The organism is Nocardiopsis alba DSM 43377, assembly GCF_000341225.1.
Lineage (GTDB): Bacteria > Actinomycetota > Actinomycetes > Streptosporangiales > Streptosporangiaceae > Nocardiopsis > Nocardiopsis alba.
Window position 1 is genome coordinate 173,015 of record NZ_ANAC01000012.1, and the last position, 57,222, is coordinate 230,236.

Below are 57,222 nucleotides of genomic sequence, written 5' to 3' on the forward strand. Positions count from 1 at the left end.
CCCTGAGGCTCAGGTAGGCGGTGCTCAGCGGATAACGACGGGTCCCCGCCTCGGTGCCGAACAGCTCCAGCACGTCCCAGCGTTCGGCGGCCTTGCGCCGGTAGGCGGTCAGGAAGGCCGCCTCGGCGTCCCGCTCCCGGCCGGCGCGCACCTCCTCACGGGGGATCCGGTCCAGCAGCTCCTCCAGATGGTCAAGGACGAGCCTCTCCCGCCGGAGCAGCTCGGTGAAGGCGCCGGCCTGGAAACGGGGCAGCGTCGTCAGGGTGGCCATCACGTAGGCGCAGGACTCCGGCAGTACCCGGTCGTACAGGGCCACCGCGACCGCGCTCAGGTCACGGGTGGCGCGGGGGACCTTCGCGCGCAGGTAGCGCTCCAGGTACAGCGGGTCCAGGTCCTGTTCGAAGAGGGTGCGGTCGGTCAGCCCGGCCCGCTCGAAGGTGTCGGCGACGGCCAGGACGGCGGCCTCGCGTTCGTTCTCGGCCAGCCCGCGGAACTCGTGGTCGAGGTAGCCGAGCATCCGCTCGGCGATGCTCTCCTCGATCTCGGCGAATCTGCGCTCCAGTCGGCGCTGTTCCCGTGCGCCGGTGACCTTCTCCCGCACGATGTCGGTGACGGTGGTCGCGGCGCTCTCCGCCAGCGGGTTCCCGATCCAGATTCCGCAGGCGGCCTTGACGACGGCGACACCCACCTTGAGGGCGGCTTCGAACACGAGGTCTCTTTCGGGGGGAGACGACAGGGGGTTCCCCACCCTAGAACGCGAGGGGCCGGTCCGGGCGTCGTCCACAGCCCGGACCGGCCCTTGGCCGAAAACGGCCTCCCGGTCCTCGTCCGCCCCTACAGGTCGGCGGTGTCGAAGGTCGTGTCCGGTTCGGCGGAGAAGCCGTCCGGGCCGCCGAGGTAGAGCGCGTACTCGCCGGAGGCGCCGGGCATGGCCGGGAACACGGTGCTCAGCAGCAGGTCGGCGTAGCCGTCGCCGTCGTAGTCCATCAGCGCGTGGGGGCCGAAGGAGCCGTCCCGGGCGGAGGGCACCGTCAGCGGGTCGGTGCCCGTGCCGCGCAACCCCTCGGGGCCGCCGAGCAGCAGGAAGGCCTCCTCGTAGGAGTAGCCCGGGCCGCTCATCGCCACGACGTCGTCGAAGCCGTCCCCGTCGACGTCGCCGACGAGCAGTTCGCCGCCGAACCCGTCGCCGTCCTCGGCGTCGCCGGGCATGCCCTCGCCGTCACGGTCCAGCCGGATCGGTTCGGCGTCCAGGTAGCCCTCGGAACCCAGGAGGGTGTCCACGTAACCGGGGCGCAGTTCGTCTTCGTAGCCGGGCTCGTTGTTGGGGATCCCGCTGATCCCGATCAGCAGGTCGGCGATGCCGTCTCCGTCGACGTCGCCGGAGGCACGGGTGTGGGAGAGCGGGGTCTCGCCGACCACCTCCTCGGCCGGGCCGTCGGGGCCCGAACGCAGGATCAGGTCGGTGGCCGGGGACTCGTCCCGGCCGCTGATCAGGATGAGGTCCTGATAGGCGTCCCCGTCGGCGTCGAAGGAGGCGAGCTCGGCGTCCCAGGCCTCCTCGGGCAGGGGGAGGTCGCGCGTCTCGGCGGGCTCGCCCTCGGCGTCGAACGGACCGCGGTGGTAGCGGCTCTCCCATTCGTCGATGGGGCTTCCCTGGACCTGGTCCAGGACCGCGACGTCGGTGTGGCCGTCCCCGTCCATGTCGCCCACGGCGAGGGAGACCGCGGCCATGCCGTTCTCGACCCCGGTGGAGAGCCAGGGCAGGGGGATCGCGGGGCCGGTGGGGCCCTCGGGGCCGCCGAGGACCAGGTAGCCGTCGTCGGCCGCCACGATCAGGTCGGTGTGGCCGTCGCCGTCCAGGTCACCGGTCTCCAGGACGGCCTGCGGGGCGGAGGATTCGGGAAGGTCCAGGTCGGCGGCGGTGAGGAGCACCGACCGGTCCGGGGACAGGCCGTCCTCGCCGCCGAGCAGGACGCCCACGTAGGGTTCCCCGTCCTCGGGGTCGCCCAGGACACCGCTGATCGGCAGGTCGCCGTAGCCGTCCCCGTCGACGTCGATGGGGACGGGGGCGGCCTCCCCGTTGGCGGGCCGGGCGTCGGAGAGGTCGGTGGTGGCTCCGCAACCGGCGGCCGTGATCATGGCGACGGCCAGGAGCGGGGGAAGGGCGATCCGATACTTCATTGCACGTCTTCCTGACGACGGTGGGGTCGTGGGGTTCGATGCGCGGAATCGGCGTTCGGTTGGGCCCGGAACGCCCTTGTTCCCCCGGAACGGCGAACGCGGGCCGGGCGGCGGTGGGCCGTCCGACCCGCGTTCGGCGGTCGGGGAGCGGAGAGGGTCAGCGGGTGACCTTGGCGGAGATGTCGTCCAGGTCGGCGTCCCGTGTCTCGCGGCCGATCAGCAGGGCGATCAGGGTGATGACGCCCACCAGGATCAGGTAGCCGCCGACCCAGGCCAGGCCGAAGGTGCCCGCGAGCCAGGTCGCGATGTAGGGCGCGAAGGAGGCGCCGAACAGGCCGGCCAGGTTGTAGGCGGCCGAGGCGCCGGTGTAGCGCACCCGGGTCGGGAACAGCTCGGGCAGGACCGCCGCCATGGGGCCGAAGGTCAGACCCATCAGGGACAGGCCGATGATCAGGAACGCCATCACGCCCACGGTGCTCCCGCTGCCCAGCAGCGGGCCCATGGCGAAGCCGAACACGATGATCGCGGCGGTGACCGTGATCAGGGTGGGCCTGCGGCCGAAGCGGTCGGCCAGGATCCCGGCGATCGGGGTGAAGACGGCGAAGAACACCACGCCGATGAGCAGGAAGACGAGGAACTGGGAGCGCTCGTAGCCCAGGCCGGTCTCCGCGTCGGTGCCGAAGCCCAGGGAGAAGACCGTCATCAGGTAGAAGAGCACGTAGGTCGCCAGCATGATGAGCGTGCCGATCAGGACGGCGGACCAGTTGTGGCGGAAGACCTCGACGATGGGGGTCTTGACGCGCTCGCCGGAGGCGATGACCTTCGCGAAGGCGGGGGTCTCGTGCAGGGTCAGGCGCACCCAGAGGCCGATGACGATCAGCGCGATGGAGATCAGGAACGGGATCCGCCAGCCGTAGGCGAGGAAGGTCTCGTCGCTCATGGTCTGGCTCAGCGTCAGGAAGACGGCGTTGGCGAGGAAGAAGCCGATCGGCGCGCCGAGCTGCGGGAAGGTGCCGTAGAAGGCGCGTTTGGCGGGGGGAGCGTTCTCGGTGGCCAGCAGCGCCGCGCCGCCCCACTCGCCGCCCAGGCCCAGACCCTGACCGAAGCGGCACAGGGCGAGCAGCAGGGGCGCGAAGACGCCGATCTGCGCGTAGGTGGGCAGCAGTCCGATCGCGACGGTGGCGATGCCCATGGTCAGCAGGGAGGCCACGAGGGTGGCCTTGCGGCCGATCCGGTCGCCGAAGTGACCGAAGACCCAGGAGCCGATGGGGCGGGCCACGAAGGCGATGGCGAAGGTCGCCAGCGACTGGAGGCGGGCCGCCATCATGTCGCCTTCGGGGAAGAAGAGGTAGGGGAAGACGAGTACCGCGGCGGTCGCGTAGACGTAGAAGTCGTAGAACTCGATGGACGTGCCCACAAGGCTCGCCGTGAGGACCTTCCGTTTGGGGTTGGTCGGGGGCTGCGCCGCGTCGGCTTGTGGCCTTCGCGACGACGGGGTGTCTGCGGAGACGTCCGTCATGGGACTTCTTTCCAGGTCAAGGCGGGTCGATGGCTGGATGTTAGTCGCCGTGGACACTATATGGAACATTTGTCTCGGTATGTGAGATGTGGGAATGTCGGTGTTCGTCCCTGTTCGTTCCGTCGGTGTCCACAACGCCCACCACCTCTGGATTCTCGCACCTTCGGTGACGTGGATCACTTACGAAGACGTCACGTTCTCGGACGCCCGTCTCGTCATGTGGATCGACACCGCGTCGGAGGTACCGTCGAAGGAGGGGTCACGACCCACGAACCGCCGGTGCTCGGTGCCGGGCACTCCGGGCTCGCGGCCGCGAGCCGCGTCGCCCGTGCCCGCGCCATAGCCCGCCCCACGGGCAGGAGCGCCCGTCCGGGAGTGAGGGAGGCGGGGTCCGCTCAGCGGCCGGTGGACCATTCCGGCGGCCTGATCCTGGGGACCCCCGACACCCGGACCACCCGGGTGCAGTTGTCCCGGAACCGCTTCACCAGCTCGCCGTTGGGGCGGTCACTGCGCTCGACCCACTCGCGGGCGGCCCGGTCGTCGGAGCCGCCCGCCCTCTGGCGCCTGCGCAATCGGCGCTCGCGCACCGGATCGTCGGTCTCCACGTACCACAGCCCCACGAACAGGTCCCGCAGGTCGGCCCAGGGCATCTCGTCCGAGGCCAGGTAGTTGCCCTCGGTCACGACGAGACGGGTGTGGGGCTCGATCACGTGCCGGGCGGCGATGGGCTCGTGCAACCGACGGTCGTAGTCGGGCACGTAGACCGGATGATCGGTCTCCGTCAGCAGTCGGCGCACCATCGCCAGGTAGCCGTGGGCGTCGAAGGTGTCCGGCGCGCCCTTGCGGTCCCTGCGGCCCGATCGGTCCAACTGGGCGTTGGACAGGTGGTAGCCGTCCATCGGCAGGTAGCCGGCCACGCCCGCGCCCCGCTCCTCCTCGACCCGGTGGACCAGGTAGCGCGCCAGGGTGGACTTCCCCGCGGCCGGAGGCCCGGTCAGGCCGAGCAGCAAGCGGTGCGGGCCCTCCCCGTCCGCCGGCGGAACGAGGTCGAGGACGTCGGAGACGAGCGCGTCGAGCATGGGCTCCAGCCTATGTCGTACGCCGTCGTCCATGGAGGGGGATCGGCCGGAGGGAGGGGGCGCCGCGATGGCGTCCCCTCCCTCCGCGGGCCGTCCTCAGGGGGCGTGGCCGACGTGGGCCAGCGCTTGACGGACCAGGACCCCCTGGCCGCCCTGCATCTCCGCGCGCACCTGAGGGCCGGTCGCCTCCTCGGGGGTGAACCACACCAGGTCCAGAGCGTCCTGACGGGGCTGGCAGTCCCCGCTCACCGGGACGACGTAGGCCATGGCCACCGCGTGCTGACGGGGGTCGTGGAACGGGGTGACCCCGGGGGTGGGGAAGTATTCGGCGACGGTGAACGGCTGCGGCGAACTGGGGATGCGCGGCAGGGCCACCGGGCCCAGGTCCTTCTCCAGATGGCGCAGGAGCGCGTCCCTGACCCGCTCGTGGTACAGGACCCGCCCGGAGACCACGGAACGGTTGAAGCTGCCGTCGGGGTCGGCGCGCATGAGCAGCCCGACGTGCGTCACCTCCCCGTTCGAGTCCACACGGACGGGTACCGCCTGGACGTAGAGCACGGGCATGCGGGCACGAACACTCTCCAACTCATCGCGGGAGAACCAGCCGGGCCGGGTGTCGGCGGTTTCGGTCATAGGGGTGCGCGGTGGTCCGGCCGCTCGAGGCGGTCGCGGAACCGCTCCCTCCCTTCGTCGTCTTCGTGTCCCTGGGGCGGTCGTCCTCGGCGCTCACAGGAGCCACCGGGGTGTCGGCCCTCACATAGGAGTCCAAGTACCGCTTCTATCGCACGCTAGCCCTGAAAGCACGGTGCGGGCCCGACTTCGGGTGTGTCCGGGGGGAATACCCGTGGGTTCCGAGGATCGGGAACCCCGCGCCCGACCTCCGGGAAACCGGGGGCGAGGTGACACCATCCTTCCCGGAGAGCCACATCGGCGAGATTTCGGGGGGTTTCCTCACCAAAAAGCCTCCCGAGACCTCCCTGAAGAGGTTACGATCTCGTACGCGGTTGCGTAGTGGAAAGGTTACGTCCGGTGAGAGGTGGCCCGAGTGGCGAAGGATGCCCTGTTCTCTGCGCGGGAGCGTTTCCCCTGTACGGGGGTGACGGTGGTGCGTGTCCACGGCGAGGTGGACCTGGCCACCGCGGACCGCCTGCGTGATCGACTCCTCCAGGCGGCCGAGGCCTCACGGTGCGACTGCCTGGTGGTGGACATGTCCGGACTCGGGTTCTTCGACGCCAGCGGGGTGCGCGCGCTGGTCTCGGTCTTCCAGACCCTGACCGGACAGGGCCGGCACGTGGTCCTGGCCGAACCCTCGCCCATCGCGGCGCGGGTACTGGAGGCGCTCGGTATGCGGCGCCTGTTCGAGATCTATCCGATGACGGAGATGGCGCTGACCCACACCAGCGGACTGCGGGTGGACGGGGAGCCCATCTTCGACAACCCCGTCCCCTGACCTCGGGGCGGACCCTCGCGGTGGGTCCCCGTCCGGTGCCCCGGGGAAGTGAGGCACCGGGCGGGGACCGCCGTGTTCAGGGGAGCGGGGTGGCGCGTTCGTCGCCGGGAGGCTCCTCGGACCTTTCCAGGAAGGGCGTCAGAAGCTCCGGATCGGCGTCCCGGGCCCAGGCCAGCCCCTGTCCCAGACCCACGTCGGGCACGGTGTACATCCCCTTCCCCGCCGCGGTGGTCGCCGATACGTCGACCAGACCGAGCCGGCGCTGGAACGGTGAACGGGTGATCCGCCAGCCGATCACCGCGGAACGCTCCAGGGCGACGGTGTCGCGGACGGCCATCCCCCTGCGCATCACCAGGTGGTCCGGGTGCAGGCCGTGGCCCAGGGCCCGGTAGGAGCCGACCGCGTAGGCGAACGCCATGGCCGCGATGGCCAGGGCCACCAGAGCCCACCCCCAGTTCGGGGTCTCCTTCACGCCCTCGCTGACCAGGGGGAACGGGATGAGCTGCTCCTCGGCGACCCGGACCGCCTTCCACCAGGCCTCGGTGGCGATCATCTGGAGCCACGCCAGTCCGGCCGCCAGGGCCACGCCCACCAGCGTCACGAGGCCGGCCCGGGTGAACCTGCGGCGCAGGGCGGCCCGGGGGTGGCGTGCCAGCGGCACCTCCAGGGGGGAGGTCGACCGTCCCATGAGGGCGGCGCCCAACGCGCGGGCCCGGGCGCGGGGCATCGCGGGGGACAGGCGGCTCTTGGCGTCGGTCTTCTTGTCGTCGCCGGTCTCCAGCCCGGTCGCCACCGCCTGGACGCTCGCGCCGCGTACCGAGCGCAGCACGAACGGCTCGCGCAGGACCACGCCGTTGAGGCGGCGGCCCTCCACCGAGAGGGAGACGTTGGTCAACAGCCCCCGTCGCAGGCGGACGGTGCCGTCGCTCTCCCTGGTGAGCCGGTAGCCCCACCAGGTCTCCACCGCGGCGGCGACCAGGACGACCACGCCGAACACCAGGAGGGAGAACAGGGCGATGGGGACGACCAGCAGCACCTTGGACATCACCAGGCCGCTCATCTCCCGCATGTCGGGCAGCCCGGACTGATCCGAGACCCAGCGCCAGGCCCAGCCGTTGGTCTGGGCGTTGAAGCCGAGCAGGGCGGCGAACAGACCCAGACCGACACCGAGGGTGGCGGTGGTGGCGGGCGCGTAGGCGAACCAGCGCGGATCGAGTCGGGCCAGCTCGGTCTCCTCCTGCCCGGGAGCCCCCTCGGGCCCCTCCGTCTCTCCCGTCCCCGTGGAGGCCGGGGCCGGACCGCGCTGGAGGAGGTCGCGACGCAGACGCTCTCCCTGTTCGGAGGTCACGTACTGGAGTTGCATCTGATCGCCACCGCTACCGACCTTCTCGCCCGTGCCCACGGTGACCGAGCACAGCCCGAAGATCCGGGTGTAGATCGGGGTGGCCACGTCCACGCTGCGGACGCGTTCGCGAGGGATGGAGCGGTAGGCCTTGGCGACGATTCCCGAACGCATCTCCATGCGTTCGGGGGTGATCCGGTAACGGATCGCGCGCAGGCGCAGCAGGTCCAGGTAGGTCATCAGGGCGACGAAGGCCGCGGTGGCGGGGAGCGGTACCCAGGGCCAGAGGGGAACGCCGACCACGATCAGCACGACGGTCCCGATGATCGCCATGGGGACCATGGACAGGGCCACGATGGCCGTGTTCGCCCAGACGGACAGGGGGCTCAGCCGCTGCCAGTCCTCCTCGAGATCGATCGGGGGCGCCTCCGTCGCCGCGGGGTTCTCGATCGGGTCGACCCGGGGCTCGGGGCGTTCTTCCGGGGCTCCGGAACGGTGGTCGTCGTGGGAGGTCATGTCGCGTCCCCCGGGATCGCCTGGGTGCTGTCGGTGAGCCGGTCGGCGACCTCGGTGGCGAGGCCGTGGGCGAGTCCGGCGATCTCGATGGGGCCGGCGGCGGAGGCGGTCGTCACGGTCACGCTGGACAGGCCGAAGGCCCTCTGGAGCGGTCCGCGCGCGGTGTCCACGGTCTGGATACGCGACATGGGCGCGACCCGCCACTCCTGCCAGAGCCATCCGCTGGAGGTGTAGACGGCGGTGTCGGTGACCTCCCAGCGGTGCACCCGGAAGCGCCACAGCGGCATCACCACGGTGATCAGCAGCCCCACTCCGCCGATGGCCCCTCCCGCGAGCAGGAACCAGAACCGGACCGGTTCCCAGATCAGCGCGGGCACCACGGGGACGGCGGTGAGGACGACCGTCACCAGCAGGGACCTGGTCGTCCACCACCAGACGGCGCGTCGGTCCACGCGGTGGTGGGGCGGTCGCAGGCGCAGAGCGTCGGTGCTCATCGCGACCACGTCTCCTCTCGTTCGGGCCTCGGGGGCGGGGCCGGCTATTAAAAGTGATATCACAATGCTATGCTCACGTCATCACTCAAGAGGAGGGAACAGCGATGAGCGACAACCCGGGTGTCATCAGGCCGACACCCCAGTACCGGGAACGAGAGGCCTTCGGGTCCGGCGGGATCCCCATGTTCGTGGTGTCCCTGGTCCTGTTCCTCGGGGGCGTGGGCCTGGCCCTACTGCCCCTGTTGGGAGCCCCCGGCGCCCTGATCGCGGTCGGGGTGGTCCTGGCCCTGATCGGCGCCTTCCTGTCCTTCGGCCTGACGATGGTCGCCCCCAACGAGGCCCAGGTCGTCCAGTTCTTCGGCCGCTACGTCGGCACCATCCGCACCGACGGTCTGCGCTGGGTCAACCCGCTCACCGTGCGCAACGCGGTCTCCACCCGCATCCGCAACCACGAGACGTCGGTGATGAAGGTCAACGACGCCTCGGGCAGCCCCATCGAGATCGCGGCCGTGGTGGTCTGGCAGGTCGAGGACACCGCCCGTGCCTCCTTCGAGGTGGACGACTTCGTCCAGTTCGTCTCCACCCAGACCGAGGCGGCCGTCCGTCACATCGCGGGCAAGTACCCCTACGACTCCTACGGTGACGACGCCGTCCCGTCCCTGCGGGACAGCGCCGACGCCATCACCGAGCAGCTCTCCAAGGAGGTCGCCGAACGCGTGGACGCCGCGGGGGTGAAGATCGTGGAGTCCCGGTTCACCCACCTGGCCTACGCGCCCGAGATCGCCCAGGCGATGCTCCAGCGCCAGCAGGCCAGCGCCATGATCGCCGCCCGCGCCGAGATCGTCGAGGGGGCCGTCACCCTGGTCGACCGCGCCCTGGAGCGTCTGTCGGACGAGGACGTCGTGGACCTGGACGAGGAGCGCAAGGCCGCCATGGTCAGCAACCTGCTCGTGGTCCTGTGCTCGGACCGTCCCGCCAGTCCCGTCGTCAACACCGGGACCCTCTACCAGTAGATCCGGGTGAGGTGCCGTGCCCGAGCGCAAGAAGGTCCTACTGCGTCTCGACCCCGCCGTCCACGACGCGCTCGCCCGGTGGGCCGGGCAGGAGTTGCGCAGTACCAACGCCCAGATCGAGTTCCTGTTGCGTCGCGCCCTCGACGACGCCGGGCGGATGCCCAAGGAGGCCCGGGACATCCCCCGTCGCGGTCGCCCGCGTAAACGCGCGGACGAACCGGAGGAGGACGGGAGGGAGTGAGCCCGGGGTCCGTCGAACGTCGGGACCATGGACGTTCGACGGGCCCCGGCAGGCGCTTCCTCCGGGGCGGGTCAGAGCGCCGCCGCGACCGCCCTGCCCGCGGTGCGGCCGGAGAAGATGCAGCCGCCCAGGAAGGTGCCCTCCAGTGAGCGGTAGCCGTGCACGCCGCCGCCACCGAAACCGGCCACCTCACCGGCCGCGTACACCCCGGGCAGCGGGGTGCCGTCGGCGCGCAGGACCCGCGCGTCCAGGTCGGTGTGCAGCCCGCCCAGGGTCTTGCGGGTGAGGATGTGCAGCCGCACCGCGATCAGCGGGCCCGCGGAGGGGTCCAGGATCGGGTGCGGCGAGGCCACCCGGGCCAGCCGGTCGCCCTTGTAGTTGCGCGCCCCGTGGATCGCCATGACCTGGAGGTCCTTGGTGAAGGTGTTGGCCATCTCCCGATCGCGGGCCACCACCTCGCGGGTCACGAGGTCGGCGTCCAGCACGTCGTCCCCGGCGACCCTCTTCATCTCGCGGATCAGTTCCGGCAGCCGGTCGGCGACCACGAAGTCGGCACCGTGGCGTTTGAAGTCCTCCACCGGCCCCGGGGCGCCCGGCAGGATCCGCTTGAGCACCAGACCGATGTCCTTACCGGTCAGATCGGGGTTCTGCTCGGACCCCGAGAGCCCGAACTCCTTCTCGATGATCTTCTGCGAGAGCACGAACCACGTGTACTCGTGGCCGGTGCCCATGATGTGCTCCAGGGTGCCCAGGGTGTCGAAGCCGGGGAAGCAGGGCGCGGGGAGGCGCCGACCGGTGGCGTCCAACCACAGGGAGGAGGGGCCGGGCAGGATGCGGATCCCGTGCCGGGACCAGATCGGGTTCCAGTTCTGGACGCCCTCGGTGTAGTGCCACATGCGGTCGCGGTTGATGATCTCGCCGCCGGCCTCCTCGGTGATGCCGAGCATGCGCCCGTCCACGTGTTCGGGAACGCCCGACAGCATGTGCTCGGGAGCTTTGCCCAACCGCTCGGGCCAGTTCCGGCGCACCAGGTCGTGGTCGGCGCCGATCCCGCCCGAGGTGACGATGACCGCCTGGGCCTCGATGTCGAAGGCGCCCGTGACGTCCCTGTTGCTGGCCTGGCCGCGTTCGATGTCGCTGGGGGCCAGCACGGCGCCCCTGACGCCGGTGACCCGGCCGCCGGTCACCACCAGTTCGTCCACCCGGTGGCGGAAGCGCAGGTCCACCCGGCCGCGTTCGGCGCCCGCGCGCACACGCCGTTCGAAGGGGGCCACGACACCGGGGCCGGTGCCCCAGGTGATGTGGAAGCGCGGCACCGAGTTGCCGTGCCCGCCGGCCAGGTGGCCGCCGCGTTCGGCCCAGCCCACCAACGGGAAGATCCTGAGCCCTTGGGCGCGCAGCCAGGGATACTTCTCGCCGGAGGCGAAGTCGACGTAGGCCTCGGCCCACTTGCGGGGCCACTCGTCCTCGGGGCGGTCGAAGGCGGCGGTCCCCATCCAGTCCTGGAGGGCGAGTTCGGGGGAGTCCCGGATCCCCATCCGGCGCTGTTCGGGGGAGTTCACGAAGAACAGGCCGCCGAAGGACCAGTGGGCCTGACCACCCAGGGACTGTTCGGGCTCCTGGTCCAGCAGGATCACCCGTTTGCCGGCCTCGGCCAGCTCCGCGGTGGCGGCCAGGCCTGCCAGCCCTGCCCCGACGACGATCACGTCGGCCTGGTCGGTGCTCATGGGTCACTCCTCCGGGGGTTCTTCCGGCCCGCGTGGGCGGGGCGCGTCGTGGTGACGGTCCGCCCCGTCGCGAGGGCCGGGGCGGGGCCGATATGTGGCTCACGCCACAGTCTCGGTCAGAGTGCGACCTTACGGGAACCTCGTCCCGAGAGGTCGGGGAGGTCCTGGTTGCGCACTCGTCCCCGCCCCGAACGTCCACCTCTAGGAGTCGAAGAGCACCAGGGAGCGCCCGCCCTGGCCTCGGCGCATCCTCTCGAAGGCCTCCGCGATCCCCTCCAGGGGGATCTCGTCGGTGACCATGGACGACAGAGCCAGGTCGCCGGAGCGGACCGACTCCGCCAACACCGGGATGTCCCGGTCCGGATCTCCGGAGCCGTACACACAGCCCTGGAGGGTGCGGGCCTGGTGGAACACCTCCAGGGCGCTGAAGGAGATCTCGTCCTGTGCCGAGCCCACGCCCACCACGGTGACGGTGCCGCCCCGTCGGGTGGAGTCCCAGGCGGCGCGCATCACCTCGGCCTTGCCCACCACCTCGAAGGCGTGGTCGACCCCGCGGCCTCCGGCGATCGCGCGCACCTCCTTGGGCGTGGTGGCGTCGGCGACCAGGAAGTGGGTGGCGCCCAGGGAACGGGCCGCCTCCTCCTTCTCCGGGGAGGCGTCCACCGCGATCAGCGGGTCGGCCCCGGCGATCCGGGCGGCCTGCAACAGGGACATGCCGACCCCGCCCAGACCCATGACCAGGGCGGAGTCGCCGGATCGCAGTCTCGCGGCGTTGTTGACGGCGCCCCAGCCGGTGAGGACCGCGCAGCCCAGCAGCGCCGCGGCGGCCGGGTCGACCCCCTCGGGCAGGGGGACCAACGCGTGGGCGGGTACGACCGTGGCCTCGGCGAAGGCCCCGGTGTTCAGGCCGGCGTGGACGGGGGTGCCGTCGGTCAGTTCGGCGTAGGGGGTCAGGGTCCCGTCCAGGGAGTGCTCGCACAGGTACGGTTCCCCCTTGAGGCAGAACCAGCAGGCCCGACAGGCCGGTGCCCAGTTCAGGACGGCCCGGTCGCCGGGGGAGAGGTGTTCGACGTCGGGGCCGACCGCCTCGACGACGCCGGAGCCCTCGTGTCCCAGCACCACGGGCCAGAGCTGGGGGAGGATCCCGTTGGACAGGGACAGGTCGGAGTGGCACACGCCCGCGGCGGTCATGCGTACGCGCACCTGGCCGGGCCCGGGGTCGGGGAGGACCAGTGGGCGGATCTCGGGAGGCGCCCCGGCCTCGAGGAAGACGGCGGCCTTGACTGTCGTGCTCATGGAGGCTCCAATCGTGGAATCGCCGAACCTCTGACAATACCGGCCGGTCGGTCTTTTTCCTGGAATGACGCTGGAAAAGCCGTGCCCGTTCGTGCCTTCGGCCGCCTCCGAACCCCGGGAGTGGCGGGGGATCCCACGAAACCCTCTGATTTCAACCGTTCTATGGAAAAGCCTATATTGACCCCCACATGGGGCGGGTATATCCCTTTTATCCCCCGGGAACGCGGTGCGCTCGAAACCCGGACCACCGCGGGCCGTCCGGCCTCCGGGGTACCTCGATGGGGAGGTTCCATGGTTCGACCCGAGGACACGTCGAGGGTGGGCGGCCCCCGGCACTACCTGATGTGCCGTCCCACCCACTTCGCGGTGGAGTACGCGATCAACCCCTGGATGGACCCGGCCGTGGGCGTGGACCGCGCACGCGCCATCCGTCAATGGGAGGGACTCAGGGAACTGTACCGATCCCTGGGGCACCGTGTGAGCGAGATCGAGCCGATAGAGGGTCTACCCGACATGGTCTTCGCCGCCAACGGGGCCCTGGTCGTGGAGGGACGTGTCTACGGCGCGCGGTTCGCCGGGGCCGAGCGCACCCCCGAAGGCCCCGCCTATCTCGACTGGTTCCGTCAGGCCGGCTACACCGAGATCAAGGAGCCCAAACACGTCAACGAGGGCGAGGGCGACTTCATCACCCTCGACGACGTCATCCTGGCCGGCACCGGCTTCCGTACCGAGGCGGCCGCCCACCAGGAGGCCGAACGCCTCCTGGACCGGCCCGTCGTCACCCTGCAACTGATCGACCCGCGCTTCTACCACCTGGACACCGCCCTGTTCGCCCTCTCCGGCGACCGGGTGGCCTACTACCCCGGCGCCTTCTCCGAAGGGAGCCGACGAGTCCTGCGCGCCCTCTACCCCGACGCGCTCCTGGCGACCGAGGAGGACGCCGCCGTGCTCGGTCTCAACGCGGTCTGCGACGGCGAGAACGTGGTGATCGCCGCCGAGGCCGAGGCCCTCGCCGACCGGCTGCGCGCCCTGGGGTACACCGTGCACCCGGTCGAACTCGACGAGCTCCGTAAGGCCGGCGGCGGGGCCAAGTGCTGCACCCTCGAACTGCGGGACACGCCCCTGGACTGAGTGACGGTCGGGCGGGTTCTCCGAGGAGCCCGCCCGACCACGATGTGTGATGGGACACGCTCCGGATCCCCCTTCCGGGCGGCCCCACAGGTCACGTACACGCCCCTTCCCCGGCTCCGGCGCGGGCGGCCGAAACGAGGGCCGAGAGACCCTGGTCCCGGTCGACGATCCCGTTAGGCTCTGGACGCGTGAAGACCAGACAGCGCGGGCTCCCGCGCAGGATCCGGGAACAGCAACTGATCGACGCCGCGGTCACGGCGTTCGCCCGGGGCGACTACCACACGGTCAGCGTGGAGGAGATCGCGGCGGCCGCGGGAACGTCGAAACCGACGGCCTACCACTACCTGGGTTCCAAACAGAAGATCTTCGCCGCCTGCGTGAACCGCGAGGTCGAACGTCTCGTCGCCGCGGTCCGCGCCGCCGTGCGCGACCCGGAGGCCGAGGACCCCGATCCGCTGCGGCGCGGTATCCGGGCCTTCTACGCCTTCGTGGTGGCCAACGGGGAGAGCTGGACCGTCCTGTACCGGAGGGCGGCCGCGCAGGGCCCGCCCTTCGAGGAGGAGACCGTCCGCATGCGCGACCGCGTCATCGACGAGGTGACCGCCCTCATCACCGAGTGCGTCCTCGACGACCACGACGGTCCGGCCCCGCGCGACGTCCGACTGCTCGCCCGGGTGACCGTGAGCACCGCCGACGCCTTTGCCGACTGGCTGCTCGACCACCCGGACGAGACCCCCGACACGATGGCCGGGCACGTCACCGAGCTGACCCGGGCCCACCTGCGCTCACTCGCCCCCGTCCGGGCGTGAACGAGGCCCGGCCCGGGCCGCTCGGCGCTCAGCCCTCCGAACGCCGCCGGTGGTTCAGGGCCAGCAGGGAGACCAGGTCGTAGGCGACGTGGGAGGCGGCGGTGGAGGTGATCTGCGCGTGGTCGTAGGCCGGGGCGACCTCCACCACGTCGGCGCCGACCAGGTTCAGATCGGCCAGCCCGCGCAGGATCTCCAGCAGCTCACGGCTGGTCAGACCGCCGGCCTCGGGGGTGCCGGTGCCCGGGGCGTGGGCCGGGTCCAGGACGTCGATGTCCACCGAGACGTACAGCGGACGGTTCCCGATGCGCTGACGCAGCGCGTCGGCGATCTCGTCCACGCCCTTGCGCAGGACGTCGGCGGCGGTGACGATGCCGAAGCCGAAGCGGCGGTCGTCCTCCAGGTCGCGCTTGCCGTACAGCGGACCCCGCGTGCCCACGTGCGCGATGGCCTCGGTGTCGAGGATGCCCTCCTCCACCGCGCGACGGAAGGGCGTGCCGTGGGTGTAGGGCTCGCCGAAGTAGGTGTCCCAGGTGTCCAGGTGGGCGTCGAAGTGCAGCATCGCGATCGGGCCGTGCTTCCGGTACAGGGAGCGCAGCAGCGGCAGCGCGATCGTGTGGTCGCCGCCCAGGGTGACCAGGCGGGTCCCGGCCTCGACGAACTTCGAGGCGCCCTGGTCCAGGGTCTCCACCGCGTCCCCGATGGAGAACGGGTTCACGGCGATGTCGCCGCCGTCCACCACCTGGAGGCGCTCGAACGGGGCCACGTCCAGACCCGGGTGGTAGGGGCGCAGCAGTCGGCTGGCCTCGCGGATCGCCGAGGGGCCGAAACGGGCGCCGGGACGGTAGGACACACCGGTGTCGAAGGGGACGCCGACCACGGCGATGTCGGCGTGCTCGACCTGGTCGATACGGGGCAGGCGCGCGAAGGTCGCCGGGCCCGCGAAACGCGGAACGAGGCTGGAGTCGGTGGGGCCGATCGGTGCGTTCATGGATCCGTTCCTGTTCGTCGGTCTCGTCTGACGTGGTGCCGGTGGTCCTCGGTCGTGTTTTTTGGATCATTACGCGCTCGCGTGGCCAGGCTTCCTCTCGCGGCGCCGACGTCGCTCGGACAGCCGAACCCGGGCGGGCCCCCGCTGTGCGATCCTGCGGAGCTCGCGTAGCAGGGCACAGTAGGGGCAGCTTCGCTCGTCGTCTGGCGAGAGATCACCTGGCGGCCGCTCGCCACGGATCGGCTCCGCCGATGCCGAGCGAAAGCATCCAAAAAACACTCCCTCGTCACGGCGGCCTGGCCAGAGTAGGTATTCGGTAGCCTCGACTCCAATGGTCGAATCGCACTATGAGAACTCCCTGACTGGACGAATCGTCCAGAAGGGGAAGGAGGGGGCGGCCTCGTGAACACGGACCGGAGCGACGTCCACCACGTGCTCTTGAGCGAGATCGTGGGCCGCCGCGACCTCGACCTGACCCTCGTCGTGGCCGCGGGGGACCCGCCCATCACCTGGGCCACCGCCAGCGAGCTGGTCGAGCCGGCCGTCTACCTGCGCGGGGGAGAACTGCTGCTCACCGCCGGGGTCAACCTCCCCGAGACCGTGGAGGGGACCCGCGACTACGTCGCCTCGCTGGTCTCCGTCGGGGTCGGTGCCCTGGGCTTCGGGGTCGCGCCCGTGCACGAGGCCGTCCCCGAGCCTCTCGTCGACCAGTGCAGGGAACAAGGACTGCCGCTGCTCCGGATCCCCCGGACCACCTCCTTCTCCGCGGTCGGCCGTGCGGTGGGGGAGGAGTTGTCCGAACGCCACCTGCGGGTCCTGCGCGGGATCAGCGAGTCGCATCAGGCCCTGGCCCGCGCCGTCACCGCCCCCGACCCGGTGGAACGGCTGCTGAGGGTGCTGGCAGGGGCCCTCGGGGGCTGGGTGGTCCTGGCCCCCACCGGCCCCGACGCGCGCGTCCGTCGTACCGACGGCGCCCCCACGGCGTTCCCCGACGACCTGCGCTCCCTGATCGTCCGACTGACCACACCGGGCGGCCCGCGCAGCGCCAAGGCCGAACTGGGGGCCGACGAGGTCTTCCTGCACACGGTGGGCCCACCGCCCGAGGAACGGGGCGTGGTCATGGTGGGGCGTCCCACCCCGCTCGACATCACCGACCGCGCGGTCCTGCGCACCGCGACGGCCCTGCTCGAACTGCTCTTCCGTGCCGGCGGCGAGGGGCCGCCGGACCCGGCCCTGCCGCTGGTCGCGCTGCTGTTGGACGGCGGCCTCGACACTCGCTCCTCGACCGTCCTGGCCGGCCTCACCGACACACGCGCGCGTTCGGGGCACGACACCGCGCGACCGTCGACGGGGGAGCGGGGCACCGCCTACCGGGTGCTCCGGGCCTCGCCCGCCTCCGACGGCGGGCCCGCCGCGGCGACCGATCCGACCTGGGGCACCCACCTGGTCGACCGGCCCGCCCCGGACGCCGCCGACGAGGTGGCGCGGGCGATCCTCTCCGATCGAGGCGCCCGGGCCCATCGTGAGCATCTGGACCTGCTCCGCTCCCAGGGGTGGGTCGGCGCCCTGAGCCCGGCGGTGGCCGCCGCGGAGCTGCCCGAAGCCGACCGCGACGCCGCCTCCCTCCTGGTCCGCGCCCGGGCCCTGGGAGAGCCGCTGCTGTACCCGACCGAGGGGGACGACCCCTTCGACGCCCTCCTGTCCTCGACCGAGGCCGCAAGGGCGGGCCGGGCGATCCTGGGGCCGCTCGCCCGGGACACGGACACGGCCCGCGCTCTGCGCGCCACCCTGCACGCCTGGCTCGCGCGCCACGGCAACTGGGACCGGACCGCCGGCGACCTCGGTGTGCACCGCAACAGCGTCCGCCACCGCATCGGGCGGATCGAACGCGACCTGGGGGTGGACCTGGCCGACCCCGAACATCGGATGCGCCTGTGGTTCGCCCTCACCCGCGGGCACGCGGGAGAACCCCCGGGGTCTGTGGCCGGTTCCGGCCACCCGAGCACGGGTTCCGACGGGCCTCCCCGAGGCCGGGACGCCCCTTCCGCCGGGTGACCTGCGCCGGCCCGTTCCGGTCGGGGCGGGCGAAGCGGTTTCGGCGGACGGCGCATCGAACGACGTTCGGTCGGTCTCCAGGGATAATCATCGCGAGAATCGGAGGCTCAGGGCCGAAAAGGCTTCCGGAAAAAAGGCATCTCGCGGTTCCGTTGGTCCGGTCCCGCTCGAACCAGGAAACTGGGAACGCCACAGCCGACACGAGGTCTGGGGGCCATATGACGTTTCCTCCGCTGGACACGGCGCTGCCCTCCGGCGCCGACGCTCGCGAACACGCCGACCTGCTCCGTCGTGCCCACGACGCGCTTCTGTCGGGCCGGCCCGCGCCCGCCACGCTGCGGCCGGTGATCGAGGACTCCTGGCGGAGGATGCGAGGTTTCGGCATCGACCCCGATGGCGCCCCTCCGCCCAGGATGGCACCGCTGGACGAACTTCAACGACACCGCGAGTCCTCGCCCATCGCCGACGTCCTGCCCCTGATCCGCAGATCCCTGGTCTCGGTGGCCGATCAGGCCGACCACATCATGCTGGTGACCGATGCCGCCGGGCAGGTGCTCTGGCGGGAGGGCTCCCGCCGGATGCGTTCGGTCGGCGACCGGGTCGGTCTGGTCGAGGGCTCCTACTGGAACGAGGGCAGTACCGGGACCAACGCCATCGGCACCGCCCTGGTGGTGGGACGCCCCGTCCAGATCTACTCCGCCGAACACTACGTGCGGAGCCTTCACACCCTCACCTGTGCCTGCGCGCCCGTCCATGACCCCCGGGACGGCAGACTGCTGGGCGCCATCGACGTCACCGGACCGGTCTCGACCGTCCACCCCTCCACCCTGGCCCTGGTCCACGCCGTGGCGCAGCTGGCCGAGACGCACCTCCAGGGCATCCACCACACCCACCTGGAACGGCTGCGCTCGGTGGCGGCCCCGCTGCTGGCCGGGATGGGCAGGCCGGCCCTGGTCGTGGACGACATGGGTTGGACCGCGACAGCGGTGCACATGGAACCGGTCAGACGGGTGCTGCTGCCCAAACACTGCGAGGCCGGGACCGTCTGGCTTCCCGCGCTGGGGGAGTGCGCCCTGGAACCGCTTCCGGGGGGCTGGCTGATCCGCCCCGGCCCCGAGGAGAAGGCCGGATCCACCTCGCTCACCCTCGACCTGAGCCGACCGGGGGCCTACTCGGTGACGGTCTCCGGTTCCAGCGGGGAATGGGTCCAGAACCTGTCGCCGCGTCACGCCGAGCTCCTCCTGCTCCTGGCCGCGCACCGGTCGGGGCGCTCGGGGGCCCAGCTGTCCCGGGATGTGTTCGGTTCGGAAGGGCACGTGGTCACGGTGCGCGCCGAGCTCTCCCGTATGCGGCGCAACCTGGGCGGGGTCGTCGAGAGTCGCCCCTACCGCTTCTCCGAGGAGGTGGCAGTACGGCTGGTGGGGCCGTCCTCGCCCCTGGACCTGCTGCCCGGATCCCTCGCCCCGGGCGTCCGGCGCCTGCGCGAGCGGACGTGCACGGCGGAGCTGTTCGATCGGGTGGGCTGAGGGCCGCGCAACCTGTTGCAACCGTTGCCCTCCCCGCGGCCATGGGGTCAACTGGTTCCAGCGCGGCCCGCACACCGGCGCCGGCCTCCGGGCGAGAGAGGGCACGGTGGTCATCGCCGGTGCGGGGCGCGTCCGTGTCCTACGGGCCTTGAGGGGGGTACGGGGGCGAGGACGGACGCGCCGAAGGTCCGGCTCCGGGAGGTTCGGGGGATCCTCCGGGGCCACGCGCACGACACGGCCCGGCCCGGGGACGCCACATCGTCTCCGGGCCGGACCGCCGTCGGGGGTGGTTCATCCACCGTTCCCCTCGGCCTTGTCGGGTGGTGTGTCCCCCTCGGGCGGGACGTCCCCCGGAGAATCGGCGGCCTCGGGCGAGCACTGGAAACAGTCCATGGTGAACAGTTCCTCGCCGTCCACGACCCCGAGGAAGTCGCCGCGCAGACTGTCGTCGCCCTCGCCGCGTTCGGCCAGGGCGTTCACGAGCAGGCTCCCCTCGAAGCGGAGCTGTTCGCCCTCACGTCCCCGGCCGGTGCAGACCACCCGTAGGCGTTCCTCGCCGTCCTCGTCTTCGAGGACGCTCTCGCCCGCGGTCAGTGGCTCGTTCGAGACCGTGGCGTCGGGCTCCTCCAGTGGTCCGGGCGCCGACGAGGTCTCCTCGGAAGGGGAGCCCGAGGGTGTGGAGCAGACGAGGGAGCCCTCCACGGGGTGGCCCTTGCGGGCGAAGGCCCGCTCCGCCCCGGGGCGCAGGACCGACACCGAGAGGGCGTCGGCGGCCTTGGTCAGTTCCAGCCGGGCGGCGTCGATCTCCTGCTCGGTGGGCCCGGCGGGGGCGCACGAGGCGAGTGCTCCGCACAGGAGCAGTGCCAGCGAGGCGGCGGCGGTGGTCGAGTGGACTCTCAAGGGTCCTCCTCCGGTTCGGTGGCGCCCCCGTCCCCGGGCGCGCTGATCCACCGCACCAATGTCTCCGATGTACATAAGGTAACCAATGTCCAACTAAGAGTGTTCGAGTGAAAAGTGCGTCATGTTCTGGTCACCCGCCTGTGAGTCGCGCCACTCTCATGGGTATCGTCTCCGTCACCGAGCGCGACACCCGGTGTGCGCGGGACGGTGCGGCGGGGCCGCGTAAGCCCTGCTGGGGCGCGTTCACACGGGCACTGGGCTAGACTCGGGACATTTCCGAACCGCGTTCGATGGTTCGTACAAGACCCGACCGAATCACCCGGAGTCACTCGTGGCCCGCGTGAACCAGGGGCCACGAATCGGCGTCGAACCAGGAACCGACGAGGTTCCCGGAACGACCCGGTGACCCCACAAGACCGTCCTTCCTTCGGAGGTGGACCGTGTCCGCTGACCACCGAGAACAGCAGCCCGGACAACAGGGCTCGCGCATCGACCCCCACATCGGCCGCTACGCACGCCGAGCCGAGGGCATGGTCGCATCGGAGGTCAGGGCACTCTTCGCCGTCGCGTCCCGACCAGAGGTCGTCTCCCTGGCCGGCGGCATGCCCAACGTCGCCGCGCTGCCCCTCGACCAGATCGGCGACCTGGTCAAGGACGTCGTCTCCGAGGAGGGCCCCGCCGCCCTCCAGTACGGCTCCGCCCAGGGCGACCCCGTCCTGCGCGAGCTGATCTGCGACTACATGACCCTGGAGGGCGTCCAGGCGGGCCCCGACGACCTCATCGTCACCGTCGGCTCCCAGCAGGCGCTCGACCTCATCACCCGCGTCTTCGTCGACCCCGGCGACATCGTGCTGACCGAGGCCCCCACCTACGTCACCGCGATCAACACCTTCGCCGCCTTCCAGGCCGACATCCGCCACGTGGGCATGGACGACCAGGGCGTACTCCCCGACGAACTCGACCACGCCCTCACCCAGGCCGCCAAGGCCGGGCGCACCGTCAAGTTCTTCTACACGATCCCCAACTTCCAGAACCCCGCCGGCATCACCATGACCGCCGAACGCCGGGCCCGGGTCATGGAGATCTGTCAGCGCCACGACGTCCTCATCATCGAGGACAACCCCTACGGTCTGCTGCGCTACGAGGGCGAGCCCCAGCCCACCCTCTACTCCCAGGGCGACGGCAACGTGATCTACCTCGGATCGCTCTCCAAGACCCTGTCCCCGGGGTTGCGCATCGGCTGGGCCCTGGCCCCCTCCGCGGTCCGGGCCAAACTCGTCCTGGCCGCCGAATCGGCGATGCTCAGCCACTCCACGTTCAACCAGCTCGTCGTCCGCCGCTACCTGAGCACCTTCCCCTGGAAGGAACAGATCAAGGCGTTCAACAGCATGTACGGGGAACGCCGCGACGCCATGCTCGGCGCCTTGGCGGCGATGATGCCCGACGGCTGTACCTGGACCAGGCCCGAGGGCGGCTTCTTCGTCTGGGCCACCCTGCCCGAGGGAATCGACGCCAAGGCCATGCTGCCGCGCGCGGTCAACGAACGCGTCGCCTACGTCCCCGGAACCGGCTTCTACGCCGACGGGCGCGGACGCGCCAGCATGCGGCTGAGCTTCTGCTACCCCACCCCCGAGCAGATCCGCGAGGGCGTGCGCAGGCTCGTCGGAGCGATCGAGGGCGAACTCGACCTGCGCGACACGTTCGGCCCCGCCATGAACCGGCCCACCGAAGGCAGCCAGGCGCCCACCCCGGACCTGCCCTGACACTCTCCCAAGGGTCCAGCACCATGACAGCAGCACAGAAGGAGGGTCGCGCCGTGGCCGACCTTGACCGGGTACTCGTCCTCGCCGGAGGCCTGTCCCCCGAACACGAGGTGAGCGTCCAATCCGGACGCGGTGTCGCCGAGGCCCTGCGCCGACTCGACATCGAGGTCCAGGTCGCCGACGTCGACTCCGACCTGCTCCGACGTCTGACCGACGACCCGCCCCAGGTGGTCTTCCCCGTCCTGCACGGGTCGGCCGGTGAGGACGGCGTGATCCGTGAGGTCCTGGAACTGGCCGGGGTCCCCTACGTGGGCGCCCGCCCCGACGCCTGCCGACTGGCCTACACCAAGCCCGCGGCCAAGGCCCTGCTCGCCGACCGCGGCGTCCGGGTGCCGCGCGGCGCCACCCTGCCCAAGTCGGTCTTCCACGACCTGGGCGCCCCGGCGCTGTTGGACAAGCTCATCGAACGCCTGGGCATGCCGCTGTTCGTCAAGCCCGACCGCGGCGGCTCCGCCTTCGGCGCCACCCCGGTGGCCTCGTCCGGAGAGCTCTCCACCGCGCTGGTCTCCTGCTTCGCCTACGGGGACTCGGCGCTCGTCGAAGAGCAGGTCCAGGGCACCGAGCTGGCGGTGAGCGTGCTCGACACCGGCGACGGCCCCGTGGCCCTGCCCGCCGTGGAGATCGTCCCCGACGGCGGCGTGTACGACTACGCCGCCCGCTACACGGCCGGCCGGACCGAGTTCTTCTGTCCGGCCCGCCTGGACGCGGAGACCATCGAGGCCGCGAGCGAGGTGGCCCTGACCGCCCATCGCGCCCTGGGGCTGCGCGACCTGTCCCGGACCGACCTCATCGTCGACCCCGACGGCGAGATCGTCTTCCTGGAGACCAACGTCGCCCCCGGTCTGACCCCCACCTCCACGTTCCCGATGGCGGCCGCCGCCGCAGGACGGGACTTCGGTCTGCTCTGCCGCGAGCTCGCCCACCAGGCACATCTGCGCGGCTGATCGCGCACGCGACCCCGTCGAGGCGAACGCCCCGGCGGGGTCGTCTGCGTTCCAGGGCCATGTGACACGATCACGACCATGGCGAAGATCCACGACACCATCGATGCCCGTCTGGAACGCTTCCTCCTCGACCAACCGGTCTTCTTCGTCGGTACCGCGCCCCGGGCCGACGACGGTCACGTCAACGTCTCGCCCAAGGGCATGGGCGGCACCTTCGCGGTGCTCTCCGAACACCGCGTCGCCTACCTCGACTACACCGGATCGGGTGCGGAGACCATCGCCCACCTGCGGGAGAACGGCCGTATCGTCCTGATGTTCTGTGCCTTCGAGGGACCCCCGTCGATCGTCCGGCTCCACGGTCGCGGCCGCGTCGTCCTGCCTGCGGACGGGGAGTTCGACGAGCTGCGCTCCCACTTCCCCAAGGAACGTGTCCTCGGTCAGCGCTCGATCATCGTGGTCGACGTCGCCCGGATCTCCGACTCCTGCGGGTTCTCCGTCCCCCTGATGGAGCTCCGCGGCGACCGCGACCTGCTGGACCGCCACCACGAACGTCGCGATCCGGAGTACTTCACCGACTACCTGCGCCGCCGCAACGCCACGAGCGTCGACGGGCTCCCTGCCGTCCCGGCGCCGGACGAGGGATAGGGGAGCGGGTCGGCCGCCACGCCACGACGGCCCACCCGTTCCGTCGCCCCGGCTCCGCGCCCGTGTCACCGGCTCGGAGTCCCGGGGCGATCTCGATGAGATCACGGGGCCCGGCGGTGGGCAAGAGGTCGGACGACCCGATCGTTATGGAGGGTCCCGCCACAGGGTGTGGGCCCGGTTTCCCCTTCGTGACAGGACTCGCGGCCGCCGAACGGCGTTCTGTCACTGTTCACCTGGGTGTGGGGGGTATTGCGTGGCTCTTGTGACGGAAGTTACACTCCGCTCATTCATTCCGCGATGAGGAATGTAAATTCCAACCCCCGTCCCCTGTGGAGGGTGTCCATGGCCGTGGCCACGGAAACCGACTCGTCCCCCCGCCCCCGCCGCATCTACCACTCCCTCTTCTTCCAGGTGATCGTCGCCGTCATCCTCGGCGTACTGATCGGACACCTGTGGCCGACGGTCGGCGAAGCGCTGCGCCCCCTGGGCGACGGCTTCATCCGACTCATCAAGATGCTGATCGCGCCGCTCATCTTCTGCGTGATCGTCACCGGCATCGCCAAGGTCGGAGACCTCGGCTCCGTGGGACGCATCGGCGTCAAGGCCCTGGTCTACTTCCAGGTCGTCACCGCCTTCGCCCTGTTCTACGGCATGGTCGTCGCCAACCTCTTCAAGCCCGGCGTGGGCTTCGAGGTCGACCCCGCCGACCTCGACACCGGCGCCCTGGAAGAGGTCACCCAGGGCGGAGAGCTGCCCGGCGTGGCCCAGTTCTTCCTCGACGTGATCCCCGAGAGCGTCGTCGGCGCCTTCGCCGAGAACTCACTCCTCCAGGTCCTCTTCTTCGCGGTGTTCGTGGCCCTGGCCCTGTCCAAGCTGGGCGAACGCGGCAAGCCGGTCCTCGACCTCATCGAGCGTTTCACCGACGTCATCTTCGTCTGCATCGGCTGGATCATGCGGGTGGCCCCCATCGGCGCCTTCGGTGCGATGGCCTTCGTGATCGGCGCCTACGGGCTCTCCTCGCTGAGCAGTTTCGGGATGCTCATCATCGCCTGCTACTCGGCCGCCGTGATCTTCCTGTTCGCGCTCGCCGTCATCGCCAGGGTCCTGGCCGGCGTCAACCTGTGGAAGTTCCTGCGCTACACCAAGGAGGAGTTCGCCCTCGCCATCGGCGCCGCCTCCTCCGAGGCGGTCATGCCGCGCATCATGCAGAAGCTCACCAACGCCGGCTGCTCCAAGGCGACCACAGGCCTGGTCGTACCGACCGGCTACTCGTTCAACCTCGACGGCGCCGCCATCTACCTGCCGATCGCCGCGCTCTTCCTCGCCCAGGCCTTCGGCGCCGATCTCAGCGTCGCCGACCAGCTCATGATGGTCCTCATCCTGCTCCTGACCTCCAAGGGCATGGCCGGGGTCCCGGGGTCGGCCTTCCTGGCCCTGTCGGCGACCGCCACCGCTCTGGGCGCCTTCCCCGCCGCCGGCGTCGCGCTGCTCCTGGGCGCGGACCGCCTCATGGACACCATGCGCGTGTCGATCAACCTGCTCGGCAACTGCGTGGCCACCTTCGTCATCGCCAGATGGGAGGGCCAGCTCGATATGGAGCGGATGCGCGCCGTCCTCGACGGCCGCGAGCCGCCCGCCCGCGAGGAGGACGAGGAGAAGCCCGTCAAGACTGAGGTCTCCGAGGCTCCGAACGAGACCGCCGGAGCCCTCACCGGGACCGGCGACACCGACAAGGGCACCGGCGGCGACACCGCCCCGCCCACCGAACGCTAGAAGGACGCGACCGACCCACCACGGCCGCCCTCCCACCCCGGAGGGCGGCCGTTCCTGGAGCCCCGCACGTACAGGGGCACCCGATCGTCGAAACCGGCCCCGCTACCCTGAGGGCCGTCACTCCCCCCGACAGTGAGGTGACCATGGACGCTTCCTCCGGCCCCGTCGTCCACGGCCGGGTCGAGCCCGGGTTCGAACCGGTCCGCGACGCCTTCCGCCGTAACCTCACCGAACACGGAGAGGTGGGCGCGGCCGTGGCCGTCCACCACGCCGGCCGTCCGGTGGTCGACCTGTGGGCCGGGGTTCGGGACCTCGACTCCGGAGCCCCCTGGGAATCCGACACCCTGGCGATCGTCTTCTCCGCCACCAAGGGCGTCACATCGATGGTCCTGGCCCACGCCCATTCACGGGGGTTGTTCGAATACGACCGTCCGGTGGCCCTCTACTGGCCCGGGTTCGCGCGTGCGGGCAAGGAACGGATCACCGTCCGCGAGCTGCTCTCCCACCGCGCCGGGCTGCCCTACCTGGACGCCGAGCTCACCCCCGCCCTGCTCGCCGAGCCCGACTATCGCTCCGTGGAACTGCCGCACGGCAACGGCTTCGCCACCGCGCGCTCCCTGGCCGCGCTCTACGGAGAGTTCGCCCAGGGCTCCCCGACACTGGGGGTGGGGGAGGAGAGCCTGCGGGCCCTGGAGGAACGGCCCGACCCTCCCACGAGAGGGGAGCACGACGTCAACCTCAAGATCCCCACGCGGTACTCGCTGGGCCTGTGGAAACCCCACCCCGCCTGGCGCTTCGGCAGCGACGATCGGGCCTACGGGACCCCCTGCGCGGGCGGCTCGTTCGGGTTCGCCGACCCGGCGACCGGGACCGGATACGGTTACGTGCCCAACCGTATGGGGCTGCGGATCAGGGACGACCCTCGTGACGCGGCCCTGCGTCGGGCCCTCGCCGACTGCCTGAAGGCCTCGACGCCCTGAGGATGACCAAGGCCGGACTCCGCGGGACAGGGCGGGTCCGGCCACTGCGCGTTCGGGTCACAGACCCATGGCGTGCATCGAGAAGTGGAAGGCGAAGACCGCGCTCAGGAGCCACATCAGCCAGCCGACGTCGTAGAACCTCCCCTGCACGGTCCTGATCAGGGTGTGCGCGATGATCCCGATGCCGATCCCGCTGGCGATGTCGTAGGCGAACGGCATCATCGCGATGGTCAGGAACGCGGGGATGGCCACCGAGATGTCCGTCCACGCGATCTGACCCACGTGCATCATCATCATGGCGCCCACCAGCACCATCGCCACCGACGCCGCCTCGGCCGGCACCATGCCGAAGACCGGGGCGAAGAAGAGGCCGCTGAGGAACAGCGCACCGGTGACCACGCTGGCCAGACCGGTCCGGGCGCCCTCGCTCACCCCGGCCGTGGACTCCACGAACACCAGCGTCGCCGAGGAGCTGGTCAGACCACCGGCCACCGCGCCGGCGCCGTCGGTGACCAGGATCTGGTTGACCCGGGGCATCTGCCCCTTGTCGTCGGCGATCCCGGCCTTGGTGCCGATCGCCAGGATGGTGCCCAGGGCGTCGAAGAACCCGGCCAGCACCAGGGTGAACAGGATGATGCCGGCGGTGGTGGGTCCGGCCGAGGTCCAGGCGCCGAACAGGTCCACCTGGAACAGCAGCCCGAAGTCGGGCATGGACACCGGGCTCGAGGGCAGCGCGGGGACGCCGCCTCCCCACACCTGGTCGTTCAGGTTCAGCGCGTAGTGCAGGAGCACCGCGAGGACGGTGGCGCCCACGATGCCGTAGAAGATCGCTCCGGGCACGTTGCGCGCCAGCAGCAGGGAGGCCAGGATCAGGCCGGTAACGAACACCAGGATCGGCCATCCGTCGAGGTGGCCGCCGCCGCCCGCGACACCGAGCTGGAGCAGGCTTCCGCCGTCGCCGGCGCTCACGAAGCCGGCGTTGGTCAGACCGATCAGCGACACGAACAGGCCGATGCCCACCCCGATGGCGAGCTTGAGGTCGTGCGGCAGCGCGTTCATGACCGCGGTCCGCACCCCGGTGACGACCATGAGGATGATGGCGATGCCCTGCCAGACGACCAGGCCCATCACCTCGGGCCAGGCCATCACCGGCGCCGCCTGGTAGGCGACCACCGCCATCACGCCCAGCGCGGCCGCACAGGCGATGGGCGCGCGGCCGACCAGGCCCATCATGATGGTGACCAGACCGGCGGACAGAACGGTCATGGTGGTCAGCTGGGGGGCCGAGAGCACGTCGCCGTTCACGTCGGTGACGCTGCTGAGGATGACCGGGTTCAGGACGATGATGTAGGCCATCGCCATGAACGTGGTCAGGCCTCCGCGGACCTCGCGGCCGTAGGTGGAACCTCGTTCGCCGATGAGGAAGAACCGGTCGAGCCAGGATCGATCCGTACCGGATCGTGTGCTCGATCCGGTGCCGTTGTTTTCGGGCACGTCCCCTCCTGGAGGGATATGGGCACGACGAGACAGCGCCGCGTGGGAAAAAAAGGGGGGGTGACTACCTAGCGTAGTCGAATTCGCCGCCGGGATATCGGGGCCCGGGGCCGCCCGCCCGGGGCCGATGACGTCGGTCGTACCGGGGCGGGAGGAGAGAGGGGGAGGGGCGCGCGGGTGGCGCCGCCCCTCCCGGGAGAGGACCTACAGGTCGATACCGACGATGTCCTCGGGGCGCACGGGGGCGTGGGTCAGCGGCCGTCCGGTCGCGTCGCGCACCGCCGCCACGATCGCGGGCGTGGACGACAGTGTCGGCGGTTCGCCGGCGCCGCGCAGCCCGTACGGGGAGTGCGGGTCGGGGTGCTCCAGCACGTCGATGCGCATCGGCGGGGTGTCCAGGATGGTCGGGATCAGGTAGTCGGTGAAGGACGGGTTGCGGATCTCGCTGTCCTTGACCTGGATCTCCTCCATCAGGGCCAGACCCAGGCCCTGGGTCGAGCCGCCCTGGATCTGTCCGGCGAGCTGCTGGGGGTGCATCACCTTGCCCACGTCCTGGACCGCGTCCAGGGCCACGACCTTGACCAGGCCCAGCTCCACGTCCACGTCCACGACGGCACGGTGCACGCACATCCCGAACTGGGTGTGCGAGCTGCCCTGACCCAGCTCGGGGTCGATCATCTCGGTGGGACGGTGGTGGTACTCGCGGGTCCGCTCGACCACGGTGCCGTTCTCGGCGGACTCGCCCAGCAGTTCGGCCAGCGACACCAGGACGCCGTCCACGGCGGAGACGACCTTGCCGCCCTCCAACGCCAACTCGACGTCCTCGCGCCCCTGGGGGACGAACCCCTTGCGCCGGGCCAGCTCGAACACCTCCGCGCGCACCGAGGCGCACGCGGTGCGCACCGCGCCACCGGTCATGTACGACTGGCGCGAGGCCGAGGACGAACCGGCCGAACCCACCTGGGTGTCGGAGGGGGCGATGACCACCTTCTCCACACCCAGCTCGGTGCGGGCGATCTGCCCCTTGATGGTCACCAGCCCCTGGCCGACCTCGGCGGCGGCCGTGTGCACCAGGACCACCGGTTCGCCGGCGACGACCTCCAGCCGGACCCGCGCGGTGGAGTAGTCGTCGAACCCCTCCGAGAAGCACAGGTTCTTGAGGCCGAGGCCGTAGCCCACGCCGCGGACGACACCCTCGCCGCGCGTGGTCCCGGCGACGCCGCCCGGCAGGGTGCGCTGGTCGGAGGGGTCCTCCAGTTCGGTGCGCTCCACCGGCATGGGAAGGTCACGGCACCGCTCCAACATCTCCGCCATCGGCAGCGGCATGTCGATCTCCTGGCCGGTGATGATCCGCGACCCCTGCGCCATGGCGTTCTTCAGCCGCAGGTCCACCGGGTGCATGCCCAGCTCCTTCGCGAGCCGGTCCATCTGCGACTCGTAGCCGAAGCAGGCCTGGACCGCGCCGAAGCCGCGCATGGCGCCGCAGGGCGGGTTGGTGGTGTAGACGCCATAGGCGTCCACCAGCACGTTGGGCACCTCGTAGGGGCCGATACCCAGGGAGGAGGCCACGCCCACCACGGCGGGGGTCGCCGACGCGTAGGCGCCGCCGTCCACGATGATCTCCAACGTGGCGTACAGCAGGGTGCCGTCGGCTTTGGCCCCGTGCTCATAGCGCATCTTGGCCGGGTGACGGTGCACGTGTCCGTAGAAGGACTCCTCCCGGTTGTAGACGAACTTGACCGGCTTGCCGGTGCGCAGGGCCAGCATGCACGCGTGGATCTGCATGGACAGGTCCTCGCGGGCGCCGAACGCTCCGCCCACGCCCGCCAGGGTCAGCCGCACCTTCTCCTGGGGCAGACCCAGGGCCGGGGCGATCTGGCGCTGGTCCACGTGCAACCACTGGGTGGCCACGTACAGGTCCACGCCGCCGTCCTCGGCGGGGATCGCCATCCCCGACTCCGGGCCGAGGAAGGCCTGATCCTGCATGCCCACCTCGTACTCGGTGGTCACCACGGCGTCGGCCTCGGCGCGCAGCCGCTCCAGGGCCTCCCGGTGCGCCTCCTGGGAGGAGGGGGACTCGGCGAAGGCGCCGGTGCGGATGGGCTGGTAGCGCACCCGGTTGCCGCTCTGGTTGTACTCGGGGTGTTCGGGCAGCTCGCCCTTCTCGTGCACCAGCGGGTACTCGGGGTCCAGTGCCGCCCGTCGGGAGTCGCTCACCGGGGGCAGGACCTCGTAGTCGACCTCGATCCGCTCCAGGGCCCGGCGCGCGGTCTCGGGGTGGTCGGCGGCCACGATCGCCACGGCCTCACCCTTGTAGCGGACCTTGTCGAAGGCCAGGACCGGCTGGTCCTGGTACTCCAGGCCGTACCGCTTCTCCCCGGGGACGTCCTCGTGGGTGAGCACCGCGTACACGCCGGGCAGCCTCAGCGCCTCGGTGACGTCGATGCCGTGGATCCTCGCGTGCGGGTGGGGGCTGCGCAGGGTCGCCCCCCACAGCATGTCCTCCATCCACATGTCGGAGGAGTAGGCGAACTCTCCGGTGACCTTCAAGGTCCCGTCGGGCCGGCGCGGGCTGGCGCCCACCCCGTCCTTGGTGGTGCTGGTCAGGTCCGTGACGGTACGGGTCGTCGTCGCCATCAGCGGTTCACCTCCTGGGTCAGACGCCGGTGCGCCTCGCGGCCGCGGGCGGAGGCCGTCTCGGCGGAGAGGGTGCGCAGTTCACCGCGGTCGACGACGGTGTTCCCGCCGACCATCAGCCGCTCCAGCGGCGGGGGCGGGCCGAACACCATCGCCACCACAGGGTCGTCGATCACGTTGTGGCCGAAACCGTCCACCCGCCACAGCGCCAGGTCGGCGACCTTGCCCACCGACACCGAGCCCAACTCGCGGTCGCGGCCCAGCACCTTGGCCCCGCCCAGGGTGGCCATCTCCAGGGAGCGGCGGGCGGACAGCGCCTGGGGCCCCTTGCGGGCGCGGGCCATCAGCAGGGCCTGATGCATCTCGCCGGCCATCGTCGACAGTTCGCTGGAGGCGGGACCGTCCACACCCAGGCCGACCTTGGCGCCGGCCTCCAACAGCTCGGTGACCCGACAGATTCCCGCGCCCAGGCGGGCGTTGGAGGTGGGGCAGTGCGCGACCCCGGTGCCGGTGGCCGCGATCCGGCCGATCGCCTCGTCCGACAGGTGCACGGCGTGCGCGAACCACACGTCCTCGCCCAGCCAGCCGAGCCGTTCGGCGTATTCGACGGGGGTGCAGCCGAACTCGGCCAGGCACTGCTCCTCCTCGTCGAGGGTCTCGGCCAGGTGGGTGTGCAGCCGTACGCCCTTGTCCCGGGCCAGCTCCGCGGCCTGGGTCATCAGCTCGCCCGAGACCGAGAACGGCGAGCAGGGCGCCACCGCGATCCGGGTCATCGAGTCGAAGGAGGGATCGTGGTGGGTGTCGATGGCGGCGGCGGTCCCCGACAGGGCCCCCTCCAGGGTCTCCACCACGCTGTCCGGTGGAAGTCCGCCCTGGCTCTTGCCCCGGTCCATCGAACCGCGCGCCAGGTCCAGCCGGATCCCGACCTCGTGGGCGGCCTCCACCTCGGCGGCCACGATGTCCCCGCGCCCGGACGGGTAGATGTAGTGGTGGTCGGAGGCTGTCGTGCAGCCGGACAGCGCCAGGTGGGCGAGCCCGGCCGACGTCGTCCCCGACACCACCTCGGCGTCGAGTCGGTGCCAGATCTCGTAGGAACCCACCAACCACTCGAAGAGCGTGCCGTCGGCGAACAACCCCTGCGTCGCCCACTGGTAGAGGTGGTGGTGGGTGTTGACCAGACCGGGCGTGACCACGAGGCCCCGACCGTCGATCCGTTCGATCTCGCCCTCCACGGCGGGGGCGGGTCCGGCGCCCACGGCCGCGATACGACCGTCGCGCACCACGACGTGGCCGTTCGCGTACTCGGGTCCGTCCACGGTCACCACGTGGGCGCCCTCGATGACGATCACGTTGCTCATGAGGTGCTCCCGGCCGCGGCGCGGCGTTCGGCGGCCAGGTGGACCGCGTCGATGATCTTCTCGTATCCGGTGCAGCGGCACAGGTTGCCGGCCAGCGCCTCACGGATCTCGGAGTCGTCGGGCGCCGCGCGTCCCGCGCCCACGGTCCGCTCGATCAGGTCGTCGGTCTGCACGAGCAGACCCGGGGTGCAGAACCCGCACTGGACGGCCCCGGCCTCGACGAACGCCTCCTGCACCGTGCTCAGGGTGCGGTCGCCGCCCTTGCCCGGCTCCTCGGCCAGACCCTCGACGGTGCGCACCTCGCGCCCCTCGGCCTGGCCGGCGGCGATCATGCACGAACAGGCGGTCACCCCGTCGAAGTAGACGGTGCACGAACCGCACTCGCCCTGCTCGCAGGCGTTCTTGCTGCCGGGCAGCCCCAGCCGCTCGCGCAGCACGTACAGCAGGCTCTCGCCCGGCCAGACGTTGTCGGCGGTGACGTCCTCGCCGTTGACGTTGAAACTCACGCGCATCGCGTGGACCCCTTCCGGTAGTCGGTGACGGACCAGCTCAGCGCACGACGCGCCATGACGGCCAACGTGTGCCTGCGGTACGCGGCGCTGCCGCGCTGGTCGTCGATGGGACGGGCGGCGGCGGCCACCAGCTCGCCGAACCTGGTGACGACGGCCTCGGAGAGGGGCCGGCCGTCCTCCCAGTCGAACTCGGCCTCCAGGAACTCCTCGGCGGCCTCGGCGCGGAACGGCGTCGGACCGGCCGAGCCCACACCTGTGCCGACCCTGCGGTTCTCGGTGTCCAGGGCCAGACTGAAGTTGGCCACCGCGATCACCATCGCGTTACGGGTGCCGATCTTGGCGAACTGCTGCGGGCCGGTGGGCGCGGGCAGCAGGATCGCGGTGATCAGCTCGTCCGCGCGCAGCGCCGTCTCGCGGAACGACAGATAGAAGTCGCGCGCCCGGACCCTGCGGGTGCCGCGCACCGACGCGAGCTCGATCTCGGCGTCGGTGGCCAGCAGGGGCGGATGGCACTCACCGGCGGGGGAGGCCCCGCCCAGGTTGCCGCCGACGGTGCCGCGGTTGCGGATCTGGGGGGAGGCCACCGACCGTGAGGCCTTGGCCAACGCGGGGGCGCGCCCCGACAGGTGCTCGATGATCCTGGTGTAGGGGACACCGGCGCCCAGTCGGGTGCGGTCGCCGTCCACGCCCCACTCCGCCAGTTCCGGTACCCGGGTCAGATCGATCAACGCCGAGGGGCGGCGCTTGTCGAAGTTCAACTCCACCATCACGTCGGTGCCGCCCATGATGGGCACTCCATCGGGGTGGGCGCTCCTGGCCTCTAGGGCCTCCACCAGTGTGGATGGCCTCAGGAATTCCATGCTCGTCCTCGTCCTGCGCAGTGGTCCGGTCGCGGTCACGTCGACGCGACCTCTCGTGAAATCCGGCGATCCGTTCGAATAGCGGGCGATCTTGTGAAGTACACCACTCAGGGTCGACGATCACCATCCGGTGATGACATGAAGTGATCCCGGAACGAACGGCGGCCTTTGGTCGTTTCCTCCAAGTGGTGACGATGAGAGCATCGTGTGACCGTTACTCCGCTGTTCACCACCCCCATCGTGGGACACACTGTGTCCCGACACGTAGGCATCACCGGTGGGACACGCCCACCCGAACGTGAAGGAAGTCCATGCAGATCAGTGAACTCCTCGCCGTCAAGGGACTGCGCCTGCGGTTTTTGTCGGGAGAGGAGCACGCCCGCCGTGACATCCGGTGGGCCTACACCACTGACCTGCTCGAACCCGCGCGCTACCTCCGCGGCGGGGAGCTCGTGCTGACCGGCATGATGTGGCATACCCGACCGGAGGACTCCGAGACCTTCGTCTCCTCGATCGTCTCCGCCGGCTCGCTGGCCGTGGGCGCCGGTCGGGCGCTGGGCGAGATCCCCCCGGACCTGATCGAGGCCTGCCGCGCCCACGACATCCCGCTCATCGAGATCCCCACCGAGACCTCCTTCGGCGCGGTCACCGAGGAGGTGCTGCGCTCCCTCACCCAGCGCCGCTTCACCACCATCGCCGAGACCCGCGACCGGCACCGTCGTCTCATGGCCGAGGTCGCCTCCGGCGCCGACTTCCCGAGCGCCTTCTCCTCGGCGGCCACCCAGGCCGGTCTCGAGGCCTGGGTGATCTCCTCCGGCGGCCGGCACATCGCCTCCTCCAGTGGGCCCCTCCCCGTCGAGGACCGCGAACGGTTGGCCGCCCAGGCGCTCACCTGGTCCGCCTTCCCGCGCACCCTGCGCTTCCCCGACGAGGGCGAGAACGGGCGCGCGATCACGGTCCTGCCGGTGCGGGCCAGGGAGACGCACTCGCTGGCAGGCTGGTGGATGGTGGTCTCCGGAGACCACCGGGACTGGAGCGAGGAGGAGCACGAGACGGTCGCCGAACTCGTCTCCATCGGGGTCCTGGCCCGCAGCCGGGCCGAGGAGCGGGCCCTGACCACCGCCCGCCACCTGGAGGGACTGCCCCGCCTGCTCGCCGCCCAGCGCTTCGACGAGGTCGCCGAGCTGATGCGCGGGGCCGAGGGCGGCTCCGTGCCCGAGGACCGCGCGCACGTGGTGGTCAGCGCCGTCATGCTGCCCGACCCCAGGGTCCCCGATCTGTCCCGCCGGGTGCTGGCCGAGCTGGTCGCCGACCACCCCGCCGCGGTGGTCACCGGCGACAACGACGCCCTGGCGATCATCCCCGTGGAGGGCGGAGACCACGACATCCGGCGACGGGGCGAGGAGATCCGCAACGAGCTGGTCCACCGCGCCCACGTCCTGGACGCCGGCCTGCTCGACTACCGGCTGGTCGTCGGGTTGAGCTCGGCGGCGCGCGGCATCACCGAACTGCGCGGCGCGGCGGTGGAGGCCCGGCACGCCCGTCGGCTGGCCGAGCTGCGCGGCGGACGCTCCCGTGTCATCGCCGGGGCCGAGATCGACTCCCACGAACTGCTGTTGGCCTCGGTCCCCGAGGAGGTGCAGACCTCCTACCGGGAACGTCTCCTGGGCCCGCTGATCGCCTACGACCGGGACCACCGTTCGGACCTGGTCGAGACCCTGGAACGGTTCCTGGCCCACTCGGGTTCCTGGCAGCGCTGCGCCGCCGCGATGCACGTGCACGTCAACACCCTGCGCTACCGCATCGGCAGGGTGGAGGAGCTCACCGGACGTGACCTGAGCAGCCTCGAACACCGCGTCGATCTGTTCCTGGCCCTCAAACTCCGGGACTGAGCCGCTTTCGTCCGAGGGGGCCGCTAGGGTCCGGTGCGTGAGCACCGATCCTCTCGCCACAGCCGAGACCACCGACGCCGACCTGTCCGACCTCGATCTGCGCGAGGCCCTGTCCCGCGACCCGGGACGGCCCCGTGTCCTGACCCGCTGCGACCTGAGCGGAGCCGATCTGCGCGACGCCGCCCTGGTGGACGCCCGGCTGATCGACTGCCGGTTGGACGGGGCGCGCCTGGACCGAGCCGAACTGGAGGGCGCGGTGTTCACCGGCGGCAGCGCCTCCGGGGCCTCCTTCGCGCACTCCGAGTGCACCGACACCCGCTTCGAGCGGATGGACCTGGCCAACACCCGCTGGCAGGGCGCCCTGCTCACCGACACCGTCTTCTCCGGCTGCCGGATGACCGGCGCGGGCCTCACCTCGCTGCGGGGGATCGGCTATAGCTTCTCCCAGTGCAACCTGATGCTGGCGCGCTGCAAGGGGCTGGTCCTGCGCGGTCGGACCCTGGAGGGGCTGCGCATGGACGAGGCCGACCTTGCCTCCGCCGACCTGCGGGAGACGGTATGGGTGGAGTCGCGGCTGCGCGGCGCCAACCTGATCAACGCCCGGTTCACCGGCGCCGACCTGCGCGGCGCGGACCTGGGCGAGCTGCCCTTGGACCAGGCGGGCCACCTGCGCGGGGCCACCATCTCCCCGACGCAGTCGGGCATGATCCTGGCCTCGCTCGGCATCATCGTCGCCGAGTGAACGACGAGGGCGTGGGGGAGGAACCCCCGCGCCCTCGTGCGCACGACACGTCCGCGCCGCCGTTACGGCGCTTCGATCAGTGGACCGGTTCCGGCTCCTCCTCGACCACCGGGGCGGCCTCCGACCCCCCGGCGACTGCGGGGTCGGAACGCAGGTCGCGCCAGAAGGCCACGACCACTCCCACGATGACGACCAGGAACGGTGCCGAGGCGACGATGACCGTTTGTTGGAGGGCGGCCAGACCGCCGGAGAGCAGCAGGATCACCGCCAGGACCCCGGTCATCGCACCCCACAGGAGCAGGATCGGGGTGCGCGGCTTGACGGCGCCGTGCGTGGTGATCATGCCGAGCACGTACGTGTTGGCGTCGGCGCCCGAGACGAAGAACAGCACCGCCAGGACGACCACCAGAGCGGTGGTCACCGTCGGCAGCGGGAACTCCGCGAGGGTCGCGAAGAAGGCGCTGTTGATGTCGGCCGCGGTGGCTCCGGCGATATCGGTGCCGTGGTTCATGTCGAGGTCGATGGCGGCGCCGCCGAAGACCGCGAACCAGGTGAAGAACGCCGCGCTGGGCATGACCAGGACGACCAGCACGAACTGGCGGATGGTGCGGCCTCGGGAGATGCGGGCCAGGAAGATCCCGACGAACGCGCCCCAGGAGACCCACCAGGCCATCATGAAGTAGGTCCAGCCCTGCATCCAGCCGATGTCCCCGAACGCCGGACCGCGCAGACTCATCACGAGGAAGTCGTTCGCGTACAGGCCCACCGACTCCAGGAAGAGCGAGACCAGGAACGAGGTCGGCCCCAGGAGGAGGACGAACAGGAACAGCACCGAGGCGATGGAGAGGTTGACCTCGCTGGTGTAGCGGATGCCGCGCTTGATGCCGGAGGCCGCGGACAGGCTGAACAGGACCGTCACCGCGACGACGATCACGACCTGGGTCGTGGTGCCGGTCGGGGTCCCCAGGAGGCGGTTCAGCCCGTTGTCGATCTGGAGCGCGCCCAGACCCAGTGAGGTCGTGGTGCCGAACAGGGTCGCGAAGACCGTGAAGACGTCGATGGCCTTGCCCGCCGGGCCGTCGGCGTGACGGCCCAGGAGCGGCCGGAAGAGGGCGCTGACCAGGCCGGGGCGCTTCTTACGGTGCATCGAGTAGCCGATGGCCAGGCCGAAGACGGCGAAGATCGCCCAGGCGTGCAGGCCCCAGTCGTAGAACGAGTACTGCATGGCCACCACGGCGGCCTGCGGTGTGCCCGGTTCGGCGAGGCCGTGGGGCGGTTCCCACATGTGGGAGACGGGTTCGGCGATGCCGTAGGAGACCAGGCCGATGCCCATGACCGCGCACAGGATCATCGCGATCCAGGTGTGGGTGGCGAACTCCGGACGGTCGTCGTCGGAGCCCAGGCGGATCCGCCCGAAGCGACTGAAGGCGAGGAAGAGCAGGAAGGCCAGCAGGATCAGCGGCAGCAGCAGGTAGGCCCACCCGAAACCGCGGGTGATGTGGTCCAGTGCGACGCTCATCACCGACATCTGGTGGGTGGGGGCGATCACACCCCAGGCCACGAAGACGAGGGAGATCGCCAGGGAGGTCCAGAAGACACTCCCGAGACCCTTCCCGGACCGGGTGGCGTTCCCGGTTCGGGCGGAGGCGTTCATCCGAACCACCGTCGACGGTGGTCGGGTCCGGCCGGAGGAGGACGTAGGTACAGGGTTTCTTGCATGGCAGGCGAGCTTAGTTTCCCGTTCGGGCACCGTCAAAATAAGACTCTGTGGGAGAAATCCCAGGCGAAAGGGGTTGTGTCGCTCCGGGTTTCGTGTTGTTTGACGTTAGAAAGCCGACTTTCCTATGTTCTGTGCCATGCAAGAGAGTGAGGAGGTGGGCGTGCGCAAGCCCGCCGAGTTCCCCCTGGGCACCCAGGAGCGCGTCGTCGAGCAGCTGCGTCGGGCGATCACCGGCGGTCTCCACGCTCCGGGCGACGCCCTGTCGGAGGTGGCCCTGGCCGAGGCCTACGGAGCCAGCCGCACCCCCGTCCGTGAGGCCCTCAAGCAGCTCCAGGTCGATGGGCTGGTGGAGATTCGACCGAGGGTGGGCACCTTCGTGCGAGGGCTCTCCCGGCGCGAGGTCGTCGAGCTGTTCCAGATCAAGGAGGTGCTGGAGGGCTTGGGCGCGCGCCTGCTCGCCGGGCGGGGGAGGGTCGTCGAGGTCGACCGGCTGGAGGAGAACCTCTCGCGCGCCCGCCGGGCCCTGGCCGAGGGGGACCTGGACACCTGCGCGCGGCTGACCCACGAGTTCCACGACCTGGTGGTGCTCGGCGCGGACAACACGAGCCTGGTCCACCGGCATCGACGGCTGACCGACCAGCTGGCCTACCACCGTCTGGCGGCCGGCCCCTCACGACGCCCGAGGGCGTTCGAGAGCGCTTTGGACGAGCACCGGATCGTGCTCGACCGCGTCATCGACAAGGACGGCTTCGGTGCGGAGGCGGCGATGCGCCATCACGCGCGCGCCGGAGAGCAGGCGGTGATGGCGGCCGACCCCTGGGGCGAGGACCTTCGGGAGGCGTGAGCGGGCGGGGCCGGCGGTGATCCGTCCCGGATCGCTTCTAGGCGGGGCCGGAGCACTTCCGACCCCGCGTGTCATCCCGTCTCAGCGGCGCGGTCGTCGTCGCGGTCCGCGCGAGGAGGGGGCACGGCGTGGCGCGCGGGGCGCCGCGGTGGGCACCGAGACCGGCACCCCCGAGGGCTCACGGGCCCCGGTCACCCTGGTCAGTTCCGGATCCTCGGCGTTCACCCGCACGGTATGCGGCTCGATCCGGGCCCGGCTCATCAACCGGGTCATGTCCCGTCGCTGGTTCTGTAGTACGAGCGTGACCACGCTGCCGGACTCTCCCGCCCTGGCCGTGCGTCCGCCCCGGTGCAGGTAGTCCTTGTGGTCGGTGGGCGGGTCGATGTTGACGACCAGGTCCAATCCGTCCACGTGGATGCCGCGGGCCGCCACGTTGGTGGCGATCAGGGCCGTGACGTCCCCTCGCTTGAACTGGTCGAGGGTGCGGTTCCGTTGCGGCTGACTCCGGCCACCGTGCAAAGGCGCGGCGAGGACCCCGTTGGCCAGCAGGTGATCGGCCATACGGTCCACGGCGCGCTTGGTGTCGAGGAACATGATCACCCGACCGTCACGGGCCGCGATCCGGGTGGCGATGTCCTGCTTGTCCATGAGCGACACGTGCATGACGTGGTGCTCCATGGTGGAGACCGCGCCCTCGGAGGCGTCGACCGAGTGGACCACCGGGTCGTTCAGGAAACGACGGACCAGCGTGTCGACGTTACGATCCAGGGTCGCCGAGAACAGCATGCGCCGACCGTCGGCCGGGACCTCTTGGAGGATCGCGGTGACCTGGGGCATGAACCCCATGTCGGTCATCTGGTCGGCCTCGTCCAGGACCGCCGACTCCACCCGGTCCAGGACGCAGTCGCCCCGCTCCATCAGGTCGCGCAGACGCCCGGGGGTGGCCACGACCAGGTGGACACCTCGCTGAAGGGCGCGGGCCTGACGGTGGATGGGCATACCGCCGACGACGGTGACCGTGCGCGCACCCACCGAACGGGCGTAGGGCTCCAGCGAATCCGCGACCTGTCCGGCCAGTTCACGGGTGGGCGCGAGCACCACGGCCAAGGGACGGCGGGGTTCGACGGCACGCCCTTCGAGCCGGGCGAGCAGGGCCAGGCCGAAGGCCAGGGTCTTACCCGAACCGGTCCGACTGCGGCCGAGCACGTCGCGCCCGGCCAGGGAGTTGGGCAGGGTCGCCGCCTGGATCTCGGACGGGACGGTCAGGCCCTGGCGGGCCAGGGTCCGCTTCAGCGGCGCGGGCATGTCCAGCGCCTCGAAGGAGGTCACCGGTGGGAGCGCGGGGGTGACGGTGACCGGAAGAGCGAACTCTCCGAAGGCGTTGCCCCCGGCCCGGGAGCGCCCGTCGAAGCGAGGACGCCGACCGCCCTGAGGACGTTGCCGGCCGTACCCCTGGGAGTGACGACCGCGGCTTGTGCCGGTGCGGGAGGGATGACTCATATATGGCCTTTCGCCGGCGGTGTTCGCCGGGGGGCCTTCTGGCCTCGCAGGGGGAACCGGGTACGCCGGATGAATTGATCGGATGACCGCGCCGGGGTGAAGAATTCCGGGGCGCGATGACCGTCGATGCCGGTCGGAGAATCACGGCTGAGAAATCGACGGAAAAGAGAAAGCGGTGGGGTGCGACGCCCGGAGGGCGGACCCCACCGCTGGAGGAGCCGGGGCTCCCTAGATCAGGGTGATGTTCTCGGCCTGGGGGCCCTTGGGTCCGGCGACGGCGTCGAACTGCACGGCCTGGCCGTCGGCCAGCTCGCGGTAGCCGGTGGCCTGGATGTTCGAGTAGTGGGCGAAGACATCGGGGCCGCCGCCGTCCTGCTCGATGAAGCCGAAGCCCTTGTCCGCGTTGAACCACTTGACCTTGCCGGTCGCCATAGGAGCGCCTCTCGTTCGGAGCATGAAGAAAACCGCGGATGACGATTTTCCGTCACCGCGGTGATCGCCGAAGAGTTGAAAATCCATCGGGCCACTACTGCAACTTCTCGAAATCTATCACAGGAAAAATTTCCTGTCTCGTTATTTCGGTGTGTCGAAGTGCACTGGCGCGTGTGGTATCGAAACAGGGAAGAGTGTGCCGTGCCCGAAGAATTTCCTCGTTCTCGGGGGCTCGACGCGGGAGTCGGAGAAGCGCGGTCGAGGGGCGGTGCGAGCCCCCGTTCCGGAGCCCTTCTAGGCGGGGCCGTCGACCGTGTCGCCGCGCATGGCTGAGTAGACGCGCTCGGCGTAGTCGTCCAGCGTCTCCGAGCAGACGCGCAGTCGCTCGGCGGCGGTCCGGGCCTCGGGCAGGGCGAGGACGTCGCGCCGCTTCAGGTCGCGGAACCAGCGGCGCAGCCGGTCCAGGCTCTGCTCCTCCTCTTCGAGTTCGGCGAAGGTGAACTTCTCCTTGCCGATCTCCTTGGCGATCTCGTCCTCGAACTCGCCGCAGTCGGCCAGGAACTCGCGCCACTCGTCGACGCGCGCCTCGGTGAAGGCGTCCACCAGGAACGCGCGGGCCGCGGTGTCGCGCGGTTCGACGTCGTAGACCAGGACCCGGCCCTCGCCGGCCGCGGCCAGTTCGGCGGCGCGGTCCACGGCCTCACGGAAGGCCTCCGTCGCCGGCAGCGCCCAGGTGCCCTGGGACACGGGCACGGCGCCGGCGCGCCGTAGCTCACGCCAGACCGCGACCCGGTGTCGGGAGGGTCTGGCCGGTACCTGTACCACCGCGAGGGCCCACGGCATCGCATCGTCCGTCACGGGATCGACCGTAACACCGGATATCGGGGCGGTGGCCGGGGCATGCCCTCGGCCGGGGGCGCCTCTTCGGTAAGGGGAGCGGCCACCGAACGAGCGGCGTGGAGTAACAGGTGTTACATTCGTAGTCGTGACATATTCTTCGTCGGCGCGTTCGGTCGCGCCCCTGTACCTCGCCGGCTTCACCACCGCCTTCGGCGCCCACGGCGTCGCCGGGGTCCTCGGGGTGGAGAGCGCCGACCTGGGCCTGTCGCTGCTCAAGCTCGGGCTGGTCCTGGCCCTGTACGACGTGGCCGAGGTGATCCTCAAACCGATCTTCGGGGCGCTCAGCGACCGGATCGGGGCCCGGCCCGTCATCGTCGGCGGACTGGCGGCCTTCTCCGCGGCCTCCCTGCTCGCCCTCCTCGCGCCGACCCCGCTCGTGCTGGCCCTCGCCCGCCTGGGCCAGGGCGCGGCGGCCTCCGCCTTCTCACCGGCCTCCTCGGCCGCCGTCGCGCGGCTGGCCGGCAAGGAACGCCTGGGACGTTCCTTCGGCCGCTACGGCGCCTGGAAGAGCCTCGGCTACGTCCTGGGTCCGATCATCGGAGTGGGGCTGGCCTACGTGTGGGGCATCGAGGCCCTCTACCTGGCGCTGGCGCTCCTGGCCGCCGTCGCCGCGGTCTGGGTCCTGGCCTCCGTCCCCGCACTGCCGGTCGTGCCCCGCCCCCGGTACACCGTCGCCGACCTGGTCCGGCAGACCACCGAACGCGGTTTCCTGGTACCCACCCTGCTGCTCGCCACCACCACCGCGATCCTCGGCGTCGCCGTCGGCTTCCTTCCCCTGCTGGCCACCCGGTTCGGTCTGAACCCGATGGTCGGGGCCGGCGCCGTCGCGCTGCTCGCGCTCGTCTCGACCCTCCTCCAGCCGCTCATCGGACGGATGCGCGACGAACGCCGGATCACCACCCGGGCCGGCGGTCCGGCCGGTCTCGCCCTCGCCGCCGCCGGACTGATCCTCCTCGCCCTGTTCCCCAACGCCGTCACGCTGTTCGTCTGCGCCGTGACCATAGGCCTCATGCTCGGCGTGGTCACCCCGCTGGCCTTCGCCCACCTGGCCGACGTCACCCCCGAGGAACGGATGGGCCGCACGATGGGCAACGCCGAACTCGGTCGGGAGATCGGCGACGCCGGTGGCCCACTGGTCGTCGGGGCGATCGCCACCGTCGCGTCCCTGCCGGTGGCCCTGATGTCCCTGGCCGCCGCCGGCCTGGCCTCCGGGGCCCTCAGCCGGTTCGCGCTCCAGGAGGAACCGGCACGGACCTCGAGCCCGGCGGACGACTGAGGGGTGGTGCCCGAGACCCCGCTCCTCGGGCACCACCCCTTACTCATGGCCTACGCCTTCCACACCCCCGAGGTGGCGGCGTTCCTGGAGGTCATGAGTCGTCCCCGTCCCGTCGGAAGGTCCGGGCGACGTACTCGGAGAAGTCACGGGGACCGCGCCCCAGCGCCTCCCGGACACCGGAGGAGATCCGGGCCTCCCGGCCGCGCCGGATGGCCGAGAGAGCCACGACCATCTCGCGGGCGCCGGCCTCGGACCAGCCCTCCTTCGTGAGCCCCTCGACGTACTCCTCCACCGACACCGGCTCGTAGCGCACCTCGCGGCCCAGGGCCGCGGAGATCTCACCGACCACCTCGGCCAGGGTCGAGGCCCGGGGGCCTCCCAGCTCATAGGTCCGCCCGTGGTGACCCTCCCCGGTCAGGGCGGCCACGGCCACGTCGGCGATGTCCTCGGCGTCGATCCAGGTGACCGCGCCCTCCGCGGTGGGCAACCGCAGCACACCGGAGCGGACCCCGTCCGCCAGCAGACCCTCGTCGAAGTTCTGCGCGAACCAGCCCGGCCGCAGGATCGTCCACTCCGTTCCGCCGGCCTTCACCGCCTCCTCCGCCCTCAGGTGCGAGGGGGTCTCCGTCACGTCCTCGAAGTAGTCGGGCTCGTCGATCCCCCGGGCCGACAGCAGGACCACCCGTCCCACGCCCAGTGCCTTCACACGCTTCGCGAACTCCGGCACCCTGGGGTTCTCGTCGCTCTGGACCAGGTACACCGCGCCGGCACCCTCCAGTACCCGGTCCCAGGTGTCGGTGTCGTTCCAGTCGAAGCGCCATTCGGAGGAGCGCGAGGCCGCCCGCACCTCGTGTCCACGTGCGCGCAGTCCGGCGACCACACGGCTTCCCGTCATGCCCGTCGCGGCGGTCACCAGGATCGGTCGCTGTTCCTTGTTCTGTGTCATGGGACAGAGTCAACCGGCTCCGATTGAGACGATCCATGGTTCATGAGCTCAAGGCGATATTCGAACGTCTACGATCGAGGGATGGACGTACTCTCCGACCTCCTGGACGGGGTCCGGGCCCGAGGGGCCCTGTTCAGCAAATCGATCATGAACCCGCCCTGGGGGGTCCGCTTCGCCCACGACTCACCGCTGACCCTGGTCACCATGGTGCGCGGACGGGCCTGGATCGTCCCCGAAGAGGGCACGCCCCTCGAGCTGGCCACCGGCGACACCGCCATCCTGCGCTCGCCCGGCCCCCACACCATCGCCCACCCCGCCGACGCCCCCACCAGCTGCGTCGTCCTGGACGGGAGCCGGTGCCTGGGTCCGGACGGCGCGCCCCTGACCGAGGAGGCCGACCTGGGGTTGCGCACCTACGGAACCTCCACGGACGCCCCCGACCTCCTCCTCAGCGGCTCCTACGAGGTGGCCGGAGACCTCAACCGGCGCCTGCTCTCGGCCCTGCCCCCGGTCCTGATGGTCCCCGCCGACCACTGCCACGACGGCCTGGGCGCCCTCATCCAGGAGGAGATCGACTGCCCGGCCCCCGGCCAACAACTGGTCCTGGACCGCCTCCTGGACCTGGCCCTGATCTCCCGCCTGCGCGTCTGGTTCACCTCACCCGGCGTCCGTCCGCCCGCCTGGTACACGGCCATGGCCGATCCGATCGTGGGCCGGGCCCTGCGCCTGATGCACAACCGGCCCGCCCACCCCTGGACCGTGGCCTCCCTGGCCGACCACTGCGGGGTCTCGCGCGCCTCCCTGGCCCGCCACTTCACCGCCCTGGTCGGCACCCCGCCGATGACCTATCTGGCGGAGTGGCGGGTCGACCTGGCCGCGGAACGACTGCGCGGCACCGACGAGACCGTGGACGCCATCGCCCGAGGGGTCGGTTACTCCACCGCCTTCGCGCTCAGCGCCGCCTTCAAACGCGTACGCGGGGTGACCCCCACCGAACACCGTCGAAGCCCGCTCCCGGCCACCGGACAGGTCGCCTAACGACTTTCCAGGGCGCTTTCGACGGCGGCGTACCTTCGGGGGATCCGGTGCCGCCCCTCGTCCATCCACAGACAGTCCTGGAGCATCCGCACCCGGGTCCAGGCGCGGGCACGGTCACGATCCAGGCCGGCGGCCGCCGTGAGGACGTCGAACCGGCGCCGCACCGCGCCGACCGGATCGCCGCTCCTCTCGGCCTCCTCCCATCGGTTGCGCAGCGCGGGCAGGAGATCGAAGCAGGGGTCGCCGGCCAGCGGCTTGGGGTCGATGGCCAACCACGCGCCCCGACGGGGATCCTCCTCGCCCGGGCGAGGGGACAGCACGTTGTCGTAGTGCAGGTCCCAGTGGATCAGACGGTCACCGGCCTCGTCGGCCAGTTCGTCGGCGAGGGTGATCCACGCCGCGAACGTCGGGCGTCCCTCGGGTTCGATCTCCCTCAGCCGCCGGCGCCCCTGGACGACGATGTCGCGTGTGACCTCCCCCAGATCGCGCAGCCCCGGGGGAGCCGGATGGGCGGAGAGCCTCGCCAGCAGGGCACCGATCTCCTCCAACGCCGACTCCAGCGGGAGGCCGTCGAGATCGCGTCCGGAATCCAGGGCCTCCAACAGCAGCGACCCGTCCTCGGGATCGTGGTCCAGCAGCCGGACCGCGCCGTCGCCGTCCCACGCCCGCAGCGCGATCGGCTCACCCGCCGTCTCCTCGTCGAGCGGCTGGAGCTTGAGCACGGCATCGGTGCCGTCGGGACGGCGGACCGGAAGGACCAGCGCGATGGCGCCGTGCATGGGGGCTCCGGTCACGGTCAGCTCCCATCGGTCGATCCTGCGGGCCGCCAGCAAGGGGAGCGAACGTACCCAGTCCGCCCCGAAGAACCCGGTGAGGCTCTCCACCAGACCGGCGGGCACGGTGACGGGGCGGGGGGTGATCTCGTCCAAGAGGTCTTCCTCGTGGTGGATGCGCGGGCGGGGGTCAGGAGGGACGACGTCGGCGTCCCAGGGCCTCGGCCATTCCGTTCAAGGCCGGTTTGGGCCGGTAGGAGGGGTCGAAGGGCAGGGCGGCGTCATGGCCGGGGAACCATTCGGGGATCCAGGAATGGGCGTCGGTGACACCCCAGACGGTGACGCCCGAACAGCGCTCGACCTCCAGGCAGGCCTCCACGACACGACGGTACTCCTCGCCCTGCTCGGCCACGGCCGCCTCGGTGACGGGCTCGGGGATGCGCACGTCCAGCTCGCTGATCTCCACGTCCAACCCCAGGTCGGAGAAGCGGGCCATGTTCCGGGCCAGGTCGTCGGGGACCGTGCCGTGCACGAAGTGCCCTTGAAGGCCCACGCCGTGCAGGGGCACGCCCCGCTCCAGAAGGTCGGAGGCGAGCACGTACAGGGCGTCGGCCTTGGGCCCCGGACCCTCGACGTTGAACTCGTTGATGTACAGCTCGGCCTCGGGATCCACCTCGTGGGCCATCGTCAGGGCCTGGGCGATGTAGTCCTCGCCCAGGGTGTCGAGCCACAGGTTTCCGCGCAGCTCGGGCCCGTCGTCCACGAAGGGTTCGTTGATCACGTCCCAGGAGGAGACCCGGCCCTGATAACGGCCCAGGAGCGCCTCCATGTGCTCGCGCATGATCGCGCGCAGCCCGTCGGCGTCGTAGGACCCCTCCGAGAGCCACGCGGGCTGCTGGTTGTGCCAGAGCAGGGTGTGGCCGCGCACGTCCAGACCGTTCTCCACCGCGAAGTCGACCACGGTGTCGGGGCCGCTCCAGTCGAAACGGCCCCGCTCGGGCTGGACGTGCTCCCACTTCATGGTGTTCTCCGCCGTCACGGAGGTGTAGTGATCGGCGACCAGGTCACGGTAGGCCGGGTCGTCCCGGAGCGGGTCCACCGCCACGGCGACGCCCAGCTCGATCCCCCGGGAGGCCGCCAGCGCGGGCAGCTCTCCCGGGTCGGGTCCTCCCTCCGCCCGGGGAAGCACCAGTGCCAGTACCGCGACGATGACGACGAGACCCACGCCCACCCCTCCCACCACGAGCGGGGTGCTCCGCCTGACCGTCACCCGTTCCTCCCTAACGCCCCGGGGCGACCGGGAATCGGGACAGCCCCCGCACGGTCAGGGTGTCACGTCGAGTGGGCATCGCGGTGGGACGCAGCCCCGGGGCGCGTCGGCTCAGGACCCGCAGGGCCACGCGCCCCTCCAACCGGGCCAGTGGAGCGCCCAGACAGTAGTGGACCCCGCCGGAGAAGGAGAGGTGCTCGCCCGCGTTCACCCGGGTGATGTCGAACCGGTCGGGGTCGGTGAAGTGCCGAGGGTCGCGGTTGGCGGACCCGATGAGACACATCACCTGCTGCCCGGCGGCCACCGGCACGCCCTGGATCTCGGTGTCCCGGTGGGCCCACCGTCCGGTCAGCTGGACGGGGGAGTCATAGCGCAGGATCTCCTCCACGGTGTTGTCGACCAGATCCGGCTCCTCGACCAGACGCTCCCAGGTGTCACGGTGCCGCAGGAGCGCCATCGTCCCGTTACCGATGAGGTTGACCGTGGTCTCGAACCCGGCGACCAGCAGCAGTCGGAACATCGCGCTCAGCTCGGTGGCGGTCAGCCCGCCCTCGTCGGTGTGGGCGACCAGGGTGGAGAGCACGTCCGTTCCCGGGCGGGCACGGCGTTCGGCCACCAGCCGTTCGAGCAGGACGTCCAACTCGGCGGCGGCCTCCCGGATCTCCTGGAGGTGCCGCGCCGAACGGGCCCCGTCCAAGGAGGCCCCGATGACGGCGCCGATCCGGTCGAAGTCGGCCCGCTCGTGCTCGGGCACGCCCAGCAGCCCGCTGATGACGGCGATGGGCAGCGGCTGGGCGAAGTCCCGCATCAGGTCGAAACCGTCGCGCTCCAGGGCCCGGTCCAGCAACCCCTCGGCGACGTCCTCGATCAACGTCCGGTAGTCGGCCATCCGTCTGGGGGAGAAGGCGGGGCGGGCCAGGGAACGCAACCGACCGTGCTCGGGCGGGTCCCGCTGGAGGAAGGACAGGTCCAGAAGGTCGAACTGCCCGGGGACCTCGACGTCGGCCGGCGGTCGGACACCGAAGTCGCGCCCGCGCAGCACCTGATCGACGGCGGCCCGGGTGGCGGCCGCGTGGAAGGGCAGTCGGCTGGGGGTGAGGTCTCCACGAGAGCGCAGCCGTCTATAGGTCGGATAGGGGTTGGCGCGCCAGGGATGGTGCAGCAGACGGCTGGGATGGTCACCGCTCTGGGCGACCAGCCAGGACAGGCCGTGCGCGGCGCGGAGTCGGGTGTCGGTGCGAAGGGTGTCGAGGATCCCCATCGAAGGTGTGCTCCGTCCTCTCGATGTGCCCCGACCCTAGCCCCGCCGGGCCCGGCGGGGGTGCGCTTTCCCGGGAACGGCCGTAAGCGGCCAGGGGCGGGGCCTCCGGAACGCGGACGAGGGGCCGGGACGAGCGCCGGCCACCGCCGCGCGGTCGCGGCCGTCACCGGGCGGGGACACGGCCGGGATCACAGTGGGCGACGGTGGTTCGGAGGGGGGCGGTACGCCCTAGACTGGGGCCCCGTTCGGTAGGAAGACGCCGCAGAGCCGGAGGTTGAGGACGTTGGGGCCGCTAGAGAGCACCGATCCGGAGCGCATCGGCCGATACCGGCTGATCGGGCGCCTGGGCGCCGGTGGGATGGGTCAGGTGTTCTTCGGCCGTTCGGCCGGCGGCCGCGCGGTCGCGATCAAACGCATCCACCCGCACATGGCCGCGGACCGCTCCTTCCGTGAGCGCTTCGCCCGCGAGGTGACCGCCGCGCGTCAGGTCAGCGGCGCCTTCACCGCGCCCGTGATCGACGCGGGACCCGACGACGAGGTGCCCTGGCTGGTGACCTCCTACGTCCCCTCCCTGCCGTTGGACGAGGCCGTGCAGGCCCACGGCCCGCTGCCTGAGGCGACGGTGCGCGTGCTGGCCGCGGGTCTGGCCGAGGCGCTGGTGGAGATCCACCGGGTGGGGCTGATCCACCGTGACCTGAAGCCGGGCAACGTGCTGCTGGCCGAGGACGGCCCCCGCGTGATCGACTTCGGGATCGCCCGCGCCACCGACGGTACGGCGGCGACGCAGTCGGTGATCGGCACCCCCGGCTTCATGAGCCCCGAACAGGTCCAGGGCGAGGACCTCACCCCCGCCAGTGACCTGTTCGCCTACGGCGCGGTGCTGGCCTTCGCCGCCTCGGGCGGCGGACCGTTCGGCGAGGGCAACATGCCCACGATGGTGATGCGGATCATCAGCCGTGAACCCGATCTGTCGGGGGTGCCCGAGTCGCTGCGCCATCTGGTGGCGGCCTGTCTGTCCAAGGACGCCCGGGGCCGTCCGGGGCCGGGGGAGATCCTGGACTACCTGGGCGACGTGCACGCCGGGTCCTCCTGGCTGCCTCCGGCCGTGATGATGGGCGTCCAGGAGCAGGTGGCCAAGGTCAACAAGGCCTTGGCGACGTCGGCCATGGACCCCGGCGCGACCGGTGGCCACCAGCGCACCGAGGTGCTGGGGGCGGGCGGCGCCGCGGCTCTGGGCGGGGCCGCCGGAGCCGTCGCGGGCGCCGCGGCGGCGGGGGCACTGGGCGACGATCAGTCGACCCGGATGATGCCGCAGAACGGGGAGAACCCGGCCACCGCCGGTCAGGGGTACCAACCGACTCAGCAATACCAACCGACTCAGCAGTACCAGCAGCAGGGCGATCAGGCCACGCAACGCTTCCCCGGCGCGGGAGGCCCCGCCTCGGCCGACCCCTACGGTGGTTCCACCCGACGGTTCGATCAGGCCGGGGGAGACGATCCCTACGCCGACCTGTACGGCGGTTCCCGCGGCACGCAGGACCCGCGCCGCGCGGAGGAGGAGCGCTACCGGCGGCAGATGGAGCAGCAGCGCCGTCAGGAGCAGGAACAGCGCCGGGCCCGGGAACAGCAGGAGGAACAGCGCCGTCGGCAGGAGGCCGAACGTGCGCACCGTGAACGGGTGCGCGCCGAGCAGGAGGCGGCGCGCAGGGCCCAGTCGGAGGCCCGACGGGCCGATCGGCCGAGCCTGTGGAGCTTCGTCAAGCTGCTGCCGCTGCTGATCATCCCGCTGATCCAGATCCCGCTGGGCTACGGCGCGGCCCTGGCCTGGTCGTGGTTCACCACCGAGACCGACGTGTGGACCGGCGCGGCGTACTACTTCGAACCGTGGAGCCTGGACTCCTTCGGGCACGCCACCATGCTCGGCTACTTCATCCTCAACAACCTGGTGGCGCTGGAGTACCTGGTGCGCTCGCTACGGACCTCGTTCGTGACGGGGGCGGTGCTGGCCCTGGGCACCATCGCGGCGACCAACGGACTGCTGTACAGCTTCGGTTTCTGGGGCTGAGACCTTCGGGAACGTCGGGGGCGGTGGGCCGATCGGCCCACCGCCCCCGTGGTGTCTCCGTGGTCTCCCTCAGGAGCGCGGGTGGTCGGGGTCCCGCTCCAGCAGGTGGACCAGGGTGCGCCGGGCCGAGTCCACGTGCTCCTCGGCGGCGCGGGCCAACTCCTCGCTGGGGCCGCGGCTCATCAACCGGAGAAGGTCGTGGTGTTCGGGGACCAGCCGGTCACGGTAGTCGACCTGATCACGCTCTATCCGGATGAGCTGGAAGAGACGGACCTGAGAGCGCACCCCGTGCCAGGCGTCGGTGAGTCGGCCGTTGGCGGCGGTCTCGTAGATCCGGTCGTGGAAGGCCATGTCCAACGCGAGCAGTGTGGAGCCGTCGGCGTCGCCCTCCAGGGCCCGTCCCATGGCCTGCACCAGGGATTCCAGGTCGGCCAGCCGGGCGGCGTTCATGCGGGCCGCGGCGCTGATGGTGGCCAGGCGTTCCAGGGCCGCGCGCACCGTGTAGACCTCGTTGACGTCGCTCGGGCTGAGTTCGATGACGCGGGCGCCGCGATGCCACTCGCTGCGGACCAGCCCTTCGCGTTCGAGGATCGCCAGCCCTTCACGCACCGACCCGCGGCTCACGTCCAGGGACGCGGCGAGTTCGACCTCGCGCAGCGCGGAACCCGGGGCGGCCCGTCCGTCGAAGATGGATTCGCGGATGTGGTCGGCGGCCTCGTGGGCCAACCCTCGCCTGCGGACTCTGCGCATTCCGCTGTTCTTGCCGTCATCGTGTGCCACGACGCAAAAGTGTACGTCGTACACCGGTACGGGTGAGGCGTCTCCCGGGTCTCGGTACCACATGGATGTTCGAATGTTGACATTTCGACAACCGCTGAACGAGTATGGGGCATCGTGTGGTGTTCGGAGTCCGGGTCCCGTCCTGACCCGGACCCCGAACACCGCGCACCACCGTAGCGTGCCCGAGGTCTTGCGCACTCCGTGTTCTCCGCGCACGAGGGTCAGACCGTCGCCGTCCCCTCCACCCCGTCCAGGGCGTCGCGCTCGCGCAGGAGCGCACGGGCGTACCCGATCGCCTCGGACGTGTTCTCGAACACCCGGCCTCGTTCTTGGAGCCCGGCCACCACCTCCAGCGCGTTCAACGCGCGACGGTGCTTTTCCCGGATCCCCGACATCAGCACGACGATGCCCCGCCGCCCGAGCCTCTCGACCGCCTCGCCCAACACCCGGGCGCCGGTGGCGTCCACCGCGCTCACCCGCGACATGCGCAGGATCACCACCGCCACGTCGGAGCCCTCGGCGGGCTCCAACGGGAACCGGTGGGCGGCGGCGAAGAACAGGGGACCGTCGAGTCGATAGGCCACGACACGCTCGTCCACCAGGTCCGGCTCCCGAGCCTCGTGCCCCTCGGGAAGGTCCTCGGTCAACTCGACCCGCTCCACACGCGCGTCACGCGAGACCGCCCGCAACGCCAGGACCGCGGTGACCGCCATCCCCGCCAACACCGCCATCACCAGATCCAGGGCCACGGTCGCCACCGCGGTCAACACCAGGACCGCCGCGTCACCACGGGTGAAACGCATCATCGAGCGCAGCGAGGAGATCTCCACCATGCGCACGGCCGTGGCCAGCAGCACCCCGCCCAGGGCGGCCAAGGGCACCAGCCCCACCAGGGGGGCGGCCACCAGGACCACCAGGGCCAGCACCAGGGCGTGGGTGATGGCGGCCAGCCGGCTTCGGGCCCCCGAGCGCACGTTCACCGCGGTCCGCGCGATCGCGGCGGTGGCGGGCACCCCGCCGAAGACCGGGGCGACCAGGTTGGCCACACCCTGACCGAACAGCTCACGGTCGGGGTCGTGGCGCTCGTCCGAACGCATCCCGTCGGCGACGGTGGCCGACAACAACGACTCCAACGCGGCCAGGGCGGCGACCGCGAACGCCGCCCCCATCAACGGCCCCAGGGCCGCCGGATCCAGGAAGGACGACGACGGGGCGGGCAGGCTCGCGGGCAACGCCCCGATGGTGGGGGCCGACAGCGGGGACAGTTGGATCAGGAGGGTGGCGGCGACCACCGCCACCAGGGAGAAGGGCACCGCCGGGTACATCCGGGCGCCGATCAGCATCACGGCGGCCACACCCAGGGCGATCAGCGGCGGGGTCCAATCCGGGGCCGCCGCGAAGTCGCGGACCAGGGAGACCGCGCCCACGAGCACGTCGTGCCCCTCCGGTTGAGGCAGACCCAACACGAACGGCGCCTGTTGCAGGGCGATCACGGCGGCGATGCCCAGGGTGAAGCCCTCGATCACCGGAGCGGGCACGTAGCGCATGTACCGGCCGCCCCGGGCCCAGGCCAGGACGATCAGGATCAGCCCCGCCATCACGCCGACCATGAGCACGCCGGAGGGGCCGTGCAGGGCGACGATGGGCACCAACACCACCGTCATCGCCCCGGTGGGCCCCGAGACCTGGAGGTTGGAGCCGCCGAACACCGCCGCCAGGAACCCGGCGACGATCGCGGTGACCAGCCCGGCCTGGGCGCCCAGACCGGAGGAGATACCGAAGCCCAGCGCCAACGGCAACGCGACGATCGCCACGGTGACGCCGGCCAGGAGGTCACGGCCGGGGGAGCGGCGCATCGCGGTCAGATCCGAGGCGCGCGGTAGCAGCGCGCGCACGCGCCCCCACGCTCCCCGGCCCGTTCGGGTGGAGGAGGTCGTCGTCATGTCAGTCCTCGCGCAGTTCGGAGAGGAGCTCCTCACGCCCGGTGCTCAGTTCGGTGAGGATGCGTCGGGCGGCGCGCAGCAGGTCGGCGACGTCGGCGCCGGCCAGTTCGTAGACGACGGTGGACCCCTCCCGGCGTGAGGTGACGATGCCCGAACGGCGCAGGACGGACAGTTGCTGGGAGAGGTTGGAGGGTTCCACGTCCACGTCGGCCAGGAGGTCGCGGACGGCCTTGGGGCCGTCCTGGAGCAGCTCCAGGACACGGATGCGGACGGGGTGGCCGAGCATGCGGAAGAACTCCGCCTTGGCCTGGTACAGGGGTCGATGCACGGTGGACCTCGGTAGGACGCGACTGGTTCGGCCACCACCATATGTTGAATTGAAGAAATCTTCATGTCGGAATGACGTGAAGGCGACCCTCCACGCCCCCGGGCTCAACCGGTCAGGTCGGGGATGACCCGAGGCCCCACCCGGCACACGTAATCGCGAAAGAGCGCCACGGCCGGCGGCTCGTACCCGCCTCCAGAGCCCTCCCGATGCCACACCACGCCGACGGGACGCTCGGCCGGCCCTCCGACGATGGGCACCTCCACCGTGCCCTTCAGCGGCCCCCTGGGGCGCGCGGGCAGGATCGACACCCCCAACCCCGCCGCGACCAGACCGCGGGCGGTGGCGATGTCGTCGGCCTCGAAGGCCACCTTGGGGGTGAAGCCGACCTGGTCGTTGAGGCGATCGGTCAGATGCCGCACCCCGCGCCCCGGTTTGAGCAGGATGAACTCGTCCACCACCGAGGCCGGGGAGAGCGACCCCCGACGGGCCAGCGGGTGGTGTTCGGGAAGCACCAGACGCAGATGCTGGGTGTGCAGGACCTGCGAGGCCAACCCCCGGCCCGTGGGCAGGGGAGAGGTCAACGCCAGATCCGCGCCCCCGGCCGACAACCGCTGGAGGGACTCGGCCCAGGCCTCCTGGGTCAGGGTGAAGCGCACACCCGGATACAGCGAACGGAACCCGCCCAGAAGAGTCGGGACCACCTCCACCCCCAGCGTCGGCAGGAAGGTGAGGGCGACGCGCCCCTCCTCGGTCCCGGTGAGTTCGGCCACTCCCCGGCTCAGATCGTCCAGGGCCCGCTCCACGTGGGGCAGGAGCACGCGTCCGGCCCGGGTGAGCCGGATCCCGCGCCCGGTGCGCTCGACCAGGGCCATCCCCAACTCGTCCTGGAGTCGGGCCAAAGCCCTGCTCAACGTGGGTTGGGGCGTGTCCAGGGCGGCGGCCGCGTGCGTGACGTGCTCGGTGCGGGCGACCTCGGAGATCATCCGCAGGCGAGGCGCGAGCACCCGGGTCAGCGCCTCCACATCAGGACTATCCATACATTTCAGTATGCAACAACGTGAAACCATGCATTGGACGTATGAAAAGGCGCTTTCTAGCGTTGACACATGACCGTGACCAGCGTGCCCTCCGAGACCCACGACCCGCGCCCCCGCGCGGGGACCGCCGCCTACCGGCGCACGGTCATCGCCCTGGTGGCCGCCGCGGTGGCCACCTTCGCCCAACTCTGGGCGGTCCAGCCGATCCTGCCCGCCATCGCCGAGGGCTTCGACACCTCCGCCGGGCAGGCCGCGCTCACCGTCTCCCTGGCCACCGGCGGACTGGCCGGGTTCACCCTGATCTGGAGCGGGATCGCCGACCGGGTCGGCCGCGCGCGCGTCATCGCGATCTCCCTCCTCCTGGCCACCCTGCTGGGCTTCGCGGCGCCCTTCTCCGCCGAACTGTGGACGCTCCTGCTGCTGCGCACCCTTCAAGGGGCCGCCCTGGGCGGGGTCTCGGCCGCGGCCGTCGCCTACCTGGCCGAGGAGATCCACCCCGCCGACGCCCCCAAGGCCACCGGCCTCTACATCGCGGGCAACCCCCTGGGCGGTATGGGAGGGCGCCTCCTGGCCGGTTTCGCCGCCGACCTGGGCGGCTGGCAGTGGGGTGTGGCCGCCAACACCCTGCTGGGTCTGGTCTCCCTGGCCGTGTTCGTGCTGGTCCTGCCCCGCTCGTCGAGGACCGCCCCCGCGCCTCGCGCCGCGGGCGACCCCGGGCCCCTGAGCCTGGGTCGGCGGCTGCGCGCGGCGGCCACCACCCGTGGGCTGCTGCCCATGTACGCCCAGGCGCTGCTGCTGATGGGCGCCTTCATGGCCGTGTACAACGTGCTCGGCTTCCGGTTGACGGACGAGCCCTTCGGCCTGTCCCAGGCGATGGCCTCGTTGTTGTTCCTGTCCTACACGGCCGGGATGGTGGGGTCGGCCGTGGCCGGATCGGCCACCCTGCGCTGGGGCCGCTACCGGGTGCTCACCCTGGCCACCCTGCTGCTGCTCGTGGGGATCGGCGGGCTGTTCACGACCTCGCTGCCGCTGCTGTTCCTGGCCCTGTTGCTGTTGACCTTCGCCTTCTTCTCCGCCCATGCCACCGCCTCGGCCTGGGTGGGTTTCCACGCCGTCACCGGGCGGGCCCAGGCGGCGGCGGTCTACACGCTCGCCTACTACCTGGGCGCCGGTCTCTTCGGCTGGCTGGGCGGGGTGGTCTACGACGCGGTGGGCTGGAACGGCACCGTGGTCCTGGCCTTGACGCTGACGGTCCTGGCCGGACTCGTGGCCCTGCGCCTGCGTCGCCTGCCCACCCCGGCCCAGCCCTGAGTCCACATTTCTCACGGAGAGTAGTTGCCCGCCCGTGGAGATCGGCCACTTTCCTCTACGGAGAGTGACGATTTGGGGGTCTCGTGGCTAGAGCGGGCGGACGGTGAGGCTCTGCTCGGCGCGCCCCAGCTCCCCCCGGCGGTCGTGCAGCACCGAGGCGGTCAGCCCCAGGCCGGTCGGACCGAAGGCCACCGAGGTGTCCAGCCCCACCCAGGGCCCCTCCGGGCGTCGGTACAGGTGCACCGTCAGATCCACGTTGGGGAACATCCACTCGCGGGGCGACTCGCGGACCGCGATGCCGTTGGCGGTGTCCACCAGTGCGACGTAGGAGGCGACGGGGCCGACCTTCTCGCCCTGGACCAGCTCCAGCCCGGTCCCGATCCACGCCGTGCCGCGCCCGGGCGTGGGGGTCCCGACCGGGCGCACGTCGATGGAGGAGATGTAGCCGCCGGGCCACAGCGAGGAGATGTCGGCGGTTTCGAGCCCCTCGGGATCGGGGAGGGGGTCGGCGGTGGTCCCGGCGACGGCCTCGGTGTCCCCGGAGATCAGCAGCCAGGCCCTGGCCCGTACGACGGTACGGTCCCCGATCCGGGTCCGGGCCTCGACCAGTTCGATGGTGCGCCCCGGCCGTAGGACCTCCACCTCGATCTCGCACTCCTCACGGGGGAGACGGCCCAGGATGTCGAAGCCGATCCGGGAGATCTGGAGCTCACGTCGGTCGGCGTGGGCCTCGATGACGTGGGCGATCAGGCCGCCCAGGGGGCTGAAGTGCTGCTCGGCGTCGTTCCAGGCGCCTCCGGTGTGCTCGGTGGGGCGGTAGCGGCCCTCGCCGGCGCGGACGTAGTAGGCGTCGGGGGCGGGGCTGGTCATGGTCTTCTCCCGGAGTGGCGGACGGGGTGAGGCGGGGTGCCTCGTGGTGAGGTTTTCACGTGGGGAAGGAGAGCGCTTCGGGGAGGGGTGATCGTTTCATGGTCGAGACCAGGGAGATTTTTCCAGGAAGTAGTTTAAGATTCAACATATTGGTGTCGATACGCACGGCGAGGAAAGGACGAGGACATGGATGTGCGCCCCTCGGGGATCCACCACGTGACGGCGATCGCGAGCGATCCCCAGGCCAACGCCGACTTCTACCTCAACGCGCTGGGCATGCGCATGGTCAAGCGCACGGTGAACTTCGACGCCCCGCAGACCTACCACTTCTACTACGGCGACCGCGCGGGCAACCCCGGCACGATCATGACCTTCTTCCCCTGGCCCGACGCGCCCAAGGGTAAGATCGGCGCCGGTCAGGCGACCACCACGACCTTCTCCGTGCCCGAGGGTTCCCTGGGCTGGTGGGCCGACCACCTGGCGTCGCTGAACGTGCCGACCACGCGCCCGGCCGAACGAGGTCAGGAGGACGTGCTCGCCCTGCGCGACCCCGACGGTCTGCTCATCGAACTGGCCGCCTCCGCCGACTTCCACGACACCGACCCCTGGGACGGGGGAGGGGTCCCGGCCGAGCACGCGATCCGCGGTATCCGCGCGGTCACCCTCACCGAGCAGGACCTGGACGGCACCGCCGCGATGCTCGGCGACACGCTGGGCTTCCGTCTGGAGAGCGAGGGCGGTGGCCGGATGCGTTTTCGGACCGACGAGTCCGGCCAGGGCGTGGGCACGATCGTGGACGTGGTCGGCGACCCCTCGGCCGAACGTGGCGTGGTCGCGGCCGGTACGGTCCACCACGTGGCCTACCGGGCCCCCGACACCCCCGTGCAGGACGCCTGGCGCCGCAGCCTGGCCGAGGACGGGGTGGGGGTCACCGAGATCCGCGACCGTACCTACTTCACCTCGATCTACTTCCGTGAGCCCGGAGGCGTCCTGTTGGAGAT

General features: G+C 71.0%; 49 protein-coding genes (2 of these 49 only partly in view). 20 read left to right on the forward strand and 29 right to left on the reverse strand.

What is annotated here, in order from left to right; all coding sequences use genetic code 11:
* The 5 genes from D451_RS0113140 to D451_RS0113165 all read right to left on the reverse strand — a co-directional run.
* A protein-coding gene (locus tag D451_RS0113140; RefSeq protein WP_017534765.1) for an NACHT domain-containing protein crosses the window boundary here: on the reverse strand, positions 1–709 show its beginning. It extends 2,612 nt beyond the left edge of the window; the window shows 709 of its 3,321 coding nt (coding positions 1–709); its start codon is at positions 707–709; the stop codon falls past the left edge of the window.
* A 125-nt stretch (positions 710–834) separates the two neighbouring features.
* Positions 835–2,181 carry an FG-GAP repeat domain-containing protein gene (locus tag D451_RS0113145; protein ID WP_017534766.1) on the reverse strand — a complete coding sequence of 449 codons (1,347 nt, stop codon included), beginning with the start codon at positions 2,179–2,181 and terminating at the stop codon, positions 835–837.
* 157 nt (positions 2,182–2,338) lie between these two features.
* Positions 2,339–3,700 carry an MFS transporter gene (locus D451_RS0113150; RefSeq protein ID WP_026125035.1) on the reverse strand — a complete coding sequence of 454 codons (1,362 nt, stop codon included), beginning with the start codon at positions 3,698–3,700 and terminating at the stop codon, positions 2,339–2,341.
* Positions 3,701–4,095: 395 nt separating this feature from the next.
* Positions 4,096–4,779, reverse strand: coding sequence for a nucleoside/nucleotide kinase family protein (locus D451_RS0113160; protein ID WP_026125036.1), 684 nt, complete (start codon positions 4,777–4,779; stop codon positions 4,096–4,098).
* A gap of 96 nt (positions 4,780–4,875) precedes the next feature.
* On the reverse strand, positions 4,876–5,412 hold the full coding sequence (locus D451_RS0113165; protein ID WP_014910609.1) for an NUDIX hydrolase family protein: 537 nt from the start codon (positions 5,410–5,412) through the stop codon (positions 4,876–4,878).
* 463 nt (positions 5,413–5,875) lie between these two features.
* Between D451_RS0113165 and D451_RS0113170 the strand changes: the two genes are divergently transcribed.
* Positions 5,876–6,229 (forward strand): STAS domain-containing protein, encoded by a 354-nt coding sequence (locus D451_RS0113170; RefSeq protein ID WP_026125037.1) that lies wholly within the window; start codon positions 5,876–5,878, stop codon positions 6,227–6,229.
* Positions 6,230–6,305: 76 nt separating this feature from the next.
* Here D451_RS0113170 and D451_RS0113175 read toward each other — a convergent pair whose 3' ends face one another.
* Together D451_RS0113175 and D451_RS0113180 are read right to left on the reverse strand one after the other, a co-directional pair.
* The gene (locus D451_RS0113175; RefSeq protein WP_017534771.1) at positions 6,306–8,087 is read right to left on the reverse strand and encodes a PH domain-containing protein; all 1,782 of its coding nucleotides are present in this window, start codon (positions 8,085–8,087) and stop codon (positions 6,306–6,308) included.
* On the reverse strand, positions 8,084–8,581 hold the full coding sequence (locus tag D451_RS0113180) for a PH domain-containing protein (protein WP_026125038.1): 498 nt from the start codon (positions 8,579–8,581) through the stop codon (positions 8,084–8,086). Before D451_RS0113180 ends, D451_RS0113175 begins: the two co-directional genes overlap by 4 nt.
* A gap of 104 nt (positions 8,582–8,685) precedes the next feature.
* Here D451_RS0113180 and D451_RS0113185 point away from each other — a divergent pair, with 104 nt between their 5' ends.
* Both D451_RS0113185 and D451_RS0113190 read left to right on the forward strand, forming a co-directional pair.
* Positions 8,686–9,594, forward strand: a complete 909-nt coding sequence (locus D451_RS0113185) for an SPFH domain-containing protein (protein ID WP_014911705.1) — start codon at positions 8,686–8,688, stop codon at positions 9,592–9,594.
* Between the two features lie 16 nt (positions 9,595–9,610).
* Positions 9,611–9,835 carry a hypothetical protein gene (locus D451_RS0113190; protein WP_014909861.1) on the forward strand — a complete coding sequence of 75 codons (225 nt, stop codon included), beginning with the start codon at positions 9,611–9,613 and terminating at the stop codon, positions 9,833–9,835.
* Positions 9,836–9,906: 71 nt separating this feature from the next.
* Here D451_RS0113190 and D451_RS0113195 read toward each other — a convergent pair whose 3' ends face one another.
* Both D451_RS0113195 and D451_RS0113200 read right to left on the reverse strand, forming a co-directional pair.
* Positions 9,907–11,562 (reverse strand): FAD-binding dehydrogenase, encoded by a 1,656-nt coding sequence (locus D451_RS0113195; protein ID WP_017534773.1) that lies wholly within the window; start codon positions 11,560–11,562, stop codon positions 9,907–9,909.
* A gap of 201 nt (positions 11,563–11,763) precedes the next feature.
* Positions 11,764–12,858, reverse strand: coding sequence for a Zn-dependent alcohol dehydrogenase (locus D451_RS0113200; protein ID WP_017534774.1), 1,095 nt, complete (start codon positions 12,856–12,858; stop codon positions 11,764–11,766).
* A 291-nt stretch (positions 12,859–13,149) separates the two neighbouring features.
* Between D451_RS0113200 and ddaH the strand changes: the two genes are divergently transcribed.
* Both ddaH and D451_RS0113210 read left to right on the forward strand, forming a co-directional pair.
* Positions 13,150–13,989: a dimethylargininase gene (gene ddaH / locus D451_RS0113205; protein WP_014913103.1), complete on the forward strand. Its 840-nt coding sequence runs from the start codon at positions 13,150–13,152 to the stop codon at positions 13,987–13,989.
* Between the two features lie 188 nt (positions 13,990–14,177).
* Positions 14,178–14,798: a TetR/AcrR family transcriptional regulator gene (locus tag D451_RS0113210; RefSeq protein WP_017534775.1), complete on the forward strand. Its 621-nt coding sequence runs from the start codon at positions 14,178–14,180 to the stop codon at positions 14,796–14,798.
* 28 nt (positions 14,799–14,826) lie between these two features.
* On the opposite strand, the gene speB is transcribed toward D451_RS0113210, so the two are convergent.
* Positions 14,827–15,786, reverse strand: a complete 960-nt coding sequence (speB, locus tag D451_RS0113220; protein ID WP_017534776.1) for an agmatinase — start codon at positions 15,784–15,786, stop codon at positions 14,827–14,829.
* Positions 15,787–16,188: 402 nt separating this feature from the next.
* On the opposite strand from speB, the gene D451_RS0113225 reads away from it, so the two are divergent.
* Together D451_RS0113225 and D451_RS0113230 are read left to right on the forward strand one after the other, a co-directional pair.
* On the forward strand, positions 16,189–17,841 hold the full coding sequence (locus tag D451_RS0113225) for a PucR family transcriptional regulator (RefSeq protein ID WP_017534777.1): 1,653 nt from the start codon (positions 16,189–16,191) through the stop codon (positions 17,839–17,841).
* A 218-nt stretch (positions 17,842–18,059) separates the two neighbouring features.
* Positions 18,060–19,367 (forward strand): GAF domain-containing protein, encoded by a 1,308-nt coding sequence (locus tag D451_RS0113230; RefSeq protein WP_017534778.1) that lies wholly within the window; start codon positions 18,060–18,062, stop codon positions 19,365–19,367.
* Positions 19,368–19,658: 291 nt separating this feature from the next.
* Here the strand turns inward: D451_RS0113230 and D451_RS0113235 are convergent, their stop codons facing one another.
* Positions 19,659–20,267, reverse strand: a complete 609-nt coding sequence (locus D451_RS0113235; RefSeq protein WP_017534779.1) for a hypothetical protein — start codon at positions 20,265–20,267, stop codon at positions 19,659–19,661.
* A 530-nt stretch (positions 20,268–20,797) separates the two neighbouring features.
* On the opposite strand from D451_RS0113235, the gene D451_RS0113245 reads away from it, so the two are divergent.
* The 5 genes from D451_RS0113245 (at position 20,798) to D451_RS0113265 (ending at position 26,432) form a co-directional block, all read left to right on the forward strand.
* Positions 20,798–22,030, forward strand: a complete 1,233-nt coding sequence (locus tag D451_RS0113245) for an aminotransferase-like domain-containing protein (RefSeq protein ID WP_081536580.1) — start codon at positions 20,798–20,800, stop codon at positions 22,028–22,030.
* Positions 22,031–22,053: 23 nt separating this feature from the next.
* A complete protein-coding gene (locus D451_RS0113250) occupies positions 22,054–23,034 on the forward strand; it encodes a D-alanine--D-alanine ligase family protein (protein ID WP_234305754.1) in 981 nt (326 codons plus the stop codon).
* A 78-nt stretch (positions 23,035–23,112) separates the two neighbouring features.
* Positions 23,113–23,679, forward strand: a complete 567-nt coding sequence (locus D451_RS0113255; protein WP_014910943.1) for a pyridoxamine 5'-phosphate oxidase family protein — start codon at positions 23,113–23,115, stop codon at positions 23,677–23,679.
* A gap of 342 nt (positions 23,680–24,021) precedes the next feature.
* Entirely contained in the window at positions 24,022–25,452 is a 1,431-nt protein-coding gene (gene dctA / locus D451_RS0113260) for a C4-dicarboxylate transporter DctA (RefSeq protein WP_017534780.1), read from the forward strand.
* Positions 25,453–25,595: 143 nt separating this feature from the next.
* Positions 25,596–26,432, forward strand: coding sequence for a serine hydrolase domain-containing protein (locus tag D451_RS0113265; protein WP_026125039.1), 837 nt, complete (start codon positions 25,596–25,598; stop codon positions 26,430–26,432).
* A 57-nt stretch (positions 26,433–26,489) separates the two neighbouring features.
* Here the strand turns inward: D451_RS0113265 and D451_RS0113270 are convergent, their stop codons facing one another.
* The 5 genes from D451_RS0113270 to D451_RS0113290 form a co-directional block, all read right to left on the reverse strand.
* On the reverse strand, positions 26,490–27,926 hold the full coding sequence (locus D451_RS0113270; RefSeq protein WP_017534782.1) for an NCS2 family permease: 1,437 nt from the start codon (positions 27,924–27,926) through the stop codon (positions 26,490–26,492).
* A 204-nt stretch (positions 27,927–28,130) separates the two neighbouring features.
* Positions 28,131–30,563, reverse strand: a complete 2,433-nt coding sequence (locus D451_RS0113275) for a xanthine dehydrogenase family protein molybdopterin-binding subunit (protein WP_017534783.1) — start codon at positions 30,561–30,563, stop codon at positions 28,131–28,133.
* Complete coding sequence (locus D451_RS0113280) at positions 30,563–31,921, reverse strand: 8-oxoguanine deaminase (RefSeq protein WP_017534784.1); 1,359 nt, start codon at positions 31,919–31,921, stop codon at positions 30,563–30,565. The genes D451_RS0113275 and D451_RS0113280 overlap by 1 nt, the downstream gene beginning before the upstream one ends.
* Complete coding sequence (locus tag D451_RS0113285; RefSeq protein ID WP_014908753.1) at positions 31,918–32,433, reverse strand: (2Fe-2S)-binding protein; 516 nt, start codon at positions 32,431–32,433, stop codon at positions 31,918–31,920. Before D451_RS0113285 ends, D451_RS0113280 begins: the two co-directional genes overlap by 4 nt.
* A complete protein-coding gene (locus D451_RS0113290; RefSeq protein ID WP_026125040.1) occupies positions 32,424–33,293 on the reverse strand; it encodes an FAD binding domain-containing protein in 870 nt (289 codons plus the stop codon). Before D451_RS0113290 ends, D451_RS0113285 begins: the two co-directional genes overlap by 10 nt.
* A 311-nt stretch (positions 33,294–33,604) precedes the next feature.
* Here D451_RS0113290 and D451_RS0113295 point away from each other — a divergent pair, with 311 nt between their 5' ends.
* On the forward strand, positions 33,605–35,185 hold the full coding sequence (locus D451_RS0113295; protein ID WP_017534785.1) for a PucR family transcriptional regulator: 1,581 nt from the start codon (positions 33,605–33,607) through the stop codon (positions 35,183–35,185).
* Between the two features lie 37 nt (positions 35,186–35,222).
* Entirely contained in the window at positions 35,223–35,927 is a 705-nt protein-coding gene (locus D451_RS0113300; protein ID WP_017534786.1) for a pentapeptide repeat-containing protein, read from the forward strand.
* 76 nt (positions 35,928–36,003) lie between these two features.
* Here D451_RS0113300 and D451_RS0113305 read toward each other — a convergent pair whose 3' ends face one another.
* Positions 36,004–37,581: a BCCT family transporter gene (locus tag D451_RS0113305; protein WP_014911033.1), complete on the reverse strand. Its 1,578-nt coding sequence runs from the start codon at positions 37,579–37,581 to the stop codon at positions 36,004–36,006.
* 202 nt (positions 37,582–37,783) lie between these two features.
* Between D451_RS0113305 and D451_RS0113310 the strand changes: the two genes are divergently transcribed.
* Positions 37,784–38,491, forward strand: coding sequence for a GntR family transcriptional regulator (locus D451_RS0113310; RefSeq protein WP_241463328.1), 708 nt, complete (start codon positions 37,784–37,786; stop codon positions 38,489–38,491).
* 81 nt (positions 38,492–38,572) lie between these two features.
* On the opposite strand, the gene D451_RS0113315 is transcribed toward D451_RS0113310, so the two are convergent.
* The 3 genes from D451_RS0113315 to D451_RS0113325 form a co-directional block, all read right to left on the reverse strand.
* Complete coding sequence (locus tag D451_RS0113315) at positions 38,573–39,991, reverse strand: DEAD/DEAH box helicase (protein ID WP_014912658.1); 1,419 nt, start codon at positions 39,989–39,991, stop codon at positions 38,573–38,575.
* A 228-nt stretch (positions 39,992–40,219) separates the two neighbouring features.
* Positions 40,220–40,423 carry a cold-shock protein gene (locus tag D451_RS0113320; RefSeq protein WP_014913247.1) on the reverse strand — a complete coding sequence of 68 codons (204 nt, stop codon included), beginning with the start codon at positions 40,421–40,423 and terminating at the stop codon, positions 40,220–40,222.
* A gap of 294 nt (positions 40,424–40,717) precedes the next feature.
* Positions 40,718–41,281: a Chromate resistance protein ChrB gene (locus D451_RS0113325; protein WP_026125041.1), complete on the reverse strand. Its 564-nt coding sequence runs from the start codon at positions 41,279–41,281 to the stop codon at positions 40,718–40,720.
* 127 nt (positions 41,282–41,408) lie between these two features.
* Between D451_RS0113325 and D451_RS0113330 the strand changes: the two genes are divergently transcribed.
* Positions 41,409–42,599 (forward strand): MFS transporter, encoded by a 1,191-nt coding sequence (locus D451_RS0113330; protein ID WP_014912545.1) that lies wholly within the window; start codon positions 41,409–41,411, stop codon positions 42,597–42,599.
* A gap of 91 nt (positions 42,600–42,690) precedes the next feature.
* Here D451_RS0113330 and D451_RS0113335 read toward each other — a convergent pair whose 3' ends face one another.
* Positions 42,691–43,545, reverse strand: a complete 855-nt coding sequence (locus tag D451_RS0113335; RefSeq protein ID WP_017534788.1) for an NAD(P)H-binding protein — start codon at positions 43,543–43,545, stop codon at positions 42,691–42,693.
* A gap of 81 nt (positions 43,546–43,626) precedes the next feature.
* On the opposite strand from D451_RS0113335, the gene D451_RS0113340 reads away from it, so the two are divergent.
* The gene (locus D451_RS0113340; protein ID WP_017534789.1) at positions 43,627–44,583 is read left to right on the forward strand and encodes an AraC family transcriptional regulator; all 957 of its coding nucleotides are present in this window, start codon (positions 43,627–43,629) and stop codon (positions 44,581–44,583) included.
* Here D451_RS0113340 and D451_RS0113345 read toward each other — a convergent pair.
* The 3 genes from D451_RS0113345 to D451_RS0113355 are packed head-to-tail and all read right to left on the reverse strand — an operon-like array spanning position 44,580 to position 47,887.
* Positions 44,580–45,512 (reverse strand): aminoglycoside phosphotransferase family protein, encoded by a 933-nt coding sequence (locus tag D451_RS0113345; RefSeq protein WP_014910341.1) that lies wholly within the window; start codon positions 45,510–45,512, stop codon positions 44,580–44,582. The genes D451_RS0113340 and D451_RS0113345 overlap by 4 nt on opposite strands.
* Before the next feature lie 34 nt (positions 45,513–45,546).
* Positions 45,547–46,626, reverse strand: a complete 1,080-nt coding sequence (locus D451_RS0113350; RefSeq protein ID WP_017534790.1) for an endo-1,4-beta-xylanase — start codon at positions 46,624–46,626, stop codon at positions 45,547–45,549.
* Positions 46,627–46,636: 10 nt separating this feature from the next.
* On the reverse strand, positions 46,637–47,887 hold the full coding sequence (locus tag D451_RS0113355; RefSeq protein ID WP_017534791.1) for a cytochrome P450: 1,251 nt from the start codon (positions 47,885–47,887) through the stop codon (positions 46,637–46,639).
* Positions 47,888–48,170: 283 nt separating this feature from the next.
* Here D451_RS0113355 and D451_RS0113360 point away from each other — a divergent pair, with 283 nt between their 5' ends.
* The gene (locus D451_RS0113360; protein ID WP_026125042.1) at positions 48,171–49,952 is read left to right on the forward strand and encodes a serine/threonine protein kinase; all 1,782 of its coding nucleotides are present in this window, start codon (positions 48,171–48,173) and stop codon (positions 49,950–49,952) included.
* A 69-nt stretch (positions 49,953–50,021) separates the two neighbouring features.
* On the opposite strand, the gene D451_RS0113365 is transcribed toward D451_RS0113360, so the two are convergent.
* The 4 genes from D451_RS0113365 to D451_RS0113380 all read right to left on the reverse strand — a co-directional run bounded on the left by D451_RS0113365 (position 50,022) and on the right by D451_RS0113380 (position 54,040).
* The gene (locus D451_RS0113365) at positions 50,022–50,732 is read right to left on the reverse strand and encodes a GntR family transcriptional regulator (RefSeq protein ID WP_234305752.1); all 711 of its coding nucleotides are present in this window, start codon (positions 50,730–50,732) and stop codon (positions 50,022–50,024) included.
* Between the two features lie 221 nt (positions 50,733–50,953).
* On the reverse strand, positions 50,954–52,675 hold the full coding sequence (locus D451_RS0113370; protein WP_017534793.1) for a SulP family inorganic anion transporter: 1,722 nt from the start codon (positions 52,673–52,675) through the stop codon (positions 50,954–50,956).
* Position 52,676: 1 nt separating this feature from the next.
* On the reverse strand, positions 52,677–53,003 hold the full coding sequence (locus D451_RS0113375) for an ArsR/SmtB family transcription factor (RefSeq protein WP_014908436.1): 327 nt from the start codon (positions 53,001–53,003) through the stop codon (positions 52,677–52,679).
* A gap of 104 nt (positions 53,004–53,107) precedes the next feature.
* Entirely contained in the window at positions 53,108–54,040 is a 933-nt protein-coding gene (locus tag D451_RS0113380) for a LysR family transcriptional regulator (RefSeq protein ID WP_036568089.1), read from the reverse strand.
* 69 nt (positions 54,041–54,109) lie between these two features.
* On the opposite strand from D451_RS0113380, the gene D451_RS0113385 reads away from it, so the two are divergent.
* On the forward strand, positions 54,110–55,351 hold the full coding sequence (locus tag D451_RS0113385) for an MFS transporter (RefSeq protein ID WP_014912261.1): 1,242 nt from the start codon (positions 54,110–54,112) through the stop codon (positions 55,349–55,351).
* 87 nt (positions 55,352–55,438) lie between these two features.
* On the opposite strand, the gene D451_RS0113390 is transcribed toward D451_RS0113385, so the two are convergent.
* On the reverse strand, positions 55,439–56,221 hold the full coding sequence (locus D451_RS0113390; protein WP_017534794.1) for a thioesterase family protein: 783 nt from the start codon (positions 56,219–56,221) through the stop codon (positions 55,439–55,441).
* Positions 56,222–56,407: 186 nt separating this feature from the next.
* Here D451_RS0113390 and D451_RS0113395 point away from each other — a divergent pair, with 186 nt between their 5' ends.
* Positions 56,408–57,222 carry the 5' portion of a ring-cleaving dioxygenase gene (locus D451_RS0113395; protein WP_014909071.1) on the forward strand. Its footprint extends 136 nt past the window's final position, so only the first 815 of its 951 coding nucleotides appear in the window; the start codon lies at positions 56,408–56,410; its stop codon lies off the right edge, out of view.

Excerpts from the sequence above, each read along its gene's own strand:
- D451_RS0113145 (WP_017534766.1), bottom strand. The coding sequence starts at position 2,181 with ATGAAGTATCGGATCGCCCTTCCCCCGCTCCTGGCCGTCGCCATGATC.
- D451_RS0113150 (WP_026125035.1), bottom strand. The coding sequence starts at position 3,700 with ATGACGGACGTCTCCGCAGACACCCCGTCGTCGCGAAGGCCACAAGCC.
- D451_RS0113160 (WP_026125036.1), bottom strand. The coding sequence starts at position 4,779 with ATGCTCGACGCGCTCGTCTCCGACGTCCTCGACCTCGTTCCGCCGGCG.
- D451_RS0113165 (WP_014910609.1), bottom strand. The coding sequence starts at position 5,412 with ATGACCGAAACCGCCGACACCCGGCCCGGCTGGTTCTCCCGCGATGAG.
- D451_RS0113175 (WP_017534771.1), bottom strand. The coding sequence starts at position 8,087 with ATGACCTCCCACGACGACCACCGTTCCGGAGCCCCGGAAGAACGCCCC.
- D451_RS0113180 (WP_026125038.1), bottom strand. The coding sequence starts at position 8,581 with ATGAGCACCGACGCTCTGCGCCTGCGACCGCCCCACCACCGCGTGGAC.
- D451_RS0113185 (WP_014911705.1), top strand. The coding sequence starts at position 8,686 with ATGAGCGACAACCCGGGTGTCATCAGGCCGACACCCCAGTACCGGGAA.
- D451_RS0113195 (WP_017534773.1), bottom strand. The coding sequence starts at position 11,562 with ATGAGCACCGACCAGGCCGACGTGATCGTCGTCGGGGCAGGGCTGGCA.
- D451_RS0113200 (WP_017534774.1), bottom strand. The coding sequence starts at position 12,858 with ATGAGCACGACAGTCAAGGCCGCCGTCTTCCTCGAGGCCGGGGCGCCT.
- ddaH (WP_014913103.1), top strand. The coding sequence starts at position 13,150 with ATGGTTCGACCCGAGGACACGTCGAGGGTGGGCGGCCCCCGGCACTAC.
- speB (WP_017534776.1), bottom strand. The coding sequence starts at position 15,786 with ATGAACGCACCGATCGGCCCCACCGACTCCAGCCTCGTTCCGCGTTTC.
- D451_RS0113230 (WP_017534778.1), top strand. The coding sequence starts at position 18,060 with ATGACGTTTCCTCCGCTGGACACGGCGCTGCCCTCCGGCGCCGACGCT.
- D451_RS0113245 (WP_081536580.1), top strand. The coding sequence starts at position 20,798 with ATGGTCGCATCGGAGGTCAGGGCACTCTTCGCCGTCGCGTCCCGACCA.
- D451_RS0113250 (WP_234305754.1), top strand. The coding sequence starts at position 22,054 with ATGACAGCAGCACAGAAGGAGGGTCGCGCCGTGGCCGACCTTGACCGG.
- D451_RS0113255 (WP_014910943.1), top strand. The coding sequence starts at position 23,113 with ATGGCGAAGATCCACGACACCATCGATGCCCGTCTGGAACGCTTCCTC.
- dctA (WP_017534780.1), top strand. The coding sequence starts at position 24,022 with ATGGCCGTGGCCACGGAAACCGACTCGTCCCCCCGCCCCCGCCGCATC.
- D451_RS0113265 (WP_026125039.1), top strand. The coding sequence starts at position 25,596 with ATGGACGCTTCCTCCGGCCCCGTCGTCCACGGCCGGGTCGAGCCCGGG.
- D451_RS0113275 (WP_017534783.1), bottom strand. The coding sequence starts at position 30,563 with ATGGCGACGACGACCCGTACCGTCACGGACCTGACCAGCACCACCAAG.
- D451_RS0113280 (WP_017534784.1), bottom strand. The coding sequence starts at position 31,921 with ATGAGCAACGTGATCGTCATCGAGGGCGCCCACGTGGTGACCGTGGAC.
- D451_RS0113285 (WP_014908753.1), bottom strand. The coding sequence starts at position 32,433 with ATGCGCGTGAGTTTCAACGTCAACGGCGAGGACGTCACCGCCGACAAC.
- D451_RS0113290 (WP_026125040.1), bottom strand. The coding sequence starts at position 33,293 with ATGGAATTCCTGAGGCCATCCACACTGGTGGAGGCCCTAGAGGCCAGG.
- D451_RS0113295 (WP_017534785.1), top strand. The coding sequence starts at position 33,605 with ATGCAGATCAGTGAACTCCTCGCCGTCAAGGGACTGCGCCTGCGGTTT.
- D451_RS0113305 (WP_014911033.1), bottom strand. The coding sequence starts at position 37,581 with ATGAACGCCTCCGCCCGAACCGGGAACGCCACCCGGTCCGGGAAGGGT.
- D451_RS0113310 (WP_241463328.1), top strand. The coding sequence starts at position 37,784 with ATGCAAGAGAGTGAGGAGGTGGGCGTGCGCAAGCCCGCCGAGTTCCCC.
- D451_RS0113315 (WP_014912658.1), bottom strand. The coding sequence starts at position 39,991 with ATGAGTCATCCCTCCCGCACCGGCACAAGCCGCGGTCGTCACTCCCAG.
- D451_RS0113320 (WP_014913247.1), bottom strand. The coding sequence starts at position 40,423 with ATGGCGACCGGCAAGGTCAAGTGGTTCAACGCGGACAAGGGCTTCGGC.
- D451_RS0113335 (WP_017534788.1), bottom strand. The coding sequence starts at position 43,545 with ATGACACAGAACAAGGAACAGCGACCGATCCTGGTGACCGCCGCGACG.
- D451_RS0113340 (WP_017534789.1), top strand. The coding sequence starts at position 43,627 with ATGGACGTACTCTCCGACCTCCTGGACGGGGTCCGGGCCCGAGGGGCC.
- D451_RS0113355 (WP_017534791.1), bottom strand. The coding sequence starts at position 47,887 with ATGGGGATCCTCGACACCCTTCGCACCGACACCCGACTCCGCGCCGCG.
- D451_RS0113370 (WP_017534793.1), bottom strand. The coding sequence starts at position 52,675 with ATGACGACGACCTCCTCCACCCGAACGGGCCGGGGAGCGTGGGGGCGC.
- D451_RS0113380 (WP_036568089.1), bottom strand. The coding sequence starts at position 54,040 with ATGGATAGTCCTGATGTGGAGGCGCTGACCCGGGTGCTCGCGCCTCGC.
- D451_RS0113385 (WP_014912261.1), top strand. The coding sequence starts at position 54,110 with ATGACCGTGACCAGCGTGCCCTCCGAGACCCACGACCCGCGCCCCCGC.
- D451_RS0113390 (WP_017534794.1), bottom strand. The coding sequence starts at position 56,221 with ATGACCAGCCCCGCCCCCGACGCCTACTACGTCCGCGCCGGCGAGGGC.